The 57,671-nt window shown below is 54.6% G+C and carries 49 protein-coding genes (1 of these 49 cut by a window edge); 12 read left to right on the forward strand and 37 right to left on the reverse strand.

What is annotated here, in order from left to right:
• Positions 1-180: 180 nt before the first annotated feature.
• A complete protein-coding gene (locus KP806_RS08820) occupies positions 181-1,623 on the forward strand; it encodes an aminotransferase-like domain-containing protein (RefSeq protein ID WP_224723213.1) in 1,443 nt (480 codons plus the stop codon).
• An 83-nt stretch (positions 1,624-1,706) separates the two neighbouring features.
• Positions 1,707-2,591, forward strand: coding sequence for an AraC family transcriptional regulator (locus tag KP806_RS08825; RefSeq protein WP_224723214.1), 885 nt, complete (start codon positions 1,707-1,709; stop codon positions 2,589-2,591).
• Between the two features lie 231 nt (positions 2,592-2,822).
• Here KP806_RS08825 and KP806_RS08830 read toward each other — a convergent pair whose 3' ends face one another.
• The 7 genes from KP806_RS08830 to KP806_RS08860 all read right to left on the reverse strand — a co-directional run bounded on the left by KP806_RS08830 (position 2,823) and on the right by KP806_RS08860 (position 12,535).
• Positions 2,823-4,412, reverse strand: a complete 1,590-nt coding sequence (locus tag KP806_RS08830; RefSeq protein WP_224723215.1) for a response regulator — start codon at positions 4,410-4,412, stop codon at positions 2,823-2,825.
• Positions 4,390-6,168, reverse strand: a complete 1,779-nt coding sequence (locus KP806_RS08835; RefSeq protein WP_224723216.1) for a sensor histidine kinase — start codon at positions 6,166-6,168, stop codon at positions 4,390-4,392. Before KP806_RS08835 ends, KP806_RS08830 begins: the two co-directional genes overlap by 23 nt.
• A gap of 135 nt (positions 6,169-6,303) precedes the next feature.
• A complete protein-coding gene (locus tag KP806_RS08840; protein ID WP_224723217.1) occupies positions 6,304-7,134 on the reverse strand; it encodes a carbohydrate ABC transporter permease in 831 nt (276 codons plus the stop codon).
• A gap of 1 nt (position 7,135) precedes the next feature.
• On the reverse strand, positions 7,136-8,029 hold the full coding sequence (locus KP806_RS08845; RefSeq protein ID WP_224723218.1) for a carbohydrate ABC transporter permease: 894 nt from the start codon (positions 8,027-8,029) through the stop codon (positions 7,136-7,138).
• A gap of 94 nt (positions 8,030-8,123) precedes the next feature.
• Positions 8,124-9,461 (reverse strand): ABC transporter substrate-binding protein, encoded by a 1,338-nt coding sequence (locus tag KP806_RS08850; RefSeq protein ID WP_224723219.1) that lies wholly within the window; start codon positions 9,459-9,461, stop codon positions 8,124-8,126.
• A gap of 281 nt (positions 9,462-9,742) precedes the next feature.
• On the reverse strand, positions 9,743-11,314 hold the full coding sequence (locus KP806_RS08855) for a glycoside hydrolase family 43 protein (protein WP_224723220.1): 1,572 nt from the start codon (positions 11,312-11,314) through the stop codon (positions 9,743-9,745).
• A gap of 30 nt (positions 11,315-11,344) precedes the next feature.
• Positions 11,345-12,535: a glycoside hydrolase family 88 protein gene (locus KP806_RS08860; RefSeq protein ID WP_397376371.1), complete on the reverse strand. Its 1,191-nt coding sequence runs from the start codon at positions 12,533-12,535 to the stop codon at positions 11,345-11,347.
• Positions 12,536-12,889: 354 nt separating this feature from the next.
• On the opposite strand from KP806_RS08860, the gene KP806_RS08865 reads away from it, so the two are divergent.
• Entirely contained in the window at positions 12,890-13,915 is a 1,026-nt protein-coding gene (locus KP806_RS08865; protein WP_224723221.1) for an S-layer homology domain-containing protein, read from the forward strand.
• Between the two features lie 332 nt (positions 13,916-14,247).
• On the opposite strand, the gene KP806_RS08870 is transcribed toward KP806_RS08865, so the two are convergent.
• The 5 genes from KP806_RS08870 to KP806_RS08890 all read right to left on the reverse strand — a co-directional run bounded on the left by KP806_RS08870 (position 14,248) and on the right by KP806_RS08890 (position 17,530).
• Positions 14,248-14,592, reverse strand: a complete 345-nt coding sequence (locus tag KP806_RS08870; protein WP_224723222.1) for a DUF3243 domain-containing protein — start codon at positions 14,590-14,592, stop codon at positions 14,248-14,250.
• An 87-nt stretch (positions 14,593-14,679) separates the two neighbouring features.
• A complete protein-coding gene (locus tag KP806_RS08875) occupies positions 14,680-15,888 on the reverse strand; it encodes a multidrug effflux MFS transporter (RefSeq protein ID WP_224723223.1) in 1,209 nt (402 codons plus the stop codon).
• Positions 15,889-16,071: 183 nt separating this feature from the next.
• Positions 16,072-16,833, reverse strand: coding sequence for an AAC(3) family N-acetyltransferase (locus KP806_RS08880; protein ID WP_224723224.1), 762 nt, complete (start codon positions 16,831-16,833; stop codon positions 16,072-16,074).
• A 78-nt stretch (positions 16,834-16,911) separates the two neighbouring features.
• On the reverse strand, positions 16,912-17,100 hold the full coding sequence (locus KP806_RS08885) for a sporulation protein Cse60 (protein WP_224723225.1): 189 nt from the start codon (positions 17,098-17,100) through the stop codon (positions 16,912-16,914).
• A gap of 4 nt (positions 17,101-17,104) precedes the next feature.
• Entirely contained in the window at positions 17,105-17,530 is a 426-nt protein-coding gene (locus KP806_RS08890; RefSeq protein WP_224723226.1) for a GreA/GreB family elongation factor, read from the reverse strand.
• A gap of 323 nt (positions 17,531-17,853) precedes the next feature.
• Between KP806_RS08890 and KP806_RS08895 the strand changes: the two genes are divergently transcribed.
• Genes KP806_RS08895 through KP806_RS08910 form a run of 4 tightly spaced genes read left to right on the forward strand, consistent with a single transcriptional unit; the run spans position 17,854 to position 20,786 of the window.
• A complete protein-coding gene (locus tag KP806_RS08895; protein WP_224723227.1) occupies positions 17,854-18,189 on the forward strand; it encodes a DMT family transporter in 336 nt (111 codons plus the stop codon).
• A gap of 6 nt (positions 18,190-18,195) precedes the next feature.
• Positions 18,196-19,101, forward strand: coding sequence for a decaprenyl-phosphate phosphoribosyltransferase (locus tag KP806_RS08900; protein WP_397376372.1), 906 nt, complete (start codon positions 18,196-18,198; stop codon positions 19,099-19,101).
• A 22-nt stretch (positions 19,102-19,123) separates the two neighbouring features.
• Positions 19,124-19,534, forward strand: a complete 411-nt coding sequence (locus tag KP806_RS08905) for a divergent PAP2 family protein (protein WP_224723229.1) — start codon at positions 19,124-19,126, stop codon at positions 19,532-19,534.
• Between the two features lie 10 nt (positions 19,535-19,544).
• The gene (locus tag KP806_RS08910) at positions 19,545-20,786 is read left to right on the forward strand and encodes an ArnT family glycosyltransferase (RefSeq protein WP_224723230.1); all 1,242 of its coding nucleotides are present in this window, start codon (positions 19,545-19,547) and stop codon (positions 20,784-20,786) included.
• 78 nt (positions 20,787-20,864) lie between these two features.
• On the opposite strand, the gene KP806_RS08915 is transcribed toward KP806_RS08910, so the two are convergent.
• Both KP806_RS08915 and KP806_RS08920 read right to left on the reverse strand, forming a co-directional pair.
• The gene (locus KP806_RS08915) at positions 20,865-21,371 is read right to left on the reverse strand and encodes a GNAT family N-acetyltransferase (protein ID WP_224723231.1); all 507 of its coding nucleotides are present in this window, start codon (positions 21,369-21,371) and stop codon (positions 20,865-20,867) included.
• A 37-nt stretch (positions 21,372-21,408) separates the two neighbouring features.
• The gene (locus tag KP806_RS08920; RefSeq protein WP_224723232.1) at positions 21,409-21,993 is read right to left on the reverse strand and encodes a GNAT family N-acetyltransferase; all 585 of its coding nucleotides are present in this window, start codon (positions 21,991-21,993) and stop codon (positions 21,409-21,411) included.
• Positions 21,994-22,469: 476 nt separating this feature from the next.
• Between KP806_RS08920 and KP806_RS08925 the strand changes: the two genes are divergently transcribed.
• Both KP806_RS08925 and KP806_RS08930 read left to right on the forward strand, forming a co-directional pair.
• The gene (locus KP806_RS08925; RefSeq protein ID WP_224723233.1) at positions 22,470-23,156 is read left to right on the forward strand and encodes a response regulator transcription factor; all 687 of its coding nucleotides are present in this window, start codon (positions 22,470-22,472) and stop codon (positions 23,154-23,156) included.
• Positions 23,153-24,682, forward strand: coding sequence for a sensor histidine kinase (locus tag KP806_RS08930; RefSeq protein WP_224723234.1), 1,530 nt, complete (start codon positions 23,153-23,155; stop codon positions 24,680-24,682). The genes KP806_RS08925 and KP806_RS08930 overlap by 4 nt, the downstream gene beginning before the upstream one ends.
• Here the strand turns inward: KP806_RS08930 and KP806_RS08935 are convergent.
• Entirely contained in the window at positions 24,672-24,839 is a 168-nt protein-coding gene (locus KP806_RS08935; RefSeq protein WP_224723235.1) for a hypothetical protein, read from the reverse strand. The two genes, KP806_RS08930 and KP806_RS08935, sit on opposite strands and share 11 nt — an antisense overlap.
• 155 nt (positions 24,840-24,994) lie before the next feature.
• Between KP806_RS08935 and KP806_RS08940 the strand changes: the two genes are divergently transcribed.
• From KP806_RS08940 to KP806_RS08950, 3 genes are read left to right on the forward strand one after another with little or no spacing between them, the layout of a single operon-like run.
• The gene (locus KP806_RS08940) at positions 24,995-25,708 is read left to right on the forward strand and encodes a polyphosphate polymerase domain-containing protein (RefSeq protein ID WP_224723236.1); all 714 of its coding nucleotides are present in this window, start codon (positions 24,995-24,997) and stop codon (positions 25,706-25,708) included.
• A 1-nt stretch (position 25,709) separates the two neighbouring features.
• The gene (locus tag KP806_RS08945) at positions 25,710-26,429 is read left to right on the forward strand and encodes a DUF4956 domain-containing protein (RefSeq protein ID WP_224723237.1); all 720 of its coding nucleotides are present in this window, start codon (positions 25,710-25,712) and stop codon (positions 26,427-26,429) included.
• Positions 26,430-26,447: 18 nt separating this feature from the next.
• Entirely contained in the window at positions 26,448-28,385 is a 1,938-nt protein-coding gene (locus tag KP806_RS08950) for a CotH kinase family protein (RefSeq protein WP_224723238.1), read from the forward strand.
• A 298-nt stretch (positions 28,386-28,683) separates the two neighbouring features.
• Here the strand turns inward: KP806_RS08950 and KP806_RS08955 are convergent, their stop codons facing one another.
• From KP806_RS08955 to KP806_RS09060, 22 genes are all read right to left on the reverse strand, one after another.
• Positions 28,684-30,318 (reverse strand): extracellular solute-binding protein, encoded by a 1,635-nt coding sequence (locus tag KP806_RS08955; protein WP_224723239.1) that lies wholly within the window; start codon positions 30,316-30,318, stop codon positions 28,684-28,686.
• A gap of 13 nt (positions 30,319-30,331) precedes the next feature.
• Positions 30,332-32,641, reverse strand: coding sequence for a helix-turn-helix domain-containing protein (locus KP806_RS08960; protein ID WP_224723240.1), 2,310 nt, complete (start codon positions 32,639-32,641; stop codon positions 30,332-30,334).
• Positions 32,642-32,779: 138 nt separating this feature from the next.
• Positions 32,780-35,098 carry a glycoside hydrolase family 95 protein gene (locus KP806_RS08965; RefSeq protein WP_224723241.1) on the reverse strand — a complete coding sequence of 773 codons (2,319 nt, stop codon included), beginning with the start codon at positions 35,096-35,098 and terminating at the stop codon, positions 32,780-32,782.
• A gap of 471 nt (positions 35,099-35,569) precedes the next feature.
• Positions 35,570-35,896: a nucleotidyltransferase family protein gene (locus KP806_RS08970; RefSeq protein WP_224723242.1), complete on the reverse strand. Its 327-nt coding sequence runs from the start codon at positions 35,894-35,896 to the stop codon at positions 35,570-35,572.
• Positions 35,897-36,276: 380 nt separating this feature from the next.
• Positions 36,277-37,791, reverse strand: coding sequence for a glycoside hydrolase family 32 protein (locus tag KP806_RS08975; protein ID WP_224723243.1), 1,515 nt, complete (start codon positions 37,789-37,791; stop codon positions 36,277-36,279).
• Positions 37,792-37,819: 28 nt separating this feature from the next.
• Positions 37,820-39,286, reverse strand: coding sequence for a glycoside hydrolase family 32 protein (locus KP806_RS08980; RefSeq protein ID WP_224723244.1), 1,467 nt, complete (start codon positions 39,284-39,286; stop codon positions 37,820-37,822).
• Positions 39,287-39,400: 114 nt separating this feature from the next.
• Positions 39,401-40,753: an ABC transporter substrate-binding protein gene (locus tag KP806_RS08985; protein WP_224723245.1), complete on the reverse strand. Its 1,353-nt coding sequence runs from the start codon at positions 40,751-40,753 to the stop codon at positions 39,401-39,403.
• A gap of 129 nt (positions 40,754-40,882) precedes the next feature.
• Entirely contained in the window at positions 40,883-41,842 is a 960-nt protein-coding gene (locus KP806_RS08990) for a carbohydrate ABC transporter permease (protein WP_224723246.1), read from the reverse strand.
• A gap of 21 nt (positions 41,843-41,863) precedes the next feature.
• Positions 41,864-42,766, reverse strand: coding sequence for a carbohydrate ABC transporter permease (locus KP806_RS08995; RefSeq protein ID WP_224723247.1), 903 nt, complete (start codon positions 42,764-42,766; stop codon positions 41,864-41,866).
• Positions 42,767-42,777: 11 nt separating this feature from the next.
• Positions 42,778-44,988, reverse strand: coding sequence for a DUF5696 domain-containing protein (locus KP806_RS09000; RefSeq protein WP_224723248.1), 2,211 nt, complete (start codon positions 44,986-44,988; stop codon positions 42,778-42,780).
• Between the two features lie 32 nt (positions 44,989-45,020).
• The gene (locus KP806_RS09005; RefSeq protein ID WP_224723249.1) at positions 45,021-45,683 is read right to left on the reverse strand and encodes a Yip1 family protein; all 663 of its coding nucleotides are present in this window, start codon (positions 45,681-45,683) and stop codon (positions 45,021-45,023) included.
• Positions 45,680-47,149, reverse strand: coding sequence for a hypothetical protein (locus KP806_RS09010; RefSeq protein ID WP_224723250.1), 1,470 nt, complete (start codon positions 47,147-47,149; stop codon positions 45,680-45,682). Before KP806_RS09010 ends, KP806_RS09005 begins: the two co-directional genes overlap by 4 nt.
• 18 nt (positions 47,150-47,167) lie before the next feature.
• The gene (locus KP806_RS09015; protein ID WP_224723251.1) at positions 47,168-48,037 is read right to left on the reverse strand and encodes a carbohydrate ABC transporter permease; all 870 of its coding nucleotides are present in this window, start codon (positions 48,035-48,037) and stop codon (positions 47,168-47,170) included.
• Between the two features lie 16 nt (positions 48,038-48,053).
• On the reverse strand, positions 48,054-48,953 hold the full coding sequence (locus tag KP806_RS09020; protein ID WP_224723252.1) for a carbohydrate ABC transporter permease: 900 nt from the start codon (positions 48,951-48,953) through the stop codon (positions 48,054-48,056).
• Positions 48,950-51,790 (reverse strand): extracellular solute-binding protein, encoded by a 2,841-nt coding sequence (locus KP806_RS27775; protein WP_224723253.1) that lies wholly within the window; start codon positions 51,788-51,790, stop codon positions 48,950-48,952. Before KP806_RS27775 ends, KP806_RS09020 begins: the two co-directional genes overlap by 4 nt.
• A 241-nt stretch (positions 51,791-52,031) precedes the next feature.
• Positions 52,032-52,517, reverse strand: coding sequence for a sporulation-specific diadenylate cyclase CdaS (gene cdaS / locus KP806_RS09030; RefSeq protein WP_224723254.1), 486 nt, complete (start codon positions 52,515-52,517; stop codon positions 52,032-52,034).
• A gap of 128 nt (positions 52,518-52,645) precedes the next feature.
• The gene (locus tag KP806_RS09035; RefSeq protein ID WP_224723255.1) at positions 52,646-53,527 is read right to left on the reverse strand and encodes an ROK family protein; all 882 of its coding nucleotides are present in this window, start codon (positions 53,525-53,527) and stop codon (positions 52,646-52,648) included.
• Between the two features lie 80 nt (positions 53,528-53,607).
• The gene (locus KP806_RS09040; protein WP_224723256.1) at positions 53,608-54,078 is read right to left on the reverse strand and encodes a hypothetical protein; all 471 of its coding nucleotides are present in this window, start codon (positions 54,076-54,078) and stop codon (positions 53,608-53,610) included.
• Positions 54,079-54,105: 27 nt separating this feature from the next.
• Positions 54,106-55,056 (reverse strand): 3-oxoacyl-[acyl-carrier-protein] synthase III C-terminal domain-containing protein, encoded by a 951-nt coding sequence (locus tag KP806_RS09045; RefSeq protein WP_224723257.1) that lies wholly within the window; start codon positions 55,054-55,056, stop codon positions 54,106-54,108.
• Positions 55,053-56,000, reverse strand: coding sequence for a methyltransferase domain-containing protein (locus KP806_RS09050; RefSeq protein WP_224723258.1), 948 nt, complete (start codon positions 55,998-56,000; stop codon positions 55,053-55,055). Before KP806_RS09050 ends, KP806_RS09045 begins: the two co-directional genes overlap by 4 nt.
• Positions 55,997-56,986, reverse strand: coding sequence for a methyltransferase domain-containing protein (locus KP806_RS09055; protein ID WP_224723259.1), 990 nt, complete (start codon positions 56,984-56,986; stop codon positions 55,997-55,999). The genes KP806_RS09050 and KP806_RS09055 overlap by 4 nt, the downstream gene beginning before the upstream one ends.
• A gap of 18 nt (positions 56,987-57,004) precedes the next feature.
• Positions 57,005-57,671, reverse strand: partial view of an ABC transporter permease gene (locus KP806_RS09060; protein WP_224723260.1) — the 3' portion only. Its footprint extends 146 nt past the window's final position; only the last 667 of its 813 coding nucleotides appear in the window; its start codon lies off the right edge, out of view — the gene reads right to left on this strand; the stop codon is at positions 57,005-57,007.

Here is a 57,671-nt window from a genome sequence, read left to right on the forward strand (position 1 = left end):
CCGCAATTGCCGGGCAGCGAGCACCGATTCGGCTAAGGTCGGTTCAAGTATAAAATACCGGCTTTGCTGCGTCACCATCCACTCCCGGTCCGTTTACACCAGCCAATTGCGAATGGATGGCTGCGCGCTTGCTTGAAAAGCTCCCGAAGCGTATCCTTGTTATGTTGGAGGTGCTTGCGATTGTGGAAACCTGACCGTCATGCCAAAAAACCGTTATATCAGCAAATTGCGGAGCACATCGAACAACGAATTCTGCTCGGCGAGCTTCCGCCCGGGAGCTTGCTGACTTCCGAACGCAAGCTTGCCGGACAGCTAGGCGTAAACCGCAGCACCGTCGTCCAGGCGTACGAGGACCTTCGCGCCTCGGGCATCATCGAAAGCGCAACAGGAAGCGGAACGCGGGTGAGCGCCCGCAAATGGGGAATGGCCCCGCGGGCCACGCCGAATTGGAACCGATACACCGAAGGCGGCGTGTTTTTGCCGAACCTCCCTTTTATGCGCCGGATTCGCGAAGGTTTGCAGACCGGGCTGCCTTTCATCAATTTTGCAAGCGGAGAGCTTGCCCCTGATTTGTCGCCGAATGAGGCGATTCGAAGCCTGCTGAAGGAGATGCCGTTCGAAGAACCGCTCGGATACGGGGATCCGCAGGGTTTCGCCCCGCTTCGGGCCGCTCTGTCGGGCTTTCTCAAAGAAAGACGCGGCATCGCAGCGACGGACGAATCCATTCTGGTAACTTCCGGCTCCCAGCAGTCTTTGTTCCTCATCACGCAATGCTTGCTGAATCCCGGCGATGCGATCGGGATCGAAAATCCTTCTTATTGCTATTCGCTGCCCATGTTTCAATCGGCAGGCCTTCGCCTGTTCGGGCTGCCTGTAGACCGGGATGGTGTTCAAGAGGGCGATATCCGGGAGCTGCACCGCCAGCATCGCATCAAGATGGTGTTCCTCAATCCGAATTTTCAGAACCCGACGGGAACCGTCATGAGCGAGCAGCGCAAAACCGGGATATTGACCTGCTGCGAGGAGCTTGGCATCCCGATCGTTGAGGATGATCCGTTCAGCCTTACCGCTATGGAGGGTACGGCGCCGTCTCCCTTAAAAATGCTGGACCGGAGCGGCACCGTTCTCTATATTGGTTCGTTATCCAAAATCGCGGCTTCGGGTCTTCGGATCGGTTGGATGGCCGCGCCCCAAACCGTCATTAAACGGCTGTCGGATGCGAGACAGCAGATGGATTTTGGCCTGAGCATATTTCCGCAGTGGATTGCTTCGCAGCTTTTGTTGTCCGGCCGGTTGTCCCCCTATTTGCAAAACCTTCAGGAAAGGCTTCTTTACAGAAGGGATATTCTTGCTTCGGCGCTCGATAAAAGTCTTTCAGGCATGATCGAGTTCCATTTGCCGAAAGGCGGACTGAATTTATGGGGCAAAATCCATGAACCCGTCAATGATTTTAGACTGTTGGAAAACGGCATGAAACAAGGGGTTTTGTTTGTTCCCGGCAGCGTGTATGGCTCCGAGCCCGGTTACGTTCGTCTGACCTATGCCCGTCCGGCCCTTGACGAGCTGGAACCGGGTGCCGGGAGATTCTCGGAGGCGTTGCGGCTAACCTTATCAGGGCGATAGCTGCTTAGCCATTTTTCCGGTGCAAGGATTGTCGGGCCGGCGGCTCCGGATCCTGTTACTCTAATGGCAGAGGAGGTCATGTGATGAATATGCTGCAAAGCATGAACGAAGCGATGAAATATATCGAGGACAATCTCGCGGAGGACATCGACTTTGCCGAGGCGGCCAGACTCGCTTTGTGCTCCGAATATCATTTCAAGCGGATGTTTTCCTTCCTTGCGGGCATTCCGCTGTCGGAGTACATCCGCCGCAGAAGGCTGACGCTCGCCGCATTCGAGCTGAAGGACGGCGGCGTGAAGGTGATCGACGTCGCGTTGAAATACGGGTACGGCTCGCCGGACTCGTTCGCCAGAGCCTTTCAGCTGCTGCATGGCGTTACGCCGACGGAAGCCCGAAGCAGCGGCCATCCGCTCAAAGCCTATCCGCGCATGACCTTCCAGTTAACGATTAGAGGAGGCAGTGAAATGAATTACCGGATTGAGGAGAAAGAGGCGTTTCGCATCGTCGGCATCAAAAAAAGAGTTCCGATTGTTTTCGAAGGGGTGAACCCGGACATTGCGGCCATGTGGAAAAGCCTGGATGCCGATACGATCCGCGAGCTGAAAGAGCTGTCGAATGTCGAGCCCAAAGGGCTGCTAAGCGCATCCGCGAACTTCTCCGAAGGGCGTATGGAGGAAAAAGGAGAGCTGGATCATTATATCGGCGCCGCAACGACCAAGGATGGCCCGGACCGCCTGGCGCAGCTCGAGGTGGCCGCCTCGACATGGGCGGTGTTCACCGCCGTCGGACCGTTTCCGGAAACGCTGCAGAACGTATGGGGACGCATCTATTCCGAATGGTTCCCATCCGCAGGCTATGAGCTGGCGGAAGGTCCGGAAATGCTGTGGAACGAGCATAAGGACGTAACGTCGCCGACTTTCAAGAGCGAGATTTGGATTCCGGTCAAGCAAAAGCTGCAGCAGAGTTAAGCATGCACCTTCGCCGTACCGCAAGCCAATCTGCCGCGTCTGAGTTATCTGGGTAGAGTAATGGACATAAACGCAGCTTAGAGTGACAAAGTAGTAAGTGTTGGTGGCTAACGGACAGGAGGCGGGGTTAGAGCGGAACAAACAATAACGGCCGATGGCCACCAGTAATCCATAAAAACGGGGCCGTCTCTCGGTCACTTCATGACCTATTGAACCTGCCCCGTATTCCTTTTACCTCCTGCCGTCCTGCCGGTAATCGATCGGCAGCTTGCCGTACATTTTTTTGAACATGTCGCTGAAATGGCGGGCATTGTTGTAGCCTACCTTTTCGGCGACCTCGTAAATCATCAGATCCGTATTTCTAAGCAGCTGCGAAGCGTTTTTCATGCGCACCTCGGTCAGATACTGCTTAAAGTTCTGCTTCGTATGTTTTTTGAAGAAGCTGCTGAAATAATACGGGTTCATAAACGCCATCCCGGCGATCGACTCCAGCGTAATTTCCTCGGCAAAATGCTCTTCGATATACTGCTTCACTTTCGCCAGCACAATTTTATCCTTATTCCCCGAATCGCTGTCCATTTCCTCGCACATATGCCGGAACAGCCGCTTCACCTGGCTGCTCATGATTTCAAAGGTTTCATAGGAAGCCAGCAAATCCTGCAATTCCCGTTTGTCGAGGAATCGGCCGGGAAGCTGGACGCCCGATTTGGACAGCTCCCCGATAATGAACAGCATCGAAGAAAAGCAGGTCGACACGGTCAACGAGCGGTTGCCGAAGGTTTCCTTCTTGATCGTCTCCAGCCATTCATCAAGCGCTGCTTCCACGTCCTCCAGCGCCATTTCCGTCATGCTGCGGATAACCGCCCATTGCAGCTCGTACAGCTCGACGGTTCTCGCTTCATGGGTTTGGAGCGGGTTGTACGGGAGAATCCGGCCCAGGCCCGCATAAAATTTCATCTCCAGCGCCTGCTCCGCTTCCCGGTAAGCTTCCGCCAGTCTCTCGGCTTCCGCCGCCGGACGGCTGAGGGCAATCGATACCTTGATTTTCAGAAAGGTCCATATTTTGTCCCGGATCTCATCGGCAAGTCCGGCAGCCTGCTCGCCGGAATCGTGATTGACGATGACGGCGTGCCGGTCTTTTTTGACAAACACATAACCCGCTCCCGGATCCTGCACGACCTCCTGCAGCACGTTGCCGATCGCAAATTCGACCAGCTTCCTTTCCTTCTCCGTCCACCGGTCCGACGAATCCTTCAGCCGCTCCGCCTCAATCAGCATAATCGTGATGAGCGGACCCTTAAGCCCCGCGGCCGCTTCGCGGAACGCTGAGGTGTTTGGCGACAAATTGCCGTCCGTCAGCCGGATTAAGGCATCCTGCAGCTCTTCGTGACGGTTTTTTCTTTCCAGCAGCTGCAGCTTGCCTTTGCGCCTCTCCTCCTCATGATGCTGCGAAATCATCGACAACGCCTTTTCCAGCACAGCCTCCAGCTGCTGCTTGACGACCGGCTTCACCAAATAATCGATCGCGCCGTAAGCGACGGCATCCCGGGCATAGGAAAATTCCTGATAGGCGCTTATAAAAATCACCTTAACCGGAATTTCCTTCTCCTTCAGCTCTTTGATGATTTCGATGCCCGTACGGTGAGGCATGCTGATGTCGCTGATGACGAGATCGGGCATATGCCGATCGATCAGGTCCATTAATTCGTTGCCGTCATACGCCTGGCCGACGATTTCCATGCCGAACGCTTCCCAGTCGATCAGCTTCCGCAGACCTTTAATAATAATCGGTTCATCGTCAGCCAGTACGATTCGTATCATGCAGCAGCTCCTCCTTCACCGAAAATAACAGAAGCACGGACGTTCCGACATGCTTCCGGCTGCTTATCGTAAGGCCGAAGCCGTCGCCGCACACCGTTTTTATCCGTTCGTGCACGTTTTTTAATCCGACATTTTTGGAAGGGGCGCCGGGGTCCTGAAGCATCGCGTTTAATCTGTCCAGCTCCTCCTTCTCCATGCCGATCCCGTCATCGTATACCGTCACCGCCAGTTTATCCTCCCAGGTTTCCATCGAAATTTTCACCGTTCCTTTGCCCTTCGGCCGCAGCCCGTGCTGTATCGCGTTTTCGACGATCGGCTGCAGCGACAGCTTCAGAATCGGCCAGTCCAGCTTCACCGAATCGGCGATTTCAACCCTCAGCTCAAACCGGTTCTCGAACCGGACTTCGATAATGTAGAAATAGTCCTTCAAATGCTCAAGCTCCTGGCCGATCGTCACCAGATCCTCCCCATAGTCGATCACGTACTTCAGCTGATTGGACAAAGATAGGATCATGTCCGCCACCTCGTCCGCATCGCTATGGACGGCATTCATCCGGATGACCTCAAGCGTATTGTACAAATAGTGAGGGCGAATCTGGCTCTTCAGCGCGTTCAGCTCCGTCTGCTTCTGCTTGATCTCCGCCACGTACGCCTCATCGATGAACACCTTCAGCCGGTCGATCATCCGGTTGAAGCCGTGGGCCAGCCTCCCCATCTCATCGTTGCTCCTTACCTCTACCTGCGTCTCCAAATTGCCCGATTCCACCTTCGTCATTTGAACGATCAGCCGGCGGATAGGCGCCGCGAGCCGCTTCGAGAACCAGATGCCCATTACGATGAGCACGACTGCGGATATGACGATCGCCGTGTACACGGCCATCCTTGTCGTCCGGAGCTGCTCGAACAGCTTGTCGGTCGCGAATTTCACAAGAATTTTCCCCTTAATAAACGGGATCGGCTCGCTTAATTCGAGATGACCGGAATCCGCCTCCTGCACGATCGGGTGGACTACGGAATCGAGCTCCTTGTTGCTGAAATAGAGCCGCTCGCTATCGTCCAGCACATAAAGCTCGTCATGCTCGCCCAGCTTCAGCTCTTGCAGGAAAGGATCGGCCATCTCGACGCTGACATCAAAAAACAACGTGCCCACGATTTTAGGATCTTTGGTTAGCGTTCCCGATATATCGATCAAATTTCTGCCGATCGTAATCACTTGTTCCCGGGAGTTGAAAATATAATCGTCCGCATGCGTCGGATAGATCAGCAAATCGGTCGGCCTTTCCTTCATCGCCTGCAGCCACTCCCTGGACGGCAGCTTGTCCGTTAGAAGCACTTTGTTTTCTTTTGTCTGATAATAAAGCTTTTCGTCCATCGACCGGATAAAATAAGCGTTTGTAATGTAAGGATCGCTGTACATAATCATCTTCAGAAACATATCGATCGGCATCGAATTGATTTGTCCCAATTCATTTACGTTACGGGTCTGATTGTTTGCAAAGCTGTCCAATATGCCTTCATACCTTCCGGTATACATCAGCATTGAAATTTCGTTGTAATTATTAAAGGCGGAATTAAGATTATAGCTGACATACAGCACCATCTGGCGCAAATTATCGGTTGTGTAGCGCTCCACATGACCCGAGAAGGTTTGGACGGAAAAGTAGCTGAGCGCAAACAACGGGACCAAGCCCACCAGAATAAACGCCGCGGAAAATTTGACGAAAACGCTGTTCCATTTTGGCATCCATAGTTTCATGCCGACTGTCCTCCCAGCCCGAGGCGGTTTGTTAGCGGTTCTTTCTAATCATCATATCATATGGGGCCGCGCGAGGAAGAAAAAGCCCCATGCATGAACTGCATCGGGCTGTACGTTATGGCCTTCCTGCGATCGTTAACCTTTGATGGCTCCGGAAGATACGCCTTTGACAAAATATTTCTGCAGAGCGAGAAACGCGATCAGTACCGGTACAAGGGACATCGTCGTTCCCGCAAAGATCATATCCCACCGCGACGAGAATTCGCCTACGTAGTAGAACAGCTCTACGATCATCGTTTTCGCCTGGCCGGTCGGCAGCACCATCATCGGCATCAGGAAGTCGTTCCAAATGCCAAGGCCCTGAAGGACGACCATACTTGCCGTCACCGGCCCAAGCAGCGGAAAGACGATTTTCCAGAAGATGCCCGTTCTCGTGCAGCCGTCGATTTCAGCGGATTCCTCGATTTCCCGCGGGATGCCCTTAAGGAAGCTTGTAAAGAGGAGAACGCCGAAGCCGATCGAGCCGGAAATATAGACCAGAATCGGACCGGTCAGCGTGCCGAACAACCCGATCATTTTCAACTGCTTGAACAGAGGGATCATATACACCTGAAACGGAATCATCATGCCAAACAGGAAGTAAGTGAATATGCCGTTCGTCCATTTCGAGCTGTTGCGCTCGATCGCATAAGCCGCCATCGGAATAACCAGTATCATAACGGCGATGGAGCATACGGTCAAAATCGTGCTGTTCAGCATCGCTTCCGGATATTTGGTTTCCGTCAGCAAATATTTGAAGCTCTCCAAATAAAATCCCTTCGGAAACGCGATGGCGTCGCGCATAATTTCCCCGTTGCTCTTGAACGCCGACATAATATTGAAGAAAATCGGGAAGGCGAAGATGACGGCCAGAATTAACGTAACGGCGAAAATGATAATATCGTTCAGTTTGATGTCTTTTTTCATGTTACATTTGCACCTCTCTTTTGCGGAGCACCTTCATTTGAATCAGGGAGATGAGAAGCGTAAGCAGGAACAGCACGATCGCAAGCGCCGTACCGAAGCCTTGACGCAGCTCGCCGAAGCCGACCTTGTAAATGATATAAGTCAACGTTTCCGTCGCGAAGCCCGGACCGCCGTCCGTCATGACCGCGATCTGGTCGAAAATTTTCAGGGAGCCGATCATCGACAGCATGATGCATACCGTCGTCGCGCCGGCCAGCAGCGGGAACGTGATGTGGCGGAACTGCTGCCAGCGGTTTGCGCCGTCGATGCTTGCCGCTTCGTTCAGCTCCTGCGGAATGCCTTGAAGTCCGGCCAAATAAATAACCATATAGTAACCGGCTGCCTTCCATACAGTGGAAAGGATAATCGAGATTAACGCGTAATCGGGATCTCCGAGCCAGTCTGCCTTCAGAAAACCGAGACCTGTCATTTCTAATAATTGATTGATGACGCCGAAGTTATAATTCAGGATAATCATCCAGATAAAGCCCATAATAATACCGGACATAAGCACCGGGAAGTAAAAGATGCTTCGGAAGAAATTCCGGAACCAGCGGACGTTGTCCATCAGAACCGCAAGACCTAATGCGACGATATTTTCCAGCAAAACCAGAACGATTGCGAAAATGAGCGTGTTTTTCAAGGCATTGTGAACCCGCGGGCTCTTGACGATTTCGATAAAGTTATCGAAGCCGATATAATTGATTTTTGTGCTGATGCCGTCCCAGGACGTAAAGCTCAGATAAACGCTGCTAAGCGTCGGTACGATGACGAATGCCGTATAGACGACAAGCGCGGGCAGTATAAACCAGAAGACGTAATCCGACCATTTCTTTTTCTTTGCCGAGGCATTCATGGCTCTCTCCTACTTCCTTGTGTGGTAAAAAGAGAACCTCCGCGTAGGCAGAGGCTGCTCTTTATTTGTCCATTGTCCATAGACCGTATGATAGCTATTGCTGAGCGTTAGCCTTCACGTTATTGTCGTACTCGGTGTCCGCCTGCTTCATGTACTCCGTCACATCGCCGTTTTTCAGCACCAGCTCCTGAAGCAGCTTGTAGAACCAGTTGCGGAATTGCGGCGGAATGGCGTTTTCGCCGTACCAGTTGGCAAGACCAAGCGATTTCACGACCGTGTCGTCGCTCATCAGACGAAGCACTTCTTTCATTTGCTCGCCCGTCTCATAGGTTACCTCGGCCGAAGTGGTCGGAATGCCGTTTACGGTAGCCAAGTAAGGTCCGTATTGAGCTGGGTCAAAGAAAAACTTGATAAATTCTTTCATCGCCGCTACTTTATCCGCGTCTTTAGCCGCTTCGGCCGACAAGGACCAGCCGGAAAGGCTCGGCAAACCGTTAATGACCGTCTTGCCTTCGCGGTTAGGTATGGCATAGAAACCAAATTCAAAGCTAGGATCCGCTTCCGCGATTTGGCCGAACATCCAAGGACCGGAGAACAGCTGAGCCGCTTTGCCCGATACGAGAATCGATGCCGTCTGGTTGTCGGCCGTGCTGAGCCAGCCTTTGTCCACATATTTCGTGAACAGCTCCTTGTAATCCGTTACCGCTTTCACCATGCCGGCGTCCGTGAAGCTTGCCGTTTTGGCCGTACGCTTGGAGTTCCAGTCCGGATCCGCTGCGTACACTTCGTTCTCGAAGAAGAAGTTCGTCCAGAAGCCCATATGGAAAATATCTTTGCCGCCGACGACGATCGGCGAAATGCCCGAAGCGGCCAGCTTTTCTTGAATGGCAAGGAACTCGTCATACGTTTTTGGAAGCTCGGTGATGCCGGCATCGGCGTATGCTTTTTTGCTGTAAATAATGCCTTGAGGCGCGGTGCCTGCGATTGGAGCGTTGTAAACTTTTCCGTCATACTCAGGCAAGGTTTTGAACAGGCCGCGCAAATCTTCCGGCAGCTCGACGATTTTGCCTGCATCCGCAAACACCTTCGTGTCGCGCATTTCGACCAGGTCAGGGAATTGGCCTACAGCATCCTTCGTTTTCAGCCAATCCAGGTATGCGGCGGACGTCGTTTCGCTGTAGTTCACGATTTTAATATTCGGATTTTTTTCTGTGAAAGCGTCGATTGTCGTTTCGATCGCCTGCTTCGTAGCCGGATCGCCGGTCGCGTATGCAATCGTAAAGCTTACTTCTTTAGCCGCATCTGTGCCCGTTCCCGTGTTGCTGCCCGGCTCCTCTGTATGGTCAGCCGCGTTGTTTCCGCCGCATGCGGTAAGCACCAAGGATAAAGCCATAACGAGCGAAGTGAATTTCAGTAATGGTTTTTTAGCCATTTACTTGGACCTCCCTATTGTCTGCGTTTGTTAGAGGAACCTCATGCAAGATGTGCGCATCATCTCGTCTCATTCCGTTTCCTTGATCTAAGATTATCATCAATAGATGACACGTGAAATGAAGTTTTTTAAGGCGGATATGATGATAATTTAAGAAATATCCAGTCCTTTAGTAGCATGCCCCAAATCCGGAAAAGCGCGGCCGCCCGGTAAAAAAGCCCTGCAGCCGCATTGGGCGGGCTGCAGGGCTTGACAGTCATCCGAGTTAAGATCTGCTAAGCTTAATCTATCTTATAAGTAAAATAATCGAAATCCGCATGTTTTTTTGTTCCGTTAATATCCTGCGCACATAAACCGATCATCGTGCCGGTAAAGCCCAGCTTGCCGCCGTGCTCGTCGGACAGCACGCCCATGTCCAGCTCGCCGCCGATCGCCTGCCACCTCTCGCCGTCCGGTGAGGCGTAGAACTGGAGGGCCCGTTCGCGGACGACTGCCCGCAAATAATAGGCGGACCAGCCGTCCACGCTGATTTCCCGGTCTCGGTTCTCACTGTATTTACCGCTGATCGAGGTGATGACGCCAAGCCTCACGCCGTTGTCCCCGTCACGCGTCACTCGCACATAAAAATAATCCTGTTCGTCATAATAGAAGACAAGCCCGGCCATTTGCATAAAATGCTCCGGCTCGTATTCCATCCGCGTTTCGACCGTGCAATTGAAATGCTGAAGCCTGCGAGCGACCATGCTCTGCCGGTGCAGGGAATGGAGCGATTCACGGCCGCGCAGACGCAGGAAGCCGGGCCGCTCCCTAAGGCTCAGCCACGATTCCTCAGCCGGGACGCGCAGCGTCTGATACTGCAAGCCGAGCGCCGGCGCATCGAAATCGTCCTTTGCCGGCCGCTCAGGGAACGGCTGCGGCTCCAAATCCGGCGCTGGAGCGGTTAATGCCGGCAGCCTGCCTTCGCGGGCGAGCCTGAGCCAGCCGTCCTCGGTCCAGACGCAGCGCTGCAGCGACGTTTCGCGGCCAAGCGGGTTCAGCTTCGTGCCCGGGAACGGACGGCTGCAGATGTGGCACATGTACCATTCACCCTTCTGCGTCTCGACAAGCATGCCGTGTCCCGCGTTTTGCAGCGGGTAGTCCGGAGCGCCGCGCGTCGTCATGACCGGATAAGCGGGATCGGTGACGTATGGACCGTCGATCGTGCTGGAACGGGCCAGCGTCGCCGCATGATTGATGCCCGTTCCTCCTTCGGCTACGAGCAGATAGTAATAGCCGCCGCGCTTGAACAGCTGAGGACCTTCCGTGACGCCCAGATCCGTGCCTTCGTATATTTTTTTGACCGGACCGGCAAGCCGCCGCTCCTTCGGATCGTATTGCTGCATGACGATGCCGCCGAAACGCCTGTGACCGTCGCGGAAGTCCCACTGCATATTGAGCAGCCACTTGGTTCCGTCGTCGTCATGGAACAAATAGGGATCGAAGCCGCTGCCGTTCAGCATGACAGGCTCGGACCACGGGCCGTGCATATTGTCCGCCGTTACAAGATAGTTGTACAAATCCTTATAAACGCCTTTACGCGCTTTGACGTCGGTGTAAATTAAGTAATAAATTCCGTTATCGTAGGAAATCGCCGGCGCCCAAATGCCGCCCGAGCTTGGATTTCCGCGCAAATCGACCTGCGAGGTGCGTTGCAGGGCATGCGGAATCAGCTCCCAATTCGCCAAATCCTTGGAGTGGTACAGCTGGACGCCGGGAAACCACTCGAAGGTCGAAGTCGCTATATAATAATCGTTGCCGACGCGCAGGATGGAAGCGTCGGGATTAAAGCCGGGTAATATCGGGTTGTTAATCATGAGAGATAGTCCTCCTTATGCTCGTAAAACCTACCAGTAAAGCTTCCAGTCCCTCGTGATGCGGACCAGCGCTTCGAAGTAATAATAATCGCCCCAAATATTGCATTCGTCGATGCCCATGCCGCGCGGCTTGTTATAGACGCCATGCAGCAGGACGCCGTTCGATTCCGGCTGCGAAGCCGCGGTATAACGGTCGCTGAGCGATTTCAGCGTATGCAGCGCCGCATTCTCGTACAGCTTGCGCTCCTTATCGAGCACAGGGAGATGCTTCGCAAGCTCAAGCAAGCCGCACGCTGCGATAGCTCCGGTAGAAGTGTCGCGCTCCTGCTCCGTTCCGCTTACGAAGACCAAATCCCAATAAGCGATCAGATCGTCCGGAAGCCGGTTTAAGTAATAATTGGCCAGCTTTTTCGTCAGGTCGAGAAGCTCCGCGTCCCCCGTATAAATGTAGCTGAGCGGAAAACCGTAAATGCCCCATGCCTGACCGCGCGCCCAGCAGGAATCGTCGGCATAGCCCTGATGCGTGCTTCCGCGCTTCGGCTGACCTGTATTAACGTCCATATAATAGGTATGGAAGGTAGATGCGTCGCTGCGGACGATATACTTGGCCGCCTGCTTGATATGCGAAGAAGCGGCGTTATAATAGTTCGGATCACCCGTCACTTCGCTAGCCCAATACAGCAGCGGCAGGTTCAAGTTGCAGTCGATAATCATCCGGCCCTGCTGCTCGGGATCGTCAAGCGCCCCCCATGCCTGCACAATGCCCGCCTTCCCGAAATAACGCTCCATCAGCAAATCGGCGGCAAGCAGCGCAATCCGCTTCGCTTCCACGTCGCCGGTCAGCTTATAGGCCGCGATGCAGGACAGCGAATAAAGAAAGCCGAGATCGTGCGTATCGGTATACAGCCGCTTCTCCGCCCGCTCCCGGTAGCTCTCCAGCTGAATTTCGGCCGTACGCCGGTATTTGTCATCTCCCGTGACTTCGTAAGCCAGCCACAGCATTCCCGTCCAAAAGCCCGACGTCCATTCGATATTGCCTATAGCCGGGTACACATTCCCCACGCTTGCGGCATCGGGAAATTGCTCGGTAAACGCGACCAAATTGCGGTCGATTTGCTTGAGTACGAACGCGATCGAACGCTCTACCGCAGGCCGCTCCCATTCGGGCGGGCGGCTGAACAGCTCGGCCCTTGCAATCCTCTCTTTATTGATGTTCGTCAATGCTGTTTCTCTCCTTTATTTCATAGATAACTTCATGATGGCGGCGTACTCCGAGCTATGAAAGTGCAAATTTTAACGATAAGATGCGAATTTTTACACAAAAACGGTTCGGAATCGTTGGAACGGTGTAAATTAGATTCATCGTAGCATGATCATGCTGATGCGATATGCAAGTTTCTTTAGACAAAAGTGCATTTATTTAATTATTTGCGGCGTATGGCACTTTTTTCACATCTTTCCCTTTTTTTCCCGGTGGAAAAAACAGGCGAATTTTGCTATTCTCGAAAAGCATAATCTATTAGAAGGAAGGAACTTGTAATCATGAAATCTCTATTTATTCGGAGCATGACTTTCATGCTGCTGGCATCGCTTCTTCTGCTTCCATTGCAAGCTGTAAAAGCGGAAGCAGCCGAGCCGCGGGCTTTGGATTTGTATTTTCCGGCAGATATCGAGGAACACTGGGCTTTTGAAGAGCTGGACAACTTCGTTAATGCGGATTTGCTGCGGGGTTATCAGGATGCCGAAGGAAACGTGTGGATTAAACCGAACAATTCCATCAGCCGTGCGGAATTCGTATCGATTTTGGTCCGTGCGCTCGGCTTGACCAGCACAGAGGCAGGCAAAACGTTCGCGGACGTTGAAACAGGCAAATGGTATGCCGATCCGATCCGTATTGCCAGCTCCCTGGGCATCGTCAACGGAATCAGCGACACCAAATTCGGACCGAACACTCTCATTTCACGCGGCGAAATCGCCACGATGGTTGTGAGAGCATTCGAATCTTCCATTACTTTTGAAGGCGAAATCAAAGAGTTCTCGGACGTTCCCGATTATTTTGCCAAGCCGTTCATTTTAAAAGCCAGCCAGGCCGGCATCGTCCGCGGTGCAACCGCAACGGAGTTTAAGCCGTACGACAACGCCAAACGGGCAGAAGCCGTTGTCATGCTGCAGCGCGCGCTGGATCTGCAAAAGGTTGCGCTGCCTGAAGACGCCGCATTAACCTCGGTCATTTCTGAGGCGGAAGCGAACGATTTTCAAATTTTCAAAGACAAAACGTATGACCAGTTCCACGACGCGCATGACAAGTACTTTACCGGATACTATTTGTCGACAAGCTACTCCCTGACGGAGCAGCTGCTGGAGATGATCGACGAGGGCGTTTCGATCGAAGTGGAGAAAGTGAGTGACCAGGCTTTGACGGTTGTGGAAAAATCGGACCGTTTCGCAGTCGTTGAATCGACAGGCGGAAGCTACACGACTACGACGAACTTCGAAAATGAAACGACGAAGGAAACCGTCCATTCCGACGGCATCTACTACTTAAAGAAAATGGAAGATGGCAGCTGGAAAGTTTATATGTACTATTCTTTTGAGGAATAATGGCAGTTTATTAGTCTAAGAGATGGAGCTGTCTCCGGAGGAGGTCATGATTTGACCGCGGAGGCAGCTCTGTTTTTATGTGATCCCGTCCGTCTTTTTAGAAACCAACCCCTCGTTCCGCTCTAACCCCGCCTCCTGACCGTTAGCCGCCGACACTTGCTGCTCAGACGTTCTAAAAGTCGATTATGTCCGAAATACCACGTGGACGGGTACAGCCAGGCGCAAGCTGTTCTATCCTTTAACACGAGCAACACGAGCTGCACGAGAAAAAGGGACCTCCATCACATGTCATGGAGATCCCTCTTTCCGTTATGCGGCAATTCCTTATCCGCTTATCCGCTTGTTCGAGCCAGCTTCACCAGCAAGTGGGACAGCGCATGCTGCTCTTCCTCGGTGCCGGCGTTCCACAGCTCCTGAAGCAGCATTTCCTCCCGATTGCGCGGCTCCTCATGTTTGGCCAGGTATCCGGCAACCTTTTGAGCCAAATAAGCGAGCTGCTCCTCGTTAAGCCCCAAATGCTCGGCCATCTCGATCCGCTTCGCCAAATAACTTCTGAACGCATCGAAGTTTTGCAAAATTTCGTCCTTTTTCTCCGGATTCATACGGTCCAGCGACTGCTCGATCTGATCGGGCTCCACTTCCCGGTCTTTATCCACTACGTGATTAGATTCCGTCATCTCATGTCCTCCTCGTATTGGAATGGGTTACCTGCTAATCATTTACCCTCTCCTGCTACGGGCCAAACATTTGAAGCACCTTTAATTCTATGAACTGTACGCGTGTTCGGGCTTCCTTCTGGCAAGGAAAAAGTATGCCAGCATCGCTGCTGCGCTTGTCAATAAAATAATGACGCCTAACGGAACGGCAGTATCTTCGCCCGCAATGCCGACCAGCGGAGAGACGACCGCTCCGAGCAAGAAAGGAATGACGCCAAGCAGCGCCGCGGCGCTGCCCGCCATATGCCCCTGGCTCTCCATGGCAAGCGGGAATGCTGCCGTTGATGTAATGCCGATTGCCGCTACGAAGACAAACAACGGAATCACCAATGCGAAAAGCGGACCATGGGCGAGGGCCACCATCAAGACTGTGATACTTGCCAAACAGGCAAGTCCCAGGCCAAACAAGAGAAAGGTGTGTTCGGATACGCGATGCGACATCCGTCCGACCAGCTGGGAGCCGATGATCAGGCTGATACCGTTCGATCCGAACAAAAGAGCGAATACGGTCGGCGAGGCCCCGTAAATATTTTGATAAATAAAAGGGGTTCCCGATACATACGCGAATACCCCTGCGATCATGATCCCCTGTGCCAGCATGTAGCCGAGAAACTGGCGGTCTTGCAAGAGCATTCCGTAATTCCGCAGCTGCTCCACGAAGTTGCTCGGTCTGCGCCGATCGGATGGCAGTGTCTCCTGCAATCTCCATTTTGTCATCGTTAACAGGTAGATGCCGAGCAGTGCCAGCGCTATAAATACGCCGACCCAGCTAGTGAAAGAAAGAACCCCGCTGCCGGTAACCGGCGCCACGAGCGGACCCAAATTACCGACAAGCAAGAGCAGCGAGAAAAATTTAGTGAGCTCGTGTCCGCTGTACAGGTCCCGTGCGATCGCCCGGGAAATGACAATACCCGCCGAAGCGGCAAACCCCTGCACGAATCGGAATGCGATCAACATCCAGATATTAGGCGAAAAGGCACAAGCTAACGAGACGGCGACATACACGGCCATAGAAATAAGCAGCGGATAACGTCTCCCGTAGACGTCGCTCAGCGAACCCATGACGAGCTGGCCGGTTCCGAGTCCGAGTAAGCAAGCGGTCAGGCTGAGCTGCACGAGCGAGGCCGACGTCTCGAATTGCTTCACAATCTCCGGAAACGCCGGTAAATACATATCGATCGTAAACGGCCCGAGTGTCGAAAATAAACCGAGGAGCAAAGCCAGTCTAAAAACATGCTGATTGTTCTTGTTGGTCATGATAAAAATAATCTCCTATTCTTCTTCCAAATCCAAAATCTATAATCTCTATTTATCGCTTTCGAATATGCACAAAAACCGGAATCCGGCTTGTACGTTCCGAAGCAAGAGTCTGTTTTTCATCCTATCATAACTGTATATATTTCGGCAACAGTATGCGATCGAATCAAGCGTAAATTTATTTTAAAGATCCAGCGCATTATTATCCGAAAACAAATCCGGATTGTCCCTGAGCATTTCAGTAATCACTTTCGCCAACGCCGCCGCATCACAAACCCTTACAACAGCATCTCCGAGCTGCCCTTTATACATCGCACCGTTTCTTTCAAGGACCTCATCAACTTTCCAAAAATGTTCCGACCACGACAACCCATAATGCCTGCGGGAAGGTACATGGATTTCCGTTCCATCGGGTAAAACCGTGAAAAGCTGCTCATGGCCATCCGTCAGCCTGCCCGGTATGTCTACCCATTCTTCTACTCCATGGATATAAGTGTTGCGCCTTAAATCTACTCCGATTAACAAGATCGTCGCTTTGCGGTCAAGCAGCTTTCCCCACGCGGAACCTCTGGCACAAGGCGTGTCAAATCGATGATCGTCGCAAGTAAACTCTTTCGCATCCCGTCCAAAAGCCGCCACCGAATGGGTGGGATGCAGCGAGCGAATCACACCGGGCCGTTTCCGGAAAAGTTCCGGCAAAATCCCAACGCAGGAAGGTGAATGATCAAGAAAAAATCTCGGATGATCTGCATTAATGTAGGACCATGTATGGGTAGGGAAAACCAGCAGTCCATCCTTCATATAGTTAGTAAAAACGTCTATGACCGTTTCCGCGCCACCCTCGACAAGCCCCATACTTTTCATCGAAGAATGGACCAGCAGTGTCCCATCGCGGTCAATTCCCAGCAGCTCTAATTGTTTCATTAAACTCTCTTTCGTGTGCATTCTCTTCCCCCCGGTTGCCATAAATCGTTGAATGCCGCAGGCTGCGCCTGCGGCATTCCGGTGTAAAGCCGGAGCAAACTATTCGCTCGTTCTGTACACGACCAGAATCGAACTCCTCTGCTGTCCCGTGCCGTTCAAAGTCGCCTTCATGACCGATCCATAACAAATATTAACGACTTGACTCTCATCAAGCGTTTCCAGAAACTGATTGACCTTTTTCTCAGCAAAGGAATTATCCGAGTCAATAAATTCTTTCACTTGAATCATCCGATTACCCTCCATATTCAATATCTTCAATATTAATTTTAGTAACGCCCAAAGGTAAATCGAGTTCATGGCTCTGCATGACCTTCGACAGCAGTAATTTTCTCCCAATCGGGGAAAGAAACGAAATCCGGTTCAACTCGGGCTGCGCTTCATTCGGAAAGACAACCGTATAGGTCTCACAGGAGCCGTCGTCCTCGTAACGAAGCTTCACCTGACTTCCGATCAGAACGGTTGAGTGAATCGTTGTCTCATTAAAGTCCGAAACGATGTGCTCGAGCTCCTTGCAATAGGACGTCAGCAGCCGGTCCAGATCGGCTCTCTCTTTACTTTTATCGTCGAAATACGGTTTCAGGAACTTGGCTTTCTCATCGTCAAAGTAAACGAGCTGGTTGATCAGCTGTGTCTTACAATCCATTAATCTACGGTTCATAGTAGATCTCCCCCCCGGTACGCTGCACGCTTCCAACATTATTTCTTAACCATTGCATTGTGAATCCCTCCTATAGAAATAGAGGCCTCCGGTTGAAGGAGGCCTTTCAGGTATAATAACAAATATTGTTTCCGTTTCCAATATGGAAAATTGCAGGAATGCCCTTCGCTTACTCCCCCGGCCGCCATCGGCCTCATCACCGTTCAGCACCCGTAGGCTCAAAGAACCATTAGTCCTACTCTGATAGATTAGGTATATACAAACAACAAAGCCAGTGGTTATAATGAAATTTCGCGAGGAAAATTTTGGATGGGTGGTTGAACATGCAGTACGTTACGATTCTGGTATCCGTCCTGCTTGGCGCATGCGCGCAAGTGTTATTGAAGCTGGGCACGATAAAGGCCGGATCCTTTGCTCTACTTAAACTTTTTACCAATCCCTATACGCTTGGCGGGCTCGTGCTGTACGGGTTATCCGCTCTGCTGTGGATCGTCGCCTTATCCAAGGTTCAGCTCTCGTATGCTTATCCGATGGTTTCGCTTGGGTACGTGATCGTGTTCGGGCTTTCTTATTGGATTTTCGATGAACCGATCAGCCTGCTGCGAGCCGGAGGGCTCGTCTTGATCGTACTCGGCGTGCTGATGATCGCAAAATCATAGTAAAGGGTGGTTAACTTGCAAATTTCAAAGCTGGAAAGAGAAAGGGCGAACCCTGCCGCGGCACTTCTCGAGCAGCTCCGCCCCAAGCAATGGACCAAAAACGTACTGTTGTTTGCCGCACTGCTCTTTTCTTTGAAAAATGCCACTTGGGAGCTCATCGGCCTCACCTTCGCAGGCTTTTGCCTGTTCTGCTTCGTGTCGTCCTCCGTTTATATTTTGAACGACTATATGGACATTGAAGCGGACCGCAATCACCCGGCGAAGCGCTACCGCCCGATGGCATCCGGAGCGCTGAACCCGTCGCTCGCTTTAGCGTTCGGAGCGTTTCTGCTTCTTTTTTCGCTGGGCGCCGGCTATTACATCGATTATTTATTTGGCATTTTGCTTAGCGTTTATTTCCTGCTCAACCTCGCGTACAGCCTTAAGCTCAAGCATGTCGTCATTCTGGACGTCATGACGATCGCCGCAGGCTTCGTGCTGCGCGCGATCGGCGGCGGCATTCTGATAGACGTGCCTTTCACCCCGTGGTTTCTGATCTGCACGATGCTTCTATCCTTGTTTTTGGCCATCGGCAAAAGATGGCACGAATACAAGCTGGCCGAGCTGAACGGCTCCGCTCACCGTAAAGTGCTTGCCTACTACAACGCGGCTTTGCTCGGGCAAATGAGCAGCATCGTCACGACGGCAACTATCATCAGTTATGCGCTGTTCACGTTCACCTCGGGGAGGACGATTCACCTCATGTGGACCATTCCGTTTGTCCTATACGGCATTTTCCGCTATCAGTACCTGATTTATGTGGAGAACAAAGGGGGAAGCCCGGACAAGCTGCTTTTTGAGGACAAGCCGATTTTGCTGACGGTCGTGCTTTATGCGCTCAGCGTTGTCGCGATTTTAACGTATTTCGAATAATGGAACAGGGAGATTGTTGTTGATGCTTTACGTTCTTGCGCCTTTTCTCGGATGGTTCTGCTCGGGAATCATCAAATATTTGATCAATTATTTGCGGTTTGGCGGCAGCGCGGCCAAAAGCCGCATGGGCAACGGAGGTTTTCCGAGCACGCATGCGAGCATTATGAGCACAACGGCCGTTTTGATCGGCTGGGAGCAGGGATTTCTGACTCCCATTTTCGGACTTGCCGTTGCCGTCACCTACATCGTTATCATCGACGCAACCGGCTTGCGAAGGCATGTCGGGTATCATGCGGCTGCGCTCAATAAAAGCGATCCCGGCTTGAAGCTGAGAGAAAGCATGGGCCACACGCGGTTCGAGGCGATCGGAGGCGTCGTGCTCGGCATCCTGCTTGGAAGCCTGCTTTACGGAATACATGAATTAATAAAATAGAGGGATCAAAATGAGAAAATATATCGTTGGCTCCATCCTGCTTCTTTCGCTGATTATTCAAATCATGTTTGTTCTCACGGTGCAAACGGTACCTGAATCCGATATGAAGGGCTATGACGAGCGGGCGATGCTGTTCGCGGAGCGGCAGAGCTTCAGCTACGGAGGCGAATACAACGGATCGACGTACCGCCCTCCGATGTACATTTTGTTTTTGGCCGCCATCTACAAACTATTCGGCCACAGCTATCCAGCCGTCTATGTCATTCAAGCGATGTTTAGCGTCGCCTGTCTCGCACTCATTTATTTCATAACCGTAAGGCTGTGGAACGGCACGGTCGGTACGATCGCACTCGTCTTATCCGCTTTGTATGTACCGTTTATCGGTTATTCCGGTATTTTGCTGGCCGAAATTTTGTTTTTATTTTTTCTGCTGGCCTCTTCCTATTGCGCAATCCGCGCGATTCAGACGAGATCGATTCCTTTTACAGTATGCTCAGGCGTATTATGCGCTCTGGCAACGATGACGCGGTCGATCAGCCTGCTGCTTCCCGTCGGCATCGTCATCATGCTTGCCCTTTACTACCGGAAGCAATTGTTTACGAAAGCGGCGATGCTGCGGGTCGGTTTGTTTTTTGCGGCGATGCTGCTGACGATCAGTCCGTGGACGATCCGCAATTATGTGGACACGGGAGAATTCGTCCTGATCGACTCCATTTCCGGGCTTAATCTGCTGATCGGGAACAACGAATACGCAACCGGCTTTTTTACGTTCGACGTTTGGGAGACGGAAGGCTGGAAGGCCGCCCATCAGCCGCAATACAACCTGCCGCAGGCCGATAACGTGATGCGTGATTATGCCGTGCAGTGGATTCTTGACAATCCGATCCGTTTCACGGAGCTTACCTACCAAAGAGCGGTTGCCTATTTCACGGTGAATACCGACTGGTTTACGTCTTCGTACGGGTGGCACCATATTTTGTTTAACAAAATGAATTTCGAGGCGCGCTACCATTCGTTCTTGTTCATTTGCTTCTTTTTGGGGCTGCTGCTTATCCGCAAAAAAAGGCCGGAGCTAGTGTTCATGGCCATCGCCGTCCTCTATTTTATCGGGCTTTCTTCGCTGTTCTACATGTCGCCGAGATACCGCCTGCCCGCGATGCCGTTTATGCTGATTTATTGCGCTTATTCGCTTTATTGGCTGGCTAGCGCCATCAAGGCCAAGTGGGCCTCTTTCCGATCGGCGCGCATTTGAATGACGTTCAAAAACCGGCTTTCCGCTTCGTGCGGGGGGCCGGTTTTGTTTGTGAGCATATCTGTGATTTTGCTCTTGTTAACATTTTTTATAATAAAAAATAGTGGCATCCAATTGTCCGTTCGCAGACCTGGCATAGTCAGGGATCCGACCCGCCTGTATGTATCCCAAAGAAGCATACAGCAAATTGGAGGCATCCCCCTCCCTCGTGTCGAGCACCAGCAGAGTTCTGCCCTCCAGCTTGGCCCGCTGCTCCGCATGCTGCATAAGCGCACGGGCGATTCCTTTACGCCGGTAAGCCGGATGCGTCATCAATTTGGCGATTTCTGCGCGATGGCCGCCGTTTTGCTTCATGCTTAACTGCAATTGCACGCTGCCTGCAATCCGGCCGTCCGCAGCCGCAATGAACAGAAGCGTATCCGGGGCGATCACGCTTTGCCAATACTTTTCAGCCTCCGAACGTGTTAATGGAGGCAAAAAACCGATAGAAGCCCCATCCTCTACAACCTCGATCAGCAGCTCCGACAGCTCGTCCAAATGTTCATGGATGGACGCCAGCTGTTCGATTTTCCATTCGTTCGCCATCACTTCACCACCTTTTTTACGATAAATGCCGCGACGCTTAAAGCTCAATCCCGCGGATTTTGGAGAAAACTATCGTATCCCTTAAAATGCCGTCAACGTCGCATCTGTCATTCCGCAGCACTCCTTCGAGGCTGAAGCCGAGCCGCTCGGCTACTTTCGCGCTGCGGACGTTCCGCGAATCGCAGCGGATTTCGATCCGGCCGGCCTGCAGCTCCCGGGCCGCAAACGCCGTAATGGCATCTACGGCTTCCGTAATATATCCCTGTCCGGAGTAGGAAGTGCGTACCCAATAACCGATTTCGAATTTGCGCGCCTGCCAGTCGATCCGGTGCAGACCGCTGCTGCCGACCAGCTCCCCCGTATCCTTCATCAGCAGAAGCAGCCTCAGATCGGAACGGTCCAAAAACTGCAGCCGCGAGCGGCGGATGCTGATCTCCGCTTCCTCCGGCGTCGGCAGCCGCTTCGCCCACGGCATCCAGGGGCGCAGCTCCCTGATGCTTTCTTTTACAGCTTCGTGCACGATCGCACCGTCATTCCACCGGGGAGCGCGAATGAGCAGACGGCTGCTTTCAAAGCTCTCAGGCATGTCCAGCATGATTGGTTCCCTTTCCAGAAATCCCATGTGCCACCCTCCATCGACAAGCTTTGCTTGTTAGCATTTAGAAATATTCGCTTCAGGGCCTCTTCTTCCCTTCATAAATAAGTTAGAGGCTGTCACAAAGGTTATGAAGCGGCCGGTGAGATGGCTGGCCTGGACTCAATCGACCGCTTTTTGTAAAGGACAAAAAAGACACCTAGCCCCCATTTTGTGCGATTTCTTTATTCTAACGGTCATCTCGGCGCTTTAAAGCTATGCTCGTCAAGAAAGAAAACCGTCCATCCGACCTAAACGTCGCCCCTGTCCGTCAGCCGCTGACACTTGCTGCTTAGTCCTTCCAAGGATCGTTTATGTCCATTACCTTACCAGACAAGTCAGACGCGGCAGATCAACGCTGGCGGTATTCCGCTGAAAGTTTGCTGAAGGCCGGGCAAAAAAGGTGCATCTTCGTCCAAAAAAGCCGATAATAGACGGTAGTGTCAGGAGAGGAGAAATAAATCATGTCATCCTTAAAAGGAGTTAAAATATTGCTCGTCGACGACGAGCCGAATATCGTGCAGTTTCTGGAGCTGGGGTTGATGAACGAGGGCTGCGACATCCGTACCGCAAGCGACGGGGAAAGCGCGCTGCTGGAAGCCGCGGACTTTAAGCCGCATATCGTCATTCTGGACGTCATGATGCCGGGGATGAACGGCTTTGAGGTTTGCCGCGCCTTGAGGGCGGCGGGGGATCCGGTGTCCGTCATTATGCTGACCGCCAAGGACGAAGTCGACGATCGCGTCAAAGGCTTGACGCTCGGTGCGGACGATTACGTCGTAAAGCCGTTCAGCTTCAGCGAGCTGCTTGCCCGGATCGGGGCCAGGCTGCGCAACCAATTTCCGCATTTGCTGGGCGAGGTGACCTGCGGTCCGTTCCGGCTCGACGACCGGAGGAAGGAAATCGTCTACCTGGATCAGCCGCTCGAGCTGTCGCCTACCGAATTCGAGCTGCTGCGGTTTATTATTTTGAACAACGGCGTCGTTCTAAGCAAAGCTCATATTTTGGACAAGGTATGGGGCTATCAGTTCGGAGGGGAAGAAAATATCGTCGAGGTGTACATCCGGTCCCTGCGCGACAAATTAAACGATAAGGAGCACCGTCTGATCCGGACGCTTCGCGGCGCCGGCTACCGGATGGACCTGCCATGAAGGATAACCGCACCGGCAAGCTGCTGCGGCTGCTTGAGCCGCGTTCTCTCCGCTACCAGCTGCTGAGCCGCACCCTGCTCCTGCTCGCCGCTTTATTGCTGCTGATCGGTATCCTGCAGTATTTTCTAATGAAGGACTTCCTGTATCAGAACAAAGCCGAAACGCTTACCGCCCAGATTATGGCGATGCCGATCGATTGGTTCAGACCCGAGGGCGAAATAGGCAGAGCGCCGGACAGCCGGCTGGAGCCGGATACGGCTGGGAACGCCGCAAGCATGGATGGCTGGAACGAGCGTGGACATCGGCAATCGCCTGTATTTTATCAGCCGGGCTTGTCTTTGGCGTTTGTCGATAAAGACGGCACTGTCACCGACCTGTCGAAGGAAAGCGACAGCAGCTTGCCGGCGCTCACCGCAACGCAAGTTGCCGAGATCGAGGACTCGCTTCAAATGAGGGGCCAAATCGAGTATACGCTCGTCAACGATTCCGCCGGAGACGAGCAGCTTGTCGTCTATCGCCTGGCAGGGCCGCCGAACCGGTCGGAAGGATTGATTCAGGCCAGCACCGATACGGCTTCCCTCAAGCAGCTGCTCATGACGCAGCTTGCTATCTTCGCAGGACTCGCCGTCATCGCTTTGGCTGCAGGACTCGCCTTGTACTTGCCGCTGCTGCGCAGAACGCTGAAGCCGCTGTCCCGGATCGTGCTGGCGGCGAGGCAGATCGACGCCGGCAATTTGACCGGGCGCCTGCCCGTAAGCCAGGGACAGGAGGAAATCGACCGGCTGTCCGATGCGTTGGGCGGCATGCTCGAGCGGCTGAACCGCTCCTTCGAGGCGGAGCGCAGAACAACCGCCAAGATGCGCCGCTTCATCACGGATGCTTCCCATGAGCTGCGCACGCCGCTTACATCCATACACGGCTTCCTCGAAGTGCTGCTGCGCGGGGCGGCTTCCAATCCCGAGCAGCTGCATCGCGCATTGTCCAGCATGCATCTCGAGTCCAAAAGAATCAACAAGCTTGTAGAGGATTTGCTTGCGGTCGCGAAGCTGGATCAGGAGCCGCGGCTGCAGCTCTCCCCGGCTCGTCTCGATCTCGTCATCGCGGAAATGGAGCCGCAGCTGCAGCTGCTTGCCGGAAGCCGGAAGCTGGAGCTCAGCCTCGCGCCGGATATTCAGGGAAGCTTTCACGCCGACCAGCTCAAGCAAGTCGTGCTGAACCTCGTTCTTAACGCCGTGCAGCATACCGATGCCGGGACCGGCCTCATCCGGCTGACCCTTCAAGCAAAGGGAAATCTTGCCGAGCTTACGGTGGCGGATAACGGCTCCGGTATCCCGGAGGAGCATCTGCCGCACATATTCGAAAGATTTTACCGAAGCGAAACGTCCCGAACGAGAAAAACCGGAGGCGCCGGCCTCGGCTTGTCCATCACCAAATCCATCGTCGAGGCCCATCGAGGCACAATTACGGCGGAAAGCAAGCCGGGCGAAGGCACTCTTTTCCGCGTACGTCTTCCGCTTAATGCATAATGACAAACCCATCCAGCTTCTCCCCGGTCGCATCAAAGGCCTGATACGTCAGCGTGTCGCCTTTGATCATGATGCCGGCGAACATCTGCTTTCCGTTTTGAAAGCGGACCTTGTCATAAACGCCGGCGAGCATCACCCTATCTTTGCGAAATTTCAAACGTCCAGCCTCCCTTCTCCCCTTTCATTTTAGCCATTAAAGCGCTGAAGGCGCATTCAGCAATCTTTCAGCCGGCGTTAAGTTAAGAATAAGTAAAGGACGCTAGAATTGCATTTGTAAGCAACAAGGGGCGCCAATCGGAAATGAGGTGTGAAATGAACAAGAGCCTGAAATACAGGAACGAGCTGAAATTTTTTATTAACCGGCATCAATATTACGTCATCCGCAATCGCTTGAGAGACCTGATGGAACAGGACAAGCATGTCGGGCCGACCGGCGAATACCATATCCGGAGCTTGTACTTCGACGACATCGACAACAAGGCTCTGCATGAGAAGCTCGGCGGCGTGCGCGACCGGGTCAAATACCGGATCCGGATTTACAACGGCAGCGATCACGTGATTCATTTTGAGAAAAAAATCAAATTCAAGGACTACATCGCCAAGGTGAAGGAGCCGCTTACCCGGGACATGTACGACTCGCTGATGGGCGGCAACTACGGCGTTCTGAAAGAGCAGAACAAGCCATTGCTCGACGAAATTCACGACGAAATGAAAAACAGGCTGCTGCGGCCGAAGGTCATCGTCGATTATGTCCGGGAGCCTTACGTCTGCGTCAACGGCAACGTGCGGATTACGTTCGACAAGGAGCTTCGCACCGGCCTGCATGCGGTCGATATTTTCGATCCCAAGCTTCGGCCGGTGAGGGCGATCGATCACGATCTCATTATTTTGGAGGTCAAATACGACGAGTACATTCCCGCCTACATCAAAATCGCGCTTCAGCTAGAAGGCTTGAACCGGCAATCCGCGTCCAAATACGTCATTTGCCGCAAATATTTAAAATTTAACACTTGGGAGGATTATTAGTATGGCAACGACAACAACCACGGCCGCTGCAGCGACCGATACGACAACGAATTTTACCGATGTCTTCAAAAATTCGGTGCTCGAAAATTTCGCTTCGGACATCAGCCTGTCGAAAATATTAATTACGCTCGGCGTCGCTTTTGTTATCGGACTTTTTATCTATTTGCTTTATAAACGGATTTTCAGCGGCGTCCTTTATTCCAAAAGCTTTAACGTCTCGCTCATCGGCATGACGATGATTACCGCGGTCGTCATTATCGCGATCAACTCAAACCTCGTCCTCTCGCTCGGTATGGTCGGCGCGCTCTCGATCGTCCGGTTCCGTACGCCGATTAAAGACCCGACCGACCTGATTTTTCTGTTCTGGGCGGCGGTTGCCGGCATCGTGACGGGCGCCGGCTTCTTCACGCTTGCGGTCGTCGGCTCCATCGTCGTCGGACTGATTTTGTTCTTCTTCGTCAAAGGCGGATCGGCGGAATCGCCGTACCTGCTGGTCGTGAACTGCGACAGCGATGCGACGGAGCAGCTCGTCCACAAACAAGTAAGCTCCTTGGTGAAGCGCTATAACGTAAAGCAAAAAACGGTGACCGGCGGCAATATCGAGATAACGCTGGAGGTAAGGCTGCGGGACGAAACCGGCCGCTTTGTCAACCGGCTGACCGAGCTGGCCGGCGTACGAAACGCGGTGCTGATCAGCTACAGCGGAGATTACGTATCTTAATAACCGGGAGGTGACAGCATGAAAGCAAAAGCTAAGGCATGGCTCCTCGGCTGCTGCTCCTTTCTTCTCCTGACCGGGTTAACGGGATGTGCCGCGGACGGCACATCCTTCGGCCTTGCGAGCCTGGAGGCTTTGGCGAGGGGCACGGCGCCTTCGGAGGACGAGCAGCTGCTGGACGAGACGGTTTTTCCAAAGGATAAGGTAGTCGACGTGAAAATTACGATCGATCCGGATGAATTCCAGGACATGCTGGATAACGCCAGCGCCGAGGAAATGCACGAGGCCGCGGTCGAGTATAACGGGCAGCGCTTTGAGAACGTAGGCATCCGCACCAAAGGCAATCTGAGCCTGAACAGCGTCGTCCGGATGGCGGATTCCGACCGCTACAGCTTCAAAATTTCTTTTGACGAATATGTCAGTCAGACGCTGGCGGGCATCAGCAAAATTAACCTGAACAACAACTACAGCGACGCTTCGTATATGCGGGAGTTCCTCTCTTATGAGCTTGCGGAGACGATGGGCCTGCCAACGCCAAAATATTCCTATGTGAACGTGTACGTAAACGGCGAGCTTTGGGGCTTCTATTTGGCCGTCGAGCAGATCGGCGACGCTTATTTGGAGCGCAATTTCGGCAATTCGTTCGGCGCGCTGTACAAAGCGAACGGCGGAGCCGGCAGCGAGCTGAACTGGCTGGAGACGATCGGCGCTTATACGGGGCTTGATTTGAAATCGGAGAAGTCTAACGGCGATATTTTGCTGGATATGCTCGATGAGCTGAACAACGGCACCGATTACGAAAACGTGCTCAATGTCGAGGGAGCGCTTAAATATATAGCGCTCAATGCGGTGGCCGGCAACTTCGACAGCTATTTGTCGGAGAAAAAACACAATTTTTACTTGTATGAGGATAATGGCATATTCAATATTTTGCCTTGGGATTACAACATGTCGTTCGGCGGCTTCGGCGGCACCGGCGTGCTGATCGACGAACCGACGACAGGTGCGCTGGCTGACCGTCCTCTGATTGCAAAGCTGCTTCAGGTCGAGGAGTATAAGGAGCTGTATCACGGCATCATTGCGGATATGCTCAAGGGTTACTTGAAGGGCGAAACGTTTGACGCCAGAATTGCCGAGCTTCAGGCTATGATCTCTCCTTACGTCGATGCGGATCCTTCAGCCTTTTATACGTATGAGCAGTACGAGCAGGGCATTCAGCAGGTGATCTCGTTCAACGAGCAGCAAACCGCCTCGATCGCCAAGCAGCTGGACGGCACAATCCCGTCGGCAGGCGACGGCAGCGGCACTGCAAGCGGCGGCTTCGGCGGCGGCGGTATGGGCGGTATGGACGGCGGCTTCGGCGGCGGGCGCGGCGGCAGGCAGCAGATGCAGCAGCAAATGCAGCCGCAGCAGGGGCAGCAGGAGCAACAGGAGCAGCAAAATACCGGTGCTGCCGGTAGTGCGGAAGCAGCCGCTTGGAACGGAGCGGCGGGCGGCACGATCGTTGCGGCAGCCGTTGTGGAGGAACCGGCTGCTGAGAGCGGCGCGGACGCTGAAGCAGGCGCCGCTAACAGTCAGGACGCCGGTGCGAACGGCGGCGGCGCAGCTATGCCAGGCAACACGGATGCCACCGCGGGCGGCGGCACCGATGCCAACGCGAATGGAGATGCTGCGGCTCCTAATGCCCAAGGCGGCGGGGTGGCTCCTGCGGACGGGCAATTTCCGGACGGCGGCCAGATGCCCCCGGACGGCCAATTCCCCGGCGGGCAAGGCGGCTTCGGCGGCGGGGCCCGTCCGGATGGCATAGGCATGGGCGGCGGCTTCGGCGGCGGAGCTCCCGGCGCCGCGGCCGCACAGCCGCAAGGCACTCCGGAGGAGGCGGCAACGGCCGGCATTGCCATTGCCCTCCTTCTTCTATCCTGCGTATTCGTCGTCTTTTATAAGCGAAAGCGGCTGTAGCCATGAAGTTACTTTACATGAAGTTACTGTAATGGATACAGCCCCAAGTCGAGCATGAGAAGCAGACTTGGCTGCTTTCTACGAACGGATCCATGACGCATGCAAAAACAGGTTCAAAGAGCCGAATTTCGGCTCAATGAACCTGTTTTTTCTACGCACAAGCCTTGGTTCTCTTAATACAAATGGACTATGGATCCGCTAATCCGCCCAAAAACAACTATTTCCTATCTCCACGGACTACACTTCCGTTAACTAGCCTATAACGCTCTTCTGTAGAGTTTTTGCACCGTTTCGTCCCTTACCTTGACGCTCCGTCGTATGCCTTCTGTATGATCTCCACGTACCGGTCCGCGTTCAACTCCCGCAGCCCGTTCACGTAGTCCTCCCAGTCTTCTTCCAAACGTTTACTGCCCGTAATGAATTGCAGCATGTTTTCTTCGACGTAATTGCGGATGCCCAGCTGCAAAAAGCTGACCTCGTCCGCGGCCTCGGACTGAATCCACAGCGGCTCCACCGCCAGCACTTGCTCCGGTTCGTGCCCATCGTACAGCTTCGTAGCTTCCATCAGCCTGCGTTCGTAGCCGTCCGGGGCATAAATGTCCGTGCCCTGCACCCAGCTGTCGCGGTATTCTCTCGGCATATAGAAGTGACCCATGCCGCTCCAGCCGGAATTATTCGATTTTTTCCCGCTCTCGGCCGGTATTCGCGTAAATTGCGGCTTAATCGCTGGGTTTAGCGCCTGCTCGCCCGGCAGCGGCTTCCTCCAGTCGACGCCTTCCTTGCCCACTTCGGCGAAAGCTTGCCCTTCCGGCGTATACATATAATCGACCATCTTAATCAGCGCAATCCGGGCTTCCTTGCCGGCTTTGTTCGTAATGACAAATTTGGCTCCCGGCGTAACGCCGATATTCATGTTCGTAGCGAAGGAAGCGTGCGGCCCCTGCAGAGGAGGCAGCGGATTGTAGTCCTTCCCCCGCGTGCTGCCCGGCCCCGTATTGACGAAAATATCCGGATGCATGGCTGCGCCCGCCCCGAGTATTTGCGCACCCGCGTTCTCACCGATTTGTTTGAAGGCGACGGCGTTTTGCGTGAAGGCTCCGGGATCAATTAAGCCTTCGTCGTACAACGACTTGATGTAGGCGAGCCCTTCCCGCCATTCCGGCTTGTCGGCAGCCAGGCTGACTTTACCGTTCATCAGCTGGAGATAAGTCCTATCGTCGTCGTAGATGAAGCCGTTCATGAGAAAAGGTACGATGCGCACGCCAAAATCTTCGGTGGACCCGCTAAGCGGAATTTCGTCCGCCACGCCGTTCCCGTTCGGATCCATCGTCTTGAACGCCCGCAGCACTTCCCTGAATTGATCCGTCGTCTCCGGCATGTTCAGCTTCAGCCGTTCCAGCCAGGCGGTGTTGATCCACATTTTGTTAGGATAAGAACAATGATAACATTCGCTGTACGCCACCAAGCCGTAAATATTCCCGTCGGGAGCCGTATGAAACGCCCGGAGCTCCGCATTTTTCTCCATGGCGGACTTGATATGAGGAGCATATTGGTCGATCAGATCGTTCAGGGGAAGGAACACGCCCTGCTGGCCGTAACGCAACACATCCGCCTGGGAAAACTGGTCGACGTACGTCGTCAAAATGTATGCATCGGGATAATCTCCGCCAGCCAGCGAAATTTGCCGTTTCTCCTTGGCGCCGGCCGATTCGACCGCATTCCATTCGAATTTGACATTAAACTTCTCTTCCAGCTCCTTTGTAAAATCGTTGGTCGCGAGATCGCCCGACGGCTCTTGCTGGGCGAATACGCGAATCGTGACGGGAGCGGCGCCGCCCGCACGATCGGCGGCGGGCTCCGCCCTGGACGCGCACGCCCCGAGGACCAATGAAAGCGAGAGGGCCGCGGCGATGATATGAATTGTTTTTTTCACGGGTATCCCCTCCTTATCCGTCCACAGCCGATTGCCTGAATACGCTGGGCGATACGCCCGTCACCCGCTTGAACGCCCTTCGGAAGGAGTGCGAGCTGTTATATCCTACCTGCGCGGCGATTTCGTCCACAGTCATCGCTTCTTGCTTGAGCAGAATCGATGCTTGTTCCATTCTTACGTTCTCCAAATAATCCGATAAGTTGACGCCCGTCACTTCCTTAAACAGCTGCGAAATATATTTTTCCGGGCGCTCCACTTGCTCGGCAATCCGGTACAGGGTCAGCGCCGAATCGGCATAAGCGGATTGAACATAAGTCTTGATCTGTCCGATCGTCCGCATATGGCTGTCGTTCTTCCGGCTGCGCACTACCTCGCACAGCGCCTCCGTAACGCCGGCCAGCTCCTCTTGTATAATCTCAAGCGGCTCCGCGGGCTGGATGCCGATAATCCGGTTTTTCATCTCCTCAAAGGACTCCGCTTCCATAAATACCTTCTGGTCGAGCAGCTTCAGGAACGTTCCTTTCATCTCACCCGCCAGCTGCTGCTTCATCTCGAAGGACAGCTCCCTCTGTTCCGTGTTCCGGGACACGATCGATTGCAAAATCCGCCTGGCCTCCTCCAGCTCTCCTGCGCGCACCGTGCCGATCAGGCGAAGCTCCAGCTCCAGCGGATAATGGTAGGTCGCGCTTTCGTGACGGGTATCCTCGTACCAGGTCAGCTCCTTGCGGTTCTGGTGAACGGCTACGTCCAGCGTGCCTTTCGCTTGCTCGTAGGACTGGCTGACCTCCGTGACCGTCCGGAACAGTCCTCCGAGCACCACCGTAACCGAGATGCGGAATTCCTCGAATGCAAGGGCAGATACCCGCTCCAGCGTCTTCGCCACTTCTTCCTTGCCGATGCCGGTCGCCGCTTCCATATCCGGGAAGGCGAACAGGAACACGATTTTGTCCGAGCCGGTATCCGTCATGCGGACGGAGCTTCCGGAGTCGGTCAGCGCTTGCTTCAGAATGAACCGGGCCGCGTTCAGCTCGTTAAGCACCTCGACGTTGTCGAGCAGCGGATAACCGTTTACTTGCAAAATGCCGACGTACCCTACGTCGCCGTTCAAACCCGCACTTGACTGGACGGCTGCGGCGATAACTTCATCCCGGGTTTGAAACTCGCCCGCGAGCAGCCGCTTGAAAAACGCGTCCCGCACAAGCGGCGCCTGGCGGTGAAGCTCCGATTCCAGCCGCTTGTGCTGCGTCAGCATCTGCGCGATATTGCCGTGCAGGAAGTCGAATTCGTTACGATGGGACGGATCGTCCTGCCCTTGTCCGAACTGCTCCTTCATGACGCCAAGAATGCGTATGATAGGCGCGCTGTTCCGGTACGACAGCAGCAGGCCTACGACGAGGCCGGCAAACAGGGCGATGCCGGTTACCGTCCACGTAATGAATTTGATTTGATTGGCGCTTTCCATGAGCGCTTCTCTTGGAATACCCGCCCGGTACACCCATCCCGTCGTATCCGATTTGATCGTAATGACCAGGTCATCCTCGTAAAATTGGTTCAGCTTTTCCCCGTCGAAGCTTTTGTCTGTCGCCAGCGCAGCAACCTGCTCCTCATCCGCTCCGCGAAGCCCGACCGTATGGCCTTTCGCATCGGTGATGTGAATCCAGCCTCCGTAACGGTCTGTCAAGCCGGATAAAGGATCCGTGATCATTTTCTGATCGATCATGACGACGGCGACCGCGGGAGAAGACCCGTTGAAGCTGTCCAGAGGCAGCGACTGCATATATGTCACGACCGACGTTTCGGTCTGGTTATCCATGAAGGGTCTAAGCGCCATGATCTCGCTGCGGTGGGTGCGCGCAAGCACGCTGCTCTTCCACTCGTCGAACGGCATATCGAGATAATGATAGCTTTTGTAATAATGCTCCGGGCGGAAATAAGCCGATCCCGGGGTCAGCACGACGTCGTAATTGCTTAAATATACGTAAAAATTTTTCAAAAAATCGTTGGTCTGTCCGAACGTCAGAACGTCCTTCATCATTTTCCAAATGCCGTACACGTTCGATTGGCCGCTTGAGCCGTTTTCGTTCATGAGAATACCTAAATCCTGGTTAATGGCAAGCTGCCTCGTGAACCCTTCGACCTCGGCCATCCGGCGTTCCAGCAATTCCTTGCTCTTTTGAAGCTGCGTCACGCCGTTCTCGATCGAGACGGACTCCGTAACGTTAATAGCAGTCTGGTAAGACATATATCCTGCAATGCTGGGAATGATCAGGATGATGAGATACGAGATAAGGAATCTCCTGAACACCCTGGAATACCTTGGCAAGCCGACTCCCCCTCATGACAATCGCATATCTATGTGAGCGCTATCATACCCGATTGCCGGATTTCCCGCAAGTCCTCAAGGGCATTCGGGCAAAAGAAAAGCAACTGTCGGCAACAGTTGCTTTATATCCCGCAAAACCTACAGAACCGTCACGCGAAGCTCGCCGTCCAGCTTATACATGCGTCCGGCTTCCGCGTCGAACGCAGCCGTCAGACCGCCCCAGCGGACGATGAGCCTGCCGCTCGCGCGCGGTCTGACCAACGCCTCCCCCAAGCGTCCTTCCGTCCAGCGAATGTCCGCTTCCGCATTTCCTCGGGCGCGAAGCCCGATCGCCGCGCCGTTTCGCCAGTTCGCCGGCAGTGCCGGCAGCAGCTCGATCGCACCCGCATGGCTTTGCAGGAGCATTTCCCCGATCGCCGACGTGCCGCCGAAGTTTCCGTCCGCTACGAAAATATTCGTCTCCGCGCCGGCAATTCCCGGCTTCGAATACGTAAGGAGATTATCGAAGCACAGCTGCCCGATCAGGTACGAGAGCTGTTTATAAGCGTTGGCGCCATCCCCGAGCCGCGCGAAGCTGGCCGCGAACTGTGCAAGCGTAAACTCGACGTCCTCGAGCCCTTCGCGCCCCATTCGGCGTCCAAGCGTCGTCCGTGCCGCCTCGCTTAGCTCCGGCGTTCCATGCGGCGTAATCTGGCAGCCCGGATAAAGCCCGTACAGATGGGACAAATGGCGGTGATCCGGCTGCGCTTCGCCGAAATCCTCCAGCCATTCCTGCAGCTGGCCGATCGCGCCGACTTGAAGAGGCGGCAGCAGCTCCAGTGCGTCCTCCAGCCTTGCCCGGAGCTCCGCATCCTTATCCAGCTGCTTCGATGCTTCCGCACAGAAGATCATTAAGTCGCGAACCAGCATCATATCCATCGTCGGGCCCATCGACAGCGCATATTCCGCGCCCTCCTGGCGGCCGTTCGGGTAAAAGCTGTTTTCCGGCGAATTGGACGGACCCGTGACGAGCCAGCCGTGCTCCGGATGGACGGTCATATAATCGAGGAAAAACAACGCCGCCTCTTTCAGAACAGGATAAGCCGTTTCCTCCAGAAAAGCCCGGTCGCGCCCAAATTCGTAGTGATCTTTGAGCTGCATCGCGATCCATAGTCCGCCGGTTACGTTCATGCCCCAGTTCAGTCCCCAGCCGGGCGACGAGAACCCCCAGGCGTTCGTGAATACGTGGGCGACCCATCCTTCGCAGCCGTAAAATGCCCGCGCCGACGAACGTCCCGCCTCGGACAGCTGCGAGACGAACTTCATCAGCGGCACATGGCATTCCGCCAGATTGGCCGCCTCCGTCGGGTAATAGTTCATTTCCGTGTTGACGTCGAGATGATAGTCGCAGCTCCACGCCATCCGGTTCGCTTCTCCGTCGTTCCAAATGCCCTGCAGATTCATTGGAAGCGGCGAATTGCCGCGCGATCCCGCGATCGTCAAATACCGCCCGTATTGATAAAACAGAGCAAACAGCGCGGCATCCTCCCCTTCTCCGCTTCTCAGCAGGCGGAGCCGTTCGTCGGTCGGCAGCGAGGAACGTCCCGAGTCACCGAGATCCAGACGGACGCGTGCGAACAGCGAGCGATAATCCGCGATATGTTCCTCCCGCAGCGCGTCGTAGCCCTTGGCTGCCGCCCGTTCGATGGCAGCGCCGCTTTCGTTTTCCCAGGCGGTGCCCGTCTTCCCGTAGTCGGTCGAGACCGCGATGTAAATGACGGCCGCGTCCGCGCCTTCAATGCGCAGTCCGTTCCGTGTGCAGGCGATCGTACCGTTCTTCGCGTCTACACGGACGGTGCCGCTGGCGATTACGCCGCACGTGCCGTCGCTGTGTATGTCTTCCGTCGCTTGGCTTCGGAAAGTAATCAGGCCCGCTTCATCGGCCGTGGTCAAGAACAAAGGCGTCCGCCCGTTCAAAGCGAGCTCGAACGACAGTCCGCCCGGCTCCTCGGCCGATAAGCGGGAGACGAGCACGTCAGCCGCATTCGTGGCGAATGCTTCCCCTTTATAAGCAAACCCGTTCCGGCTGTATGCGCGGGAGACGATCGCCTCCTCCAGGTTCAATTCCCTGCGGAAGTTTTCCCCCCCTCCTCCCGGAAATGTGATCTCCAGATCGGCCAATGTCAAATGGGTCCCGAAATTGCCTTTAGGCGGCTCCAGCGTTTCCCTGGCCAGCCGCTCCCCGCCCTCGTAATCTCCGGCAAAAAACTTTTTGCGCATTTCCTCTAGGGCTGCTTTTCCCCCATTCTCGCTTTGCGGCTCCTCCGGGCGGCCCGACCAATACGTAACCTCTGTCAGGCTCCAGATTTCCTTTTCAATGCCGCTTTGAACGACGGCACCCAGCCTGCCGTTCCCGATCGGCAAGCCCTGCTGCCATCCGGCCGCCGGACTTATATAATAAAGCTTCAAATCCCCCATGTCGCACCCTCCGTCTATCCACTATGTCAGCGCTTACTCATCAAGAATGTTACCGATAACTGTCCCACCGAGTAAAGGTACATTTGCGGTTACGGGGGTACAATTACCCCTTAGAATGCGGGAAATCGCTTGCAAGACGGGGGATCTTCCACCGGTCTTGAGTAGAAATGTGAGTCGATGTTTAATTTACAACGGAATAAAAATAAGTCAGGTTCTCCTTTGAAAGTGCTTATTCAATCAGCTCATGGTCGTATCCAAGTTTAAACAATGCCTCAAGAATGGCTTGAGACCTGTCCTCTCTTTTCCGCCTTAAGTTTGATTCTAATTGTATTTCCAAAGGAATTGTCCGAATCGTATACTGTCCGACTTTCACATCCTTGCAGAGACTCCATATGTATTGCCCGCCTTCCCATATCCCATCCCCAGTCATAGAATCAGGAATACCCGCAGAGTTGGAAATGTGAACGGCTTCTACTTTAATCCTTCTATTACCCAGCGCCCCTTTGTCCATGAAGACCCTGAAGAAAAAGTTTGCGTAAATGTCGGTTCTTCATATGTAGATAACCAATTGTCACCATGAGGAGATTCAGACTTTGTTTTTAGCGAAAATGGTTTCAGCAGCTCAGCGAATTCCTCAACCGCCTGCCTATCCCTCGTGTAAATATCGATATCGCCGGGAATCATATCACAGCCCTGCAATACGGAGCCTGCAGAACCTGCTAGCACCCATTCTATCTTGGATTCAGATTGAAAATAAATGTCGCATACTTTAGTCAAAGCTCTTTCCCAACTGTGCACACGATCACCCCTGGATTCTCTAAGCTCTTTAGTTCCATCGTATTGGTAAGCAAACACACAACAATCATAGAACAAACGTTCCCGTTTGTAAACATTTGTATGTTCTACCCCACTGGCCCTTGTAAAATAATGATAAAGAGCACCTTAGTCACGTTCACTAAGGTGCTCTTTTTATAGTGCCTACCCCCGCCGAACAGGACGAGTGCAGTAACTGGATTTGATGTATCTATTTACAGGTAAATCGCATTTTCTCACAAAATAAATGGATTCATTGCCTATAAATTACACAAAAACGGCAAATATGAAATCTTTCAACCAGCTTATCGGCATAAAATCCAGTTATTTGAAATAGGATTGCCCACATGGCCTGAATATAGGCATTAATTCCAGTTAACGCGAGGCCAAACCGGCTCCAGCTGCCAAACGTTCAAAGACTCGATAACCGCTGCCCCTCCGCGGGCGAAGAACCGGATGCCGGTATGCGACGGGTCCGGATACAAGCGGTTCGTCATCGCGATCCGTCCCTCGTTCGCGAACAATTCGGCGGAGGAACGGTCGATGAACAGGCGCAGCTTCACCCGCCCGTCCGCCATCGGCGAAAGGGGCGCTTCGCTTACTCCTCCGTCACCTGCTCCGCCAAGCTCGCGGTCCATATACAGCTTCCGCTCCCCGGCCGAGTACCTGATCTCGGTATACGAGGATCCGTCACCGGAGCAGCGGATGCGCAGGCCGATTTCGGCGCAGGCCGCAAGCGAAGACACGTCGGCGACCAGCTCCAGCTCCAGGCAGTCGCCGGACACGCGGCTTAACTCGACCAGCGAGCCTTCCTCCAATGCGACTCCCTTATAAGCCTTATGGTCCGACCGGAGCGCGGCCAGCTCTTCGACCGGATTGCTCCGCAGCGTCCCGTCCGCGGCCAGCGTAAGCTCGCGCGGCAGCGTCATCGCCCCGAGCCAGCCGTGCGCCTGCTCCGGCATCGCCGCTCCCCAAATATTCATCCAGGCGATCATAATCCGGCGGCCCCGGTCGTCAACCAGCGTTTGAGGCGCGTAAAAATCGAAGCCGTAATCGATTTGCTCCGATACGCCTTTCTCGAACCGGCAGCTGCCGTAATCGAACGTGCCGGACAAATACAAATTTTTGACCGGAGCAATATTCATCGGAGAGATGAGCAGCACATGGCTGTCACCCTCTCCGAGCGGGAACAGATCCGGGCATTCCCACATATCTCCCATCCTGCCGTCGCTCTCGGCAGCAGCGCCCTGATAGGTCCAGCTGAGCAAATCTCCGGACGTGTAGACGATCGCTTTTCCGAGCCCGTCCTTGCCGTAGCCGACGACCATGTACCAGGTATCGCCGCGCTTCCATACCTTCGGATCGCGGAAGCCGAACCGCTCGGCATCCGGCGAATCTCCAATAACCGGATTAGCCGCACTCTTCTCGAACGTTATGCCGTCACGGCTGACCGCCAGGCACTGCACCTCCTCCGGCGTTTGGCCGTCGACATGCCCGGTGTAAATCAGCGTCAGCATGCCGTTATCGTCAACCGCGCTGCCCGACCAGCAGCCTTGTCCCGCCTGTCCGCCTTTGTCGTAAGGCTCCGACGGAGCGAGCGCCACCGGCAGATGCTCCCAGTGCACCAAATCGCCGCTTCGCGCATGCCCCCAATGCATCGGGCCCTGCTTCGCCTGGTACGGATCGTGCTGATAAAACAAATGATAGTCTCCCTTAAAATATATCAGTCCGTTCGGATCGTTCATCCATCCCGCCGGCGGCATCATATGGTAATGGAGGCGGTACGTGTCATTCAGCTTGCTTGCGTTTTCCTTCAGCGCCGCGCCGGCTTCCGCAATCCGTGTACGATGCGCCCGCACCTTCCCGGTCGATTTCTCCATCCTTCTCACCTATCCTTACATTTTATTTCTAATGCTCTTCCCAAATGGAAGCCAGCCTGTATACTTCGACCGAGCGGAAAACAGCGCTCCCTCCGCTTGCGAACAGCTCCAGGCCGTCGCTGCCGGGCGACGGGTACATGAGCGTCGTAAACACCGTTTCCCCGCTGCCGACGAACAGCTCAATGACCGATTCGTCGACGAAGGCATGCAGCCTGATCCGATTGCCGGCCGCTTTATAAGGAGCCTCGAACCGTTTGCCGAAATGAAACGGCTCGCCTTCCCGGTTTATAAATTCGCTCATTCCCGAGCGATTCCTGTCGACGAACGCGAGTTCCCGGGCCGTTTCATACCCGATCACGGTCGCCTCAGCTCCCTCGCCTTCTTCCGAGCAGCAGACGCTCAGCCCAAACGCTTCCGCATCCTCCCACTCGACCTCCGCAGCAACTTCATACGACGTCCCGCGAAAATCCAGCCGGATGGCTCCGTCGCGCACCCGCACCGTCCCGAACCGGAGCTCCTCCTTCCGCAGACGCTGCAGCTCGCGGACCGGCTTCTGGCAAAGCCGCAAGCCGCCGCCCTCAGCTTCGATCAGCTCCAGCTCGCGGGGCAGCGACATCCCGCCCTTCCAGGGCTCCGTCGGGCCCGCGAACGGATATTTCCAGTTCGAGGTCCAGCCGAGCCAGATCGTCCGCCCGTCGTCCTCCGGAATATCCGAATATGTAACAGCCGCATAAAAATCCTGGCCGTAATCGGTCCAGAGCGGCTCCCCGCCTTTCGCCGCTTCGTTAACGAAGCGGCGCCCGTCAAACTCGCCTACAAAATACTGCGCCGTCGAGCCGTCCGTTTCCTTGTTGTCCCCGATACTGACATGGAGCACCCACTTCCGGCGGCTCCGCTCTCCGTTCACCGTCAGCGGAAATAAATCCGGACATTCCCATACCGCAGCATGCGACCCCTCGCCCTCGCCGAATTCGCTTTCGAACTCCCATTCCCGCAAATTGGCGGAGGAATAAAACCAGATCCGCTTGTCGACCGCAACGGCCATGATCCATTTGCCGCTCTCTTCGTGCCACAGCACCTTCGGATCACGGAAATCTTTGATGCCCGGATTCGGAATGACCGGATTTCCGGCGTATTTCGTCCAGCTTCTGCCCCGGTCGGCGCTGTAAGCGATGCTTTGCGACTGCAGGCCTTCCTTGTAATGGGTAAAAATCGCGACGAGTCCCGCCTTCCCGCCGAACAGGCCTGATGAATCACGCCAATCGACGACGCAGCTTCCCGACCAAATATCCCCAAGCTCGTCGGACACAAGCGCCAGAGGAAGATGCTCCCAATGAAGCAAATCGCGGCTGACCGCATGTCCCCACCGTCCCGTGAATTGGTAAAACTGGTGGTACTCTCCCTCGAAAAACACCATCCCGTTCGGATCGCTCATCGGCCCCTGCGGCGGCGTCAAATGAAATTGCGGGCGAAACGGCTCCTTGTACAGCTTCATCATGCTCCCCCATTCTTCGTTTCGTAATCGTGCGCCGAAAGCCGGACCGCCGCCATGCGGGCATGACGGCGGGGCTTGGCTGCTGCAGCTTGCCGCAGCGGGCTCACTTCAGGATTATTGAGTCAGCGTAATTTTAATGCCTTCGTCCAGCATCGCCTTCGCGGTTGCCGCGAACGTGCCGACAGGCGTGCCGTCCTTGATGCCGGCCATAGCTGCTCCGTTGGCATCCCAGTATTTCTCCACACCGATTGGAGCGAACAAAATTTTACCGGCAAGCGCATTCATTTGGTCGACCTTCTCTTGGCCGAACTGCTTCACGTTGTTGTCGGTAGCTGCCTTGAGCTCGTTTTCGGAAAGCATTTTGATAAATGCCGCTGCGCCTTGCGGGTTTTTCGAAACCGTCGGAATCGACCAGCCGGACATGCCGCCTGGGCCAACGTCCTTCGTGCCGTTCGGACCGGTCGGAACCGGAACAAAATCGATCTCGTAGTCGCTTTTGAAGACGTTAAATCCGCCAAAGCCGTACTCAGCCGACATGGCCAGCTTGCCGTTTTTGAATTCCGCGTTAAAGTAGTCGCCTTCCTTGTCTTTGTCGATGTATTTATCCTTCAGCAATGCGTCCTGCGCAAACTGCATCGCGGCCTTCACGTTGTCGGACTCGTAGTTCGAGGAGATCGAGCCGTCTTCATTGTAAGAAAGGAGCGTCAAGCCGTTGGAAGCGACGAACAGCGGGTAGCCCGCATCCCACCAGCCGAAGCCGAATTGGTCGTTTTTGCCGTCGCCGTCCGTATCCGTCGTCATTTCAAGCGCGGTGGAACGGAACGTGTCCCATGTCCAGTTGCCTTCGCTGTACAACTCGCCCGGCGATTTCACGCCGTTATTTTCGAACAGAGTTTTGTTGTAGTAGATCACGATCGGTGCAGCGCCGACGCCTGCCGCGTACGGCTTGCCGCCGAAGGAGAACGCTTTCGTAACGGACGCATTCCAGAACGGGTCGGCCATATCGATATACTGGTCGAGCGGCTGGACGATCTTTTTCAGTGGGTATACCGGGAAGTTCTGGTCGTTGGCCTGAGCCACGTCGACCTGGTCGCCGGCGTTCACCATGGAGATCAGCGTCGACTTCTGGTCGCCCCACGGTACTGCGATGACGTTAACCTTGCCGCCGTAAGCTTCCTCAAACTGCGGAATCGTTTCCCATACCGCATCGTAGGCAGCCGGATTCGCCGCTTTATTCTCGTCGTACTGCTCTTTGGACGTATGATAAAGAATCGTAATATTGCCGTTCTCAAGCTTAGTCTCTTCCCCTGCAGGCTGCTCCGTCGCCGCACCCGCGCCTCCGTTATTCTCCGTGCCTTCGCCGGCAGGGGCATTCCCGCCGCTGCCGCCGGAGCATGCAGCCAGTACAGTACCCATCATCATGACAGAAGCGATCATCATAGCTAGCGATTTTTTGTTTCTATCCATTTTCAAATTGCCTCCCCTGGTTTCAGTTCGTTGGTCTGTTCCTTTGACACCCTTGTTTTTTTTCGCGAGCAAGCATGCGTTGGTTATCCGCCCGGCATCCCCTCCCTTCATGGCCCAGCCCAGGCCCGGTTATTTGACAGCTACATGCTCGATGCTGTCCGTGAAGTACCGCTGCGTAACCAAATAAAGAAGGAACAGCGGCAAAATCGCGAGCAGCGCGCCGGCTTGAATTCTCGTGACGATGACCAGCGGATCGCTGATCGTCTGCACGTTAACGACGGACTGCAGATCGACGCGCAGCGACGACAGTGCAATCGCGAAGTTTTTCTTCAGGTTGCCGAGCAGCAGATTCGACATGTAGAACTCGTTCCAGTGCCAGACGAAGGAAAATAAAAAGACGGTAATGATCGCGTTTTTCGCATTTGGCAGCATAACGGTAAAAAACGTTTTGAACGGGCCGCAGCCGTCCATATACGCCGCATCCTCCAGCTCGCCGGGCATCCCCTTGAAAAATTGGCGGAAAATGAAGATGTAAAGCCCGGAGCGCAGCCCCATGCCGAGCATGGAAGGCAGGTAGAACGCCCAGTAGCTGCCGACCAGGCTGATCGAATCCGGTCCGCCCGTAACCATTGAGGTCAGCTGCATGATGCCGAAGGCGTCAAAATATTTCATATCCGCGTACAGCGGCAAAATAATCGTCTGCACCGGCACGACCAGCGTCAAAATGACGAGCGTAAACAACAGTCCGGAGAACCGGAATTGGAATCTCGCGAAGCCGTACGCGACGAAGGCGCAGGACAGCACATCGAGCAGGCCGCAGCCGACGCCGATGATCAGGCTGTTCTGCAGCGCATCCCAGAAATCCATCACCCGCAGCGCATCCGTAAAGTTGCCGAGCGTAAACCCCTTCGGCACCCAGATGACGCTCGGATCCATCGCTTCCTCCGGACGGCGAAGCGACATGCTGAGCATGTACAGAAGCGGATACAGCAGCTGGTAAGCCAGCGCCGCAAGCAGCGCAAAACGTATGATCGACGTGAACGTCTTCCTCGTGCGTTTGATATGCTTTTTGTAATTGATTGCGTTCAAGATCGGTTCCCCGCTTTCCCTTTAGTCCTGCATGTAGACGATACGTTTCTTGAGCAGAAGGTAGACGGCGCCGAGAAACGCGGCGATCAGCAGGCAGTACAGCCATGCAAGCGCGCTGCTGTAGCCGAATCTCACCTGGGAGAAGGCCGTGTTGTAAATCATCAGAATGACGCCGTTGCCGTAATCTGTGAACGTATCGATTATGGTGTACACGATATTAAGCAGCATCATCGGCGTGAGCATCGGCAGCGTAATTTTCCAAAACTGCTCCCAAGGCCGCGCCCCTTCCAGAGACGACGCTTCGTACAGGTAACCCGGTATCGCGTGCAGGCCCGCCAGAAACAGCAGCACCTGAACGCCGGACCTCCAGGTCAGATCGAAGATCCGGGAGATGACGTTATTAAAAATCTCGATCAGCTGCGCCCCGAGCCCCAGCTCCTGCAGGATGCCGTTAATGCCTGCGCCCGTGAACAAATAAACGCTGTCCGCACCGCCTCGCATCCCTTGGGAGAAGACGTCCTCCTTCAAAATTTGCATCAGCACGCCCGAGGCGATAATGACGGGCAGAAACGAAACGGCGCGCATAAAGCCTCTGCCCCTGAATTTATGCTTGATCATCACCGCGACGAACAGGCTGTATACGAGAATAAGCGGTACGCCGTACAGCATGTTGACGAAGGAACCCGTCGCCTCCCGAATGAACGCCGGATCCTTGAACAGCGCATACTGGAAGTTCTCCCATCCAATGAAGGTGCCGCTCAGCCCTTCTGGCGTCATCTCCATGTTCTGGAACGAATAGAACAGCGAGGTGAACAGCGGTTTGGCGAAAAACAAGATAAAACCGAGCACCCACGGGAGCACGAACAGAAATCCGTAAAGCTCCTTTTTTTTCGTATAGGGCAGTGCCCTGAGTTGCTTCAACATGCGTTCACCCCCTACCGGACGAGGTAGCCCAGCGCCGGAATGCGTTCTCCCAGGACGTCGGCCGCCTCATCGTTATAATTGACGACAACGGCTGCGCCATTCTCGAAGGTCGTGCGGTACACGCCATCCTGCAGCTTGTCGTGATCCGTTATCGCAAGCCCGATTACCCCTCCGAGCGCTTCGTCCAGCCGGTTGTACTGCTCCAGCATCTCGCCGTAGAGCGTCTCGAATTCCGCGCTGTACAGGTAGTCGAACTCGGTACCCGCGAGCAGGGCGGAATCCCTCGCGATAAACTTGTAAGCAGGGAACGTGCCGGTTTCAATCAGCTTGAGCAGGTAGCGCTGCGGCATGCTGGACAGGTTGACCGGCTCGCTGTAAGCAGGCAGCAGCCCGCTGACTGCAATGCTGTAGAACGGCACCGCTTCATCCTCCGTATCGAAGCCGCTGGAGTACAGCGGAACATCGGACAGGCTTTCCGCGAACGGAAATACATAGGCGTTCGGCTGCTCGAACAGGAGGCCGTCCAGATTGCTTTGCCCTTCGGCGAGCCCTTGCTCCCAAATCGCGCCGGTTGCGTTTTTCGGCTGGCTGTCCTTCCGGAAGTCGGAATACAGGAAGCTGCCGACCGATTCCAGCGAAGCATGCTTCAGTCCGCCTTTCGCCGCAGCCGAGGTGAATTTAGCGATCGCCTCGTTCACCGAAGCCGGCTTCATCAAGTACCAGCGCTTCAAATCCTTGTTTTTTGTCCGGTCGCTTAACCGGTATTCGTATTTCAGCGCCGGAGCTCTGCTGATTCCTTTAGCCGTATCCATAAATCGGCTGAAGCCGTTGCCGCCTTCATACAGCTTCACGGGATCGGCTGCAGGATAGAAGGCAACCCCCTTTTCCTCCAGCTCCCCCGCAAGCTTCTTCAAGCCTCTTGTCCCGCCAAGCTTTCCTTCAGCGGACAGCGATACCGGAACCTCGTCCTTCGCTCCACCGGACGACCAGCCCTCGAGCCGCAGCGACAGATTGGAAATCCCGTCGCCAAGCAGGCGGTCAGCCGCTTCTCCCGCGTCCTTGAACGAGGTGAGCACCTCAACCGTATTGTAAGGAATGCCGAGAAACGCCGCTTTTTTCTTGACGCCGCCGACGAAGTCCACGAGCAGCGGCAGCTTTCCGCCGCCGGCCGCATCTTTCTCCATCGGCTTCACGTTCTGCTCCTTCTGCAGGTATTCGCGGTATTTTCCGGCCATCCCGGCATAATCGGCGTCTTCCCCGTTCAGGAAATAATAGTTCACCTCAAAATCCGTGCCGCCGGTCAACGATTGCGAGGAGCGCGTGACCTGCTTCTCGTTCGGCGTGCCCTCCAGCAGCAGATTCGTTTCGGATTCCATCAGATTCAAATAGCTGTATACGTTGTTGTAGCTGTTGTTCTTGCCGCTGACGTCGGCGGCGATGCCCGCCTGATAGGCGCCTTTATGAATGACGGCCAGGAAGCCTTCGTCGTCCCGCTTCATCCCGAATACGGGCATGCGGACCGTCTCCTTCTGTTCGGCCCGGGCCGGCAAATCCAGCGCTTGATCGCCGCCGAATACCCGCTCGTTATACCCTCTGTAGCTGCTTTTGTTATTGTTAAAGTGAATGAGAGCGCCGCTCCCGTCGGGTACGAGCAGGTAACCTTCGTTCGTTTTGCCCGCAGCTCCGAAGAAAGGAAGCAGGCTGATATTGACCAGCTTGAACTTGCCCTCCTGCTTGATGCCTTCCGCTAGGATCGTCGCCGTCATCGCATCTCCGCTTAGCGAGTATCTTACCGGAACGGTAAAACCTGCTTTCGGGAACACATACGTCACCTCGACGCCGCCATCCACCTTTTTCCAAGCCGGCTGCGCGTCCTTCACGCTCCCTGTAAAGCTGTTAAGCTGGAACGGCTTGTTCTGGCCATCCACGTAATCGAGCAGCAGCTGTGCCGATAAATCCATTTTTTTGGCGCCTTTGGCCGCCGCATCCGCCTCCCGGTCCGCCGGGTTGCTCGTCCATACGGCCCCCGATGCGGTGTCGGTCACCGATATTTCCGCAGTGGCAGGATGATAATCGAGCGTCAGCCGCCCGGAATCGGCCGCCCGGACGACCTGGCCGCCGTCTGCGCCGTTTGTTGCTGCCGCATAATTGATCTCCGGCCCGCCGGAGGCCGCGACCGCCAGCATGACTGCCGTAAAGATCGTTAATAGCCGCAATTTCATGCTGCCTACCCCTTTCCGATCCGCGTCCCGCTTCACAGGCGGAACAGCAATTCGTTATAAATCGTATAAATGAACACGTACACCTGCTGGAAAAGCGTATAGAACAGGACGGCCAGGAAAACGACAATGCCCATCGCAGCGAACGTAAGCGCAATCGACTGCAGCGTCCTGACCGCTCCATAGTCGTGGATGATCAGCATGCCGATGAACATGAGAATGGCGCTCCAGATCATGGCGACCGACGTTATATATCCGAGGAACATGCCCTCCTCCTGCACAAGCACCTTGCTCAGCAGCGTAGAGACGATAATTGCCGCTACGTATGGGATTAATGCATATGCGCTGACGATCCCGATTTGCTTCGCTTTGCCTTCGCCGTCCATCCAGGTGGCAACCGCCCAATTCCCCGAAACCCAGAGCGCATAGAGAACAATGGTTTTTGCTGCAATCAACCAGACGTTCAGCGCGCTAAGATCGGCATAGTTGAATGTATAGCCGGTGCTTTGCCGCTTGAAGATCGTCGCGATAAAGAAGACGAGGATAATGGCGCCGGAAGCCAGAAGAGAGCCTTTGCCTTCTTCCTTGACCGCATAAAAGCCGTCAAAAGGATGAATCAGGCAGCCGAACGGATTCAGCCGTTTGCTTGAGACCCCGGGTATGCTTACCGTTTTGCTTGGAACAACGGGTATGCTCATCGGTTTACCTCCCTTCTGCGCTTGGCTTGTACGGCCAGTAAGCCTTTATAGCCGTAGTAGACAAGCAGCGCGATAATAAATACGGTCATCATCGCCGGCAAATTGTCGCGAACCGTCTGCATCCGGATTTGGCCGAATGTGTCCGAGTAACCGGACCGCTCCGTGCCCTGCCGGTAATACTCAAGCGCTTCCGAATAGTTGCCTTCCTTCTCGAGCGCCTTTGCCATTCCGATGTAGGCGATGCTGTTGTTGACGTTTTTTTTGGCTACCGATTCCCATATAACGGCCGCATCCTCGTAAAGCCCCTGGTTGTACAGCACGGTCGCTTTACGCACCAGACTTCCATACTCGGATAAGGCGAATCTCGTAATATTGCGCTTGGCCGAGTCGAGCACGAGCACTTCGTTTTTCCAATAGGACACTGCCGTCGGCTGCAGGAAAGTTCCCTTCTGATTGCCAAGCGAACCGAATACCGCGATCGGATTGCCCTCGGCGTCGTATTCGAACACCCTGCCTCTTGTCCGGTCGAGTCCGGCGATGAAGCCTTCCCCGTCGACCGACAAGTCGTTAAACGAAGTGTCCTGCTTCACGCCCTGGCTCATCGAAAATTCCTTATCGCCGAAATCCGCCGAGCCCTGCCTTCCCATCAGCACGTTATTGCCAAGCGGATTCAGCTTTTTGATCTCTTCGCGCGAATTTTTGGAAATGATCGTCGTCGTATACACGAAATTGTCGCTGCCGATATCCAGGTTCGAATATTCGATCGGAAGCAGCTTCATCATCGCCGAGCGCTGCTCCTTGGACAAAATATTTTTCCAGAACGTCTCGAGCACAACAGCCGGTGTCACCTCTACCCGGTTGCTGCCGAAATAACCCGTGAATTTTCCTTCGGCGTTAAATTGCATCAAGCCGTAAAATTGCCCTTCCGACAGCACATAGATGCGTCCGGCATTGTCCGCTGCCACTTTGAGCGGCTTAAACGCAAAGCTTTCCGGAATGAGCGGATCGCTTGGCTTCTCGATGACAAGCTGCACCTTCTTGTCCGCTCCGACCCTAATCACGCGGCCCCCGTCCTTGTCGGCGATATACATCGTCCCGTCCTCTGCGACGAACAGGCCCGTCGGTGAAGCCAAGGACAGCTCCTTGCCGTTCCAGTCCAGCTTGTCGATCGTATCCACGGTCTCGAAACGGTTATTCAGCTTGACGATCCGTTTATTGCCCGTATCCGCAATATAGATCGAGTCGTGACGATCGACGAACAAGTCCTTCGGCTCGCTGAACGGTCCCGCTCCAAGCTCCAGGCCGGTGTAAGTACCGCCCGGCAAATAGCTCGCCGGAGCCGCCTTCGATTTGTCCCACTCGTTGTATACATAGGAAGGATAGGGGGCCTCGGCCTTCGCCTGCAGGGGCAGAGCGGTCAAGGCCGGGAGAAGCAGTGCGGCAGCCAGCAACAGTTTGATCTTCATGGCAACACAAGCCCTCCCTTATTTGATCCCCGCGAAGGTCATCGTCTCGACGACCTTCCGCTGAAGCAAGATGAATACGATAATCGGCGGAACCATCAGAATGACCGCGGCCGCCGAGCCTGCGCCCATCCTCGCGATCGGATCGCCTGCCACGATCTGCTCCAGCGCCATCCGGAACACCTTAAGCGACTCCCCGAAAATAAGCTCCTTCGGCGCGTAGTTCCACAAGTTAATGAATTGAAAAATAACGACCGTCATAATGGCCGGCGTCGCGTTCGGCCAAATGATCGAGAAAAACGTCCGGTATTCGCTCGCTCCGTCGATCCGCGCCGCCTCCAGTATCGCGTCCGGCAGCTGTTCAATAAATTGCTTCATCAGAAACAGACCGAGCGAGGCACCGATCCATGGCAGGATGAGCGCCGAATACGTATTGACGATGCCCAGCTGCGACATGAGCACGAATTGAGGAATGAACGTGACCTGGGGCACAAACATCAGCGCCATAACGATGACCGAGAACAAGACATTCCGGCCGGGAAACTTGTGCTTCGCCAGCGGATAAGCCGCCATGGCTGCGAACAGCACATGCAGCACCGTTCCCGCCACCGCAATGAATGCCGTGTTGAATACATAACGGGACAACGGCACCCACATATTCGAAGCCAGCTGGAATAAATCCGTAAAGTTATCCAGCGTCGGCCTCATGACGATGAGCTTAGGCGGAAATTGAAGCAGCTCATCGATCGGCTTCAGCGATGTAATGACCGCGAAGACGAACGGAAACGCAGAGAAGATGCCGAGCAGCGCCACGAAGCCGAATATCGCGATGTTGCCGGCAAGGGAGCGTCTGGCCTTCATGCCGGATTTTTTCTTAAGTATCGTGAACATGGATGTCCTCCTGCCATCAAATTCCGACCTTCTGCAGCAGCTTGGTCACGAGCCGGTTCGTAAACACCATCAGGAAAAACAGGACGACCGCCATCGCGGAAGCATAACCCATCTCGTACCGGATGCTGCCGTAATCCATAATGTGCGTCACCATCGTCTCGCCCGCGTACTCCGTGCTCGGGAATCCGGCAAGCTGGATCGATACGTCGGCAACGCTGAACGAAATGACGATTTGCATGACTGCTCCGAAGATGAGCTGAGGAATCATCGAAGGCAGCGTAATGTACCAAAGCTCCTGGAAGCGGTTTTTGATGCCGTCCATGACGCCCGCCTCGTACAAGCTGCGGTCGACCGTTTGCAGGCCGGCCACGAAGGCCAGGAAGCTGATGCCGAGACTGAGCCATAGCTGAACGAGGATCAGGATGACCAGAATATATTCCTTATCGAGCAGCCAGGCGACCGGATCGCTTATGAAGCCCAATCCCATCAGCATGCCGTTCAAATAACCGTAAGCGTCGGGGCTGAAGATCAGCCTCCACATCGGAAAGATCGACACCCCGATAATGGTGGGGATGTAAAATACCGTCGTCGCGATCGAACGAAGCGTTCGGTTCAGGTCGTTGATCATCCAGGCGACCAGAAAGCTGAGAATATAGCTGACCGGGCCGGTGACAAAGGCGAAAAACAGCGTATTTTTCACCGCAATAATAAAGATGTCGTCGTCCAGAAACAGCCGGATATAGTTGTACCAGCCGATAAAGCGGGGCGGCTCGATCATGTTGTAGTAAGTAAAACCAAGCACGATCGACAGCACGACCGGAAAAATGGTGAAGAGCAGGAAGAAAATCATATACGGCGTCATGAGCACATAGCTTTCCTTATGCCTGCCGATCGTCTGGATTAGCGATTTGTTCATGGCTCCACCCCGAATTCATACCTTTTTCGTTTAATCTCGTCATTAATATCTTTGTTCCAATAGAAAAGGCTCTCTCTTGCGTTGCCCATTTGAAACACAACCTCGCGGAACGCGTTATCGATATTTCTTGAGGTGTAATAGCCGCCCGGTAGCTCCGGTATTTCATAAACCTGCTCCCACTGCGCAGACAGGCTTGCCTGCTCGGCGCGGCTCCAATTCGAGGCTTCGAAGGACACCAGGTTGGCGGGCACTCTTCTGCCCAGAATCCCCATTTCATTTTCCAATTCATTGGTGAACTGGCTCTGAATGTCGGCACGGTTAAACCATTTCATAAAAGTCCAGGCGTCTTCGACGTTCACGGCGTCCTTCAAAATAATGCCGGCCGTCCCCGTAGCGCCCGTCGAACGGTTAACCTGTCCGTCCCCCTGCTTGATGCCCGGAATCGGAATCATATCCCAAGTGCCGGTAATTTCCGGGGCTGCCGCCGCCAGACGCGTGTACAGCTTGTAGGTCGATACGACAATCGGCATTTCGCCGGTACGGAACCGGTTAAAATCGTCCTTGTACAGCGGATAATCGTAAAGGTTATAAAAGTCCGTCCACTGCTTGAAAGCGTTGTAAGCCTGCGGCTCGTCGAAACGGGTCGCGTCTTGCGCTTCATTATAAATGCCGCTTTCGTGCTGCATGAGCAGCGTCGGGAACAGGTTCAGCGAACCGATGCCTTTGGTCAGCAGTTGAAACGCGTCAAGGTTCTCGTACGGAAGTCCGATCTGCATATTGTTGTTTTGCAGCACCGGAGCGATCCTCAGCAGCTCCTCCCACGTTTGCGGAGGCGTTAAGCCAAGCTCCTGCAAAATATCTTTCCGGTAGAACAGCATGAAAAACTCCTGATCGTCCGGTATGGCGTAAGTTTTGCCCTGATACTGGTAAGGAACGAAGGCGGAATCCATGTAATCTTGTTTAACCTCTGTGAATCCGTCCTGCCCGTCCAGCGGGACCAGCGCACCGCGAATCGCCAAATTCATCGCGTCGCCGCGGCTTGTGAACAAGTTGACATCCGGTCCTTCGCCCGCCATAACGGCGGTTACGAGCGAGGTGCCGACCAGATTGAGATTGACGCTGATTCCCGTCTCCGGAATAAAGGATTCGTCGATCAAACGCTTCAGCACAAACGCCTGGTCGCGGCCGAGTCCCGTCCACACTTGAATGGAACGGTCCGCCTCCGAGCTTCCTTCCATCGAATCGTAGTTTTGCAGGAAAGAACCGGCGAACGCTCTGATTTCATGCAAGCCTTGGGCGAAGATGCCCGCTTCCCCGCGGGGCTTCTTCTGCTCCGGCGATGCAAGGTAAATATAGTCGAGTTCGAGCGGCTGCTTCTTCACGCCGAGCATCCAGTCCGCAAGCGCGGTAATGTTCGTTTTGTAATTTTCGAGGCGCTTCGGAATTTGGTCCGGCCTGTCGATAAAGCCCTCCAGCTGCAGCGCTAATAGATTTAGCGTGCGGGATCCGGCATTAGCCTGTCCCGACATCTCGTCGAGCTGCTGCGCCTGGCCTCTCATGCCGTCCGCGATCGACCGGAACTGCTCTAGCAGCCCGGGGATGCTTTTTTCGATTTCGTAATCGCGGTAGACGTCCGGATTAACGCCGGTGATCATCACGATTTTTCGGTAAATCTGATTCAGGTCGTACACCATCTGCTGTACGTTTTGCACCGCCTGAGCCATTTCGCCGAGCGTCACCTCAAGCTTCAGCTCATGCTCGCCCTTCTCCAAATAAAACAGGTACGGCTCTCCGGTTTCTTCTCCAAGCTCCGTTACGGACCATTTCTGCTCATACGGGAAACGGACCGCATTCAGCTCCGCGAACGGCACCTTTCCGTCAAGCCATATTTTCCTCGAGACGAAAGAGCCTTTCACTTCGTTCTGGTGATATCTGGCCCCGATTTTGTACCAGCCTGCCTCGGGTACTTCGAGCTTGTAGCTGATCCACTGGCCGGGAAGTTCCCAGTTGCTGCCCCCTACCGTATTAATGCGTAGCTTCGTCGGGCTGTAAGGCGTCGTTAGCGGCGAGCTGCGGTCCGTCGTCGGGAACAGGCCGGAGGCCGACTTGGCAAATGCGTGCTCCGCCTGTACGGTAATGAATGTCTTCTGGCTGTCCGCCGTCCTTTTCCCGTCATTGGCCGCTTTATAGTCGGCGTAAGCCGCCGGCTTTTCGGATTTGATCAGCTGAACGTAATCGACAGCCGCCGTTCCCCTCACATTTTCAAGCCGGATACGGTGCTCGCCCTTCGCAAGCTTCAGCTTCAGCGGTCCGTCCGCAAGCTCGCCTGCTTCTGCAACCGTTGTATGCAGCCAAACCTCGGCTTCAAGCTGCTTGGGCCGAAGCTCGTTGCCGCCGCTTGTCCGCAAGGGGCCCGGCTCGTCGTAGAACAAACGGTTTAGTTCCAACGGAGCATAAGGGTCGGTTATTGCTTTATCGTCGACATAGAGCATAAACTCGATCGGCTGCCCGTTCCCTTCGAGCGGGAAGTAACCCGCGGCCAGCTCGTAATCGCCGGACTCAGCCGCGTTCACCGTCCACTCCAGCGCTTCCCCTTCCATCCATTCGGCGACCTGCTGCCGTCCCTTCCATTCCGGAAGGACCGCGGCCAGCTCCGCTTCGCCGGCCATGCTCCCTGCCTGAAGAATCAGGCCGGAGGCCGGACGCTTCGCGTCTTCGAGCTTATATACGGCCGCTGGAGGCGCTTTCTCTTCGGAGTAGGACCATACGGCCGCTCCGCCCAGCACTCCGACAAGCAGCGTGAACATTACTGTGTAAAAGATCCCATTTTTAATCACGGCCAACCCCCGAATTCGTTTTTTCCGTGCATCCTCCCCGCTGCTGCGGGATGAAAGCCCTTTGAATTGCTGCTGCAAGATCAATATAACAAAATCCGTTCCGCACTAATTTCACTATGCTCTGAACCGAAGTTTTAAAGTTTTTGGTTTAAGGGGGCGGGTGCAAAAAAAAACCGCCCCTGTCGGGACGGTCGGGATGGTCTTCGGTTTTTATCAGGACTGTGAAAAGTTCTCAATCAGGTCAGGAAAGCGTAAAAGGATAAAGCTTACCGTCCAGGCAAAAGGATGATTTCCCTGTTTCTTCCGACACGACAAGGATTAACGAATCTGTATGCTCGGACATCCCGACGGCTGCACGATGGCGGGTACCCATCTTTTCAGTGCCGTAAAATTTTTCGGTAAGGGGGAGAATATTAGCTGCGGACACGATAATATCTTGATGGATCAATACTGCGCCATCGTGTAAGGGGCTGCCGGTAACGAAGATGGATTCCAACAGTGAACTCGTAATTTCCGCCGAAAGAGGAATGCCCGGGGTGATCCACTTGTCTATAGGGTCTTCTCGTTGAATGACAATGAGAGCGCCTTGCCGTTTTAAACTCAAATGGTTTATGGCTTTAGAGATCTCGTAATATTTATTCGTATAAGGAGCCAAAAAGCAACTCAGATAATAAGTGGACGCCAAAGTCACCGCAGATACAATAAACTCATTGTTATTTTTGACCACAAATGTATGATTTATTGATCACATTCGATAGGATTGTTTAGCGAAGAAGTTTATTCAATCAAAAACGCCGTAAAACCCCGGCTGAAGGGGTTTTACGGCGCTTCTTATTCATTACCGCGATTTAGTTGTTACCGCTTCTGCTCCAGAGCCGCCAAACCAAGCGCAAGAGAGCCGCACAAGCCGGCATTGTCGCCAAGACCCGGGGTTACGATGTATTCGTCGATCCCGGTCAGCAGCGGAGCGGCGCTGACATAGCCGTTCAGGTTTTTGCTTACCTCGGCGCGGATCAAAGGCAGCAGCTGTTTCTGATGCATGACGCCTCCGCCAAGAATAACTCGCTTCGGCGAAAGCATGAGTACCGTAGACGTCACCGCCTGGCCGACGTAATACGCCTCGATCGCCCAGGCCGGATGGTCCTCTCCGAGCTCGCTGCCCTTCACACCCCACCGCTTCTCAATCGCGGGACCCGCAGCCATTCCCTCCAGGCAGTCGCCATGGTAAGGGCAGCAGCCCGCAAAGGAATCCTCCGGATGACGTCTCGGCAGGATATGCCCGCCTTCCGGATGCACCAGGCCGTGAACAAGCTTGCCTTCGGCATAAACCCCGACTCCGATTCCCGTGCCGATCGTAAAATAAACGCAGCTGTCCAGCCCCTTGGCGGCTCCCCATACCGCTTCGCCATAGGCGGCGGCGTTGACGTCCGTATCCCAGCCGAACGGCACGTCGAATTCTCGTTTAAGCGTATTCAAGAACGGGAAGCCGGACCAGCCTGGCTTCGGCGTCGTTGTGACGCTTCCGTATGTTGCGCTTGAACGGTCAATGTCGATGGGGCCGAACGTACCGATGCCGATCGCTTCGACCGCCTTGTCTTTGAAGTAGGAGATGACCTGTTCCATGACCCGCTCCGGATGCTCCGTCGGAAAGCTGACGCGGTCCTCGATCGCGCCGTGCTCATTGCCGATGCCGCAGACAAACTTTGTGCCGCCCGCTTCTATTGCTCCAATTCTCATGATCTTTTTCTCCTCTGCCTCAATATCGCGCAAACGTTTACGTAAAACGAATACGCAATCGTTTATTCCGATTATAGGAGCTAGCTGTCACACCCGTCAAGCTTAACTTCTCCATCGCTATCTGTTGTTATCTCGTGACGGCTTCCGGCGAAACGAAGCACCGTAATCCGGTACGCCCGTTCGCCAGTGCCATCCGGACTGTCGCGTTCCTCCGGCTCGCCAAGAATGCACAATGCCTTGCGGCAGCTGCCTTCAGCGATCAGCCAATCCAACAGGAGACGGGCATGCCGGAACGCCATGCAGCCGGAACCGTCCAGCGCGATCGGAAGCGCGTCCTGCAGCCGCAGCCTGCTTTTGATTTTCGCGCAGGAATGAACTGTCGGATCCGATTGGACGTGAAAGCCGCACATCAGCACATCGAGGCCTGAAAGCCACCGCCTATTCCGCTCCAGAAGCTCAATAACCGCCTCGTCGGCGTGCTGACGGCCGCAGGAGGCAACGACTCCCGAATAAAGCACCGATACCGCAGCAGCCCCTGCTTCCGTTATCATCAGTATCGCCCCCTCTGTCTGCCGTATTCACCCGTATTGGTGCAGAGAGCACCCATAATAGCCGCCGAAGCCGACGGATACGGCCAAATAGAGGTCGCCCTTCCGCAGTCTGCCGCTTACGGCCGCCTTCTCTATGTTCATCACAATATCCGTGTTATGCAGATGCCCTTCCCCTGCCAGCGTATCAGCATAAAACAGCTCAAGCGGGCAGCCCAATATCTTCGCCAAAATGCTCCACGTGCCCAGCCCCAGATTCGTGCAAAAGATCATTGCGATATCGTTCATCGATGCGCCCGCTTGCCGCAGAACCTGTCGGACCAGCTGCCTCACGGACAAATAGAAGGTGGAAAAATAAAGCCGGACCCGCTCCGGACATAAATCGTAAGCGATTCCGTCCGCCTTCATCCCGGATGCCAGCACCCGGTGTCTCACAGCCGGGCTATTCCGAAACGATGCCGCACTGGCCGCATCGCCGAACAGCATGTACGTATCGCTGCGCTCCCGGGCGCTTCTCGCCTTATCTGCCGTGACGAACAGGACCGCGTCGTCCTCCCCGGCCGCTCCCGCAAAATAAGCGTACGCCAAGCGAAGCGAAAGATGGAACATAGCGCAGCCATATTCGGCAAGCCTGACCACCGGCACGTCTTCAAGCGAAAATTCGCGAAGCAGCCTGGCGAACAAGCTTCCGGCCGCTGCATCCGTCGTCACGCTCGCAAACAAGATCGCTTTCACCTGCGCTCCTCTCTCTGCTGCCCGCCGCAGGACCGGAGCGCTTGCCTCGTATATCATTTCCTCCAGGCTGCAGACGTTCTCCTCCGGTACTTCGCGGAAGCCTCCGCTCCCGTACTCCTCCTCAGAGATGCGCATGGCGGCGCCTTGTTCGCCGAGCCTGTGCATGACAAGGCCGACCGGAGTCCGGTTAACGGGAAGATAGACGCAGCTGTCGGTTATTCCGAATAGGGTGTTCACCGGCTTCATACCCTCTTCATCAAATGCAAAATTTTATATTTCCGTTTCCCCGCCCTCATGTCGTCGTACAACGGAGTGCCGGGTACGCCCATCGTATCCCGGATCGCATCCGCGGACTCTAAATTCCCGTTAATCGCGGCCAGCCGGTTGTCCCGTGCCAGGTCGCTCGCAAGCAGCGCCTGCTCGGAGATGTCGCGCGAGACAATCATCTCAAAGCCGAGGCCCCGCATATAACGTTCGCCGGCATTAAACTTCTCCGAGTCCATATCGTCCGCGTAAACGAACATGCCTCCAGGCTTCAGGACGCGGAACACCTCCTCATAAAAACGTTCGATCCGCGGATACAGGTCCGAGGACTCGATGTTCAGCACAATATCGAAGCAGGCATCAGGTACGGGCAGCTCCTCGGCATCTCCGATGCAGAAATAGGCATGCTCATACCGGTTGCCGGCATGGCAGAAGGCAATATTCGCCTCCGTCAGGTCGAGTCCCGCCGCGAGGCGGGGCCGATAGCTCTTGCAGAGAGCCCGGATATTGCCGCCTCTGCCGCAGGCGATCTCGAGCACGTCCTTGCCGCTCGCCTCGATTCCGGTCATTATTTCCCGAAACAGCCTCAGCGACTGCTCGTTCACACCTCTTCCCAGCCTGCCGTCCTCTTCGTCTCCGACATCGGCATATCCCCAATTCATAAAGGTCGAGAAGCGCGAGACGCCTTTATCGGCCAGAGCTTGGCCGAAGGCCGTAAACATCCGCTTCACCTCTTCCTTCCTCTCCCGATACTCCCCGCTCTCTTGCCCGGTTTCATTCGGAAGAAGGCTGGGAATGCCGCCTTCGACCACACGGTACCGCTGCCCGCATGCCCGGCATGCGAGCGCAGCTTCTTCTCTTGCCAGCGAATGCTTGCACATCGGGCAAGCCCATGGAACGTCTGCCTGCGGCCACGTTCGATTCATTGCAGCCCTCCCCTTTCTTCCCCTCCGCCACCGTTCGGCTTCACCAAATGGACAATTTTGAACAGGCGTTTACCCGTTTTCATCGCCTCATGCTTTTGCGTGCCTGGCGCCTCCAGCCACTCCATCGTCCCTTCCCCGCTTCCGAAGGAGCCTCCGAGTGCATACAAACGGCTGTTCAGAGCCCGATCTGCCGACAAAAGCACATTGTCCGTAATGTCGCGGCAAAGCGCGGTGCGGAAACCGAGCCTGCCCCAAAGCTCCTCGTAACGCAAAGCGTCCGGGGCATCCATAATGTCCGCATACCATAACATCCCTCCGGGCTTCAACACCCTGTACGCTTCGGCAAAAAAACGGCCGATATTCGGATACAGGTGTGAGGATTCCACATTCAGCACAAAATCGCAGCACCCGCTCCGGACCGGAAGGCGTTCCGCGTCTCCGATGCAGTAATAAGCCTGCCGGTAGCGGTTGCTCCTATGGCAAAACCCGATATTGGACGGCGTCAGATCGATGCCGACCACGCTGCCCGCGCGGTAGCTTTTGCACAGCTCCCTCACGTTGCCTCCCCGGCCGCAGCCGATCTCCAGCACGTCCTTCCCGACCACGTCCGCCGAACCGATAATTTCGCGCAGCAAGCGGACGAAGCTTTGGTTGACGCCCGGCAAGCCGGAATCGGCGCCGTCCTCCCGGGAAGCATATCCCCAGTTAATAAATGTAGAAAAGCGCGAGATTCCTTTCTCCTCAAGCGTGCGGTTAATCGCATCGTACACGCCCTGCACCGCAGCCTTCTGGACCGCGTCCGCAGACAAGTCTCGCTCTTCTGCCGACCCTTGCAGCCCTTCCGTCAGCATGTTCGGCAGTCCGTCCGCCATCGGATACCGCAGGCCGCAGGCCCGGCATGCCAACTCAACATCCGCGTATTCCAGGGCGGTCTTGCAATTCGTGCATGCAAGCTGAATCCCGGATAACGGCCATAAAACATCCATTCCTCGAAGCTCCTTTCGCTAGCCGCTGGCACTGCTGTAATTTTTTATCGCTTGCTTCCACATCTGGCGGACCGCAGCCAACAGAAGGACAGGCGCGAGCACACCCCAAACCATCAGCCCGCCATCCAGCCGTCCCATCACCGTCATCGGAGCGAAATTCGTAATGACCAGAAAGGGCAGCACATACACGCCGATTCGTTGAATAAGCCGCGAGTAGATCGGCATCGGCATGTTGTTCGCATCCCAAATCGCGTAGAAGATGCCTGCCAGCCCTCCCGTATTGACGAACCAGAACGACAGAATCGACGGAATGATCATCAAGCCGTACGTAATCAGCAGAGCCGAAAGCAAATAAAACACAAAAATGGCGATATGATAAAAAGTGACGGGGATGCCGAGCGCATGCCAGCCGATGGCCACCATCGTAATGCCCGCCGCCAAATTCGGGATCGGCATGCCCAAGTCGATGTACCGGAGCGAAACGATAAACTGCAGCGATACCGGCTTCACCATGAGCAGATCGAGCTCCCCCGTTCTGACATAGTCGGAAATGCGGACAAAATTCGTGAAAAACAAGCCCGCGTACAAGCCCGTCATCATCGTATAAGTGCCTACGAACATCAAAATGCCGTCCGGCGTAATGTCGCCGATATGCAAATCCGTTTCATACACGACGACGACGTAC

This window comes from Paenibacillus vietnamensis, from assembly GCF_020169515.1.
GTDB lineage: Bacteria > Bacillota > Bacilli > Paenibacillales > Paenibacillaceae > Pristimantibacillus > Pristimantibacillus vietnamensis.

Coding starts and splice junctions, on each gene's coding strand:
- KP806_RS08825 (WP_224723214.1), top strand. CDS start 1,707: ATGAATATGCTGCAAAGCATGAACGAAGCGATGAAATATATCGAGGAC.
- KP806_RS08830 (WP_224723215.1), bottom strand. CDS start 4,412: ATGATACGAATCGTACTGGCTGACGATGAACCGATTATTATTAAAGGT.
- KP806_RS08835 (WP_224723216.1), bottom strand. CDS start 6,168: ATGAAACTATGGATGCCAAAATGGAACAGCGTTTTCGTCAAATTTTCC.
- KP806_RS08840 (WP_224723217.1), bottom strand. CDS start 7,134: ATGAAAAAAGACATCAAACTGAACGATATTATCATTTTCGCCGTTACG.
- KP806_RS08845 (WP_224723218.1), bottom strand. CDS start 8,029: ATGAATGCCTCGGCAAAGAAAAAGAAATGGTCGGATTACGTCTTCTGG.
- KP806_RS08850 (WP_224723219.1), bottom strand. CDS start 9,461: ATGGCTAAAAAACCATTACTGAAATTCACTTCGCTCGTTATGGCTTTA.
- KP806_RS08855 (WP_224723220.1), bottom strand. CDS start 11,314: ATGATTAACAACCCGATATTACCCGGCTTTAATCCCGACGCTTCCATC.
- KP806_RS08865 (WP_224723221.1), top strand. CDS start 12,890: ATGCTGCTGGCATCGCTTCTTCTGCTTCCATTGCAAGCTGTAAAAGCG.
- KP806_RS08870 (WP_224723222.1), bottom strand. CDS start 14,592: ATGACGGAATCTAATCACGTAGTGGATAAAGACCGGGAAGTGGAGCCC.
- KP806_RS08875 (WP_224723223.1), bottom strand. CDS start 15,888: ATGACCAACAAGAACAATCAGCATGTTTTTAGACTGGCTTTGCTCCTC.
- KP806_RS08880 (WP_224723224.1), bottom strand. CDS start 16,833: ATGCACACGAAAGAGAGTTTAATGAAACAATTAGAGCTGCTGGGAATT.
- KP806_RS08885 (WP_224723225.1), bottom strand. CDS start 17,100: ATGATTCAAGTGAAAGAATTTATTGACTCGGATAATTCCTTTGCTGAG.
- KP806_RS08890 (WP_224723226.1), bottom strand. CDS start 17,530: ATGAACCGTAGATTAATGGATTGTAAGACACAGCTGATCAACCAGCTC.
- KP806_RS08895 (WP_224723227.1), top strand. CDS start 17,854: ATGCAGTACGTTACGATTCTGGTATCCGTCCTGCTTGGCGCATGCGCG.
- KP806_RS08905 (WP_224723229.1), top strand. CDS start 19,124: ATGCTTTACGTTCTTGCGCCTTTTCTCGGATGGTTCTGCTCGGGAATC.
- KP806_RS08910 (WP_224723230.1), top strand. CDS start 19,545: ATGAGAAAATATATCGTTGGCTCCATCCTGCTTCTTTCGCTGATTATT.
- KP806_RS08915 (WP_224723231.1), bottom strand. CDS start 21,371: ATGGCGAACGAATGGAAAATCGAACAGCTGGCGTCCATCCATGAACAT.
- KP806_RS08920 (WP_224723232.1), bottom strand. CDS start 21,993: ATGGGATTTCTGGAAAGGGAACCAATCATGCTGGACATGCCTGAGAGC.
- KP806_RS08925 (WP_224723233.1), top strand. CDS start 22,470: ATGTCATCCTTAAAAGGAGTTAAAATATTGCTCGTCGACGACGAGCCG.
- KP806_RS08930 (WP_224723234.1), top strand. CDS start 23,153: ATGAAGGATAACCGCACCGGCAAGCTGCTGCGGCTGCTTGAGCCGCGT.
- KP806_RS08940 (WP_224723236.1), top strand. CDS start 24,995: ATGAACAAGAGCCTGAAATACAGGAACGAGCTGAAATTTTTTATTAAC.
- KP806_RS08945 (WP_224723237.1), top strand. CDS start 25,710: ATGGCAACGACAACAACCACGGCCGCTGCAGCGACCGATACGACAACG.
- KP806_RS08950 (WP_224723238.1), top strand. CDS start 26,448: ATGAAAGCAAAAGCTAAGGCATGGCTCCTCGGCTGCTGCTCCTTTCTT.
- KP806_RS08965 (WP_224723241.1), bottom strand. CDS start 35,098: ATGGGGGATTTGAAGCTTTATTATATAAGTCCGGCGGCCGGATGGCAG.
- KP806_RS08975 (WP_224723243.1), bottom strand. CDS start 37,791: ATGGAGAAATCGACCGGGAAGGTGCGGGCGCATCGTACACGGATTGCG.
- KP806_RS08980 (WP_224723244.1), bottom strand. CDS start 39,286: ATGAAGCTGTACAAGGAGCCGTTTCGCCCGCAATTTCATTTGACGCCG.
- KP806_RS08985 (WP_224723245.1), bottom strand. CDS start 40,753: ATGGATAGAAACAAAAAATCGCTAGCTATGATGATCGCTTCTGTCATG.
- KP806_RS08995 (WP_224723247.1), bottom strand. CDS start 42,766: ATGTTGAAGCAACTCAGGGCACTGCCCTATACGAAAAAAAAGGAGCTT.
- KP806_RS09000 (WP_224723248.1), bottom strand. CDS start 44,988: ATGAAATTGCGGCTATTAACGATCTTTACGGCAGTCATGCTGGCGGTC.
- KP806_RS09005 (WP_224723249.1), bottom strand. CDS start 45,683: ATGAGCATACCCGTTGTTCCAAGCAAAACGGTAAGCATACCCGGGGTC.
- KP806_RS09010 (WP_224723250.1), bottom strand. CDS start 47,149: ATGAAGATCAAACTGTTGCTGGCTGCCGCACTGCTTCTCCCGGCCTTG.
- KP806_RS09015 (WP_224723251.1), bottom strand. CDS start 48,037: ATGTTCACGATACTTAAGAAAAAATCCGGCATGAAGGCCAGACGCTCC.
- KP806_RS09020 (WP_224723252.1), bottom strand. CDS start 48,953: ATGAACAAATCGCTAATCCAGACGATCGGCAGGCATAAGGAAAGCTAT.
- KP806_RS09035 (WP_224723255.1), bottom strand. CDS start 53,527: ATGAGAATTGGAGCAATAGAAGCGGGCGGCACAAAGTTTGTCTGCGGC.
- KP806_RS09040 (WP_224723256.1), bottom strand. CDS start 54,078: ATGATAACGGAAGCAGGGGCTGCTGCGGTATCGGTGCTTTATTCGGGA.
- KP806_RS09045 (WP_224723257.1), bottom strand. CDS start 55,056: ATGAAGCCGGTGAACACCCTATTCGGAATAACCGACAGCTGCGTCTAT.
- KP806_RS09050 (WP_224723258.1), bottom strand. CDS start 56,000: ATGAATCGAACGTGGCCGCAGGCAGACGTTCCATGGGCTTGCCCGATG.
- KP806_RS09055 (WP_224723259.1), bottom strand. CDS start 56,986: ATGGATGTTTTATGGCCGTTATCCGGGATTCAGCTTGCATGCACGAAT.